Source organism: Saccharopolyspora sp. NFXS83 (assembly GCF_026241095.1).
Taxonomy (GTDB): Bacteria; Actinomycetota; Actinomycetes; order Mycobacteriales; family Pseudonocardiaceae; genus Saccharopolyspora_C.
The window spans coordinates 1-56,088 of record NZ_JAPFGB010000038.1; the positions used below are offsets into that span (position 1 = coordinate 1).

Annotated in this window: 56 protein-coding genes, 1 pseudogene and 1 riboswitch (1 of these 58 only partly in view); of the genes and pseudogenes, 20 read left to right on the forward strand and 37 right to left on the reverse strand. The window is 71.2% G+C overall.

The genetic code is table 11. The annotated features are described in order from the left end of the window. Positions 1-181: 181 nt before the first annotated feature. Entirely contained in the window at positions 182-574 is a 393-nt protein-coding gene (locus tag OOZ19_RS27590) for a cold-shock protein (RefSeq protein WP_184483249.1), read from the reverse strand. A 389-nt stretch (positions 575-963) separates the two neighbouring features. Here OOZ19_RS27590 and OOZ19_RS27595 point away from each other — a divergent pair, with 389 nt between their 5' ends. Beyond that, complete coding sequence (locus OOZ19_RS27595) at positions 964-1,170, forward strand: hypothetical protein (protein WP_266093088.1); 207 nt, start codon at positions 964-966, stop codon at positions 1,168-1,170. Here the strand turns inward: OOZ19_RS27595 and OOZ19_RS27600 are convergent, their stop codons facing one another. Next, a complete protein-coding gene (locus OOZ19_RS27600) occupies positions 1,171-1,782 on the reverse strand; it encodes an HAD family hydrolase (RefSeq protein WP_266093089.1) in 612 nt (203 codons plus the stop codon). It lies immediately after the preceding gene. Between the two features lie 116 nt (positions 1,783-1,898). On the opposite strand from OOZ19_RS27600, the gene OOZ19_RS27605 reads away from it, so the two are divergent. Then, a complete protein-coding gene (locus OOZ19_RS27605; protein ID WP_266093090.1) occupies positions 1,899-2,861 on the forward strand; it encodes a R2-like ligand-binding oxidase in 963 nt (320 codons plus the stop codon). 202 nt (positions 2,862-3,063) lie between these two features. Here OOZ19_RS27605 and OOZ19_RS27610 read toward each other — a convergent pair whose 3' ends face one another. From OOZ19_RS27610 to OOZ19_RS27620, 3 genes are all read right to left on the reverse strand, one after another. After that, positions 3,064-4,704 carry an AMP-binding protein gene (locus OOZ19_RS27610; protein ID WP_266093091.1) on the reverse strand — a complete coding sequence of 547 codons (1,641 nt, stop codon included), beginning with the start codon at positions 4,702-4,704 and terminating at the stop codon, positions 3,064-3,066. A gap of 117 nt (positions 4,705-4,821) precedes the next feature. Further along, positions 4,822-5,037, reverse strand: coding sequence for a hypothetical protein (locus OOZ19_RS27615; RefSeq protein ID WP_266093092.1), 216 nt, complete (start codon positions 5,035-5,037; stop codon positions 4,822-4,824). 22 nt (positions 5,038-5,059) lie between these two features. After that, on the reverse strand, positions 5,060-5,638 hold the full coding sequence (locus tag OOZ19_RS27620; protein WP_266093093.1) for a helix-turn-helix domain-containing protein: 579 nt from the start codon (positions 5,636-5,638) through the stop codon (positions 5,060-5,062). Positions 5,639-5,754: 116 nt separating this feature from the next. Here OOZ19_RS27620 and OOZ19_RS27625 point away from each other — a divergent pair, with 116 nt between their 5' ends. From OOZ19_RS27625 to OOZ19_RS27635, 3 genes are read left to right on the forward strand one after another with little or no spacing between them, the layout of a single operon-like run. Continuing rightward, the gene (locus OOZ19_RS27625) at positions 5,755-6,591 is read left to right on the forward strand and encodes an EamA family transporter (RefSeq protein WP_266093094.1); all 837 of its coding nucleotides are present in this window, start codon (positions 5,755-5,757) and stop codon (positions 6,589-6,591) included. A gap of 16 nt (positions 6,592-6,607) precedes the next feature. After that, entirely contained in the window at positions 6,608-7,384 is a 777-nt protein-coding gene (locus OOZ19_RS27630) for a PhzF family phenazine biosynthesis protein (protein ID WP_266093095.1), read from the forward strand. Between the two features lie 59 nt (positions 7,385-7,443). Then, positions 7,444-7,839, forward strand: a complete 396-nt coding sequence (locus OOZ19_RS27635) for a YccF domain-containing protein (RefSeq protein ID WP_266093096.1) — start codon at positions 7,444-7,446, stop codon at positions 7,837-7,839. A gap of 46 nt (positions 7,840-7,885) precedes the next feature. On the opposite strand, the gene OOZ19_RS27640 is transcribed toward OOZ19_RS27635, so the two are convergent. The 6 genes and pseudogenes from OOZ19_RS27640 to OOZ19_RS27660 form a co-directional block, all read right to left on the reverse strand. After that, positions 7,886-8,650: an HAD-IIA family hydrolase gene (locus OOZ19_RS27640; protein ID WP_266093136.1), complete on the reverse strand. Its 765-nt coding sequence runs from the start codon at positions 8,648-8,650 to the stop codon at positions 7,886-7,888. Between the two features lie 26 nt (positions 8,651-8,676). Beyond that, positions 8,677-9,285, reverse strand: coding sequence for a TOBE domain-containing protein (locus tag OOZ19_RS30220; protein ID WP_416309514.1), 609 nt, complete (start codon positions 9,283-9,285; stop codon positions 8,677-8,679). 69 nt (positions 9,286-9,354) lie between these two features. Next, positions 9,355-9,729 (reverse strand): annotated as a pseudogene (locus tag OOZ19_RS30225) (ATP-binding cassette domain-containing protein); the annotation flags it as partial. 56 nt (positions 9,730-9,785) lie between these two features. Continuing rightward, complete coding sequence (locus tag OOZ19_RS27650; protein WP_266093098.1) at positions 9,786-10,580, reverse strand: ABC transporter permease; 795 nt, start codon at positions 10,578-10,580, stop codon at positions 9,786-9,788. Positions 10,581-10,591: 11 nt separating this feature from the next. Next, entirely contained in the window at positions 10,592-11,356 is a 765-nt protein-coding gene (modA, locus tag OOZ19_RS27655) for a molybdate ABC transporter substrate-binding protein (RefSeq protein WP_416309512.1), read from the reverse strand. Position 11,357: 1 nt separating this feature from the next. Next, positions 11,358-11,756, reverse strand: coding sequence for a TOBE domain-containing protein (locus OOZ19_RS27660; RefSeq protein WP_266093138.1), 399 nt, complete (start codon positions 11,754-11,756; stop codon positions 11,358-11,360). A 171-nt stretch (positions 11,757-11,927) separates the two neighbouring features. Between OOZ19_RS27660 and moaA the strand changes: the two genes are divergently transcribed. From moaA to OOZ19_RS27675, 3 genes are all read left to right on the forward strand, one after another. Further along, positions 11,928-12,986 carry a GTP 3',8-cyclase MoaA gene (moaA, locus tag OOZ19_RS27665; RefSeq protein WP_266093099.1) on the forward strand — a complete coding sequence of 353 codons (1,059 nt, stop codon included), beginning with the start codon at positions 11,928-11,930 and terminating at the stop codon, positions 12,984-12,986. 6 nt (positions 12,987-12,992) lie between these two features. Then, the gene (locus tag OOZ19_RS27670; protein WP_266093100.1) at positions 12,993-13,289 is read left to right on the forward strand and encodes a MoaD/ThiS family protein; all 297 of its coding nucleotides are present in this window, start codon (positions 12,993-12,995) and stop codon (positions 13,287-13,289) included. 616 nt (positions 13,290-13,905) lie between these two features. Continuing rightward, positions 13,906-14,049: riboswitch (cyclic di-AMP (ydaO/yuaA leader) on the forward strand. Further along, positions 14,049-14,675, forward strand: coding sequence for a LysM peptidoglycan-binding domain-containing protein (locus OOZ19_RS27675; protein ID WP_266093101.1), 627 nt, complete (start codon positions 14,049-14,051; stop codon positions 14,673-14,675). Its footprint overlaps the riboswitch before it by 1 nt. 571 nt (positions 14,676-15,246) lie before the next feature. Here OOZ19_RS27675 and OOZ19_RS27680 read toward each other — a convergent pair. From OOZ19_RS27680 to OOZ19_RS27695, 4 genes are all read right to left on the reverse strand, one after another. Then, positions 15,247-16,203, reverse strand: a complete 957-nt coding sequence (locus OOZ19_RS27680) for a molybdenum cofactor biosynthesis protein MoaE (RefSeq protein ID WP_266093102.1) — start codon at positions 16,201-16,203, stop codon at positions 15,247-15,249. 94 nt (positions 16,204-16,297) lie between these two features. Next, positions 16,298-16,777, reverse strand: a complete 480-nt coding sequence (gene moaC / locus OOZ19_RS27685) for a cyclic pyranopterin monophosphate synthase MoaC (protein ID WP_266093103.1) — start codon at positions 16,775-16,777, stop codon at positions 16,298-16,300. A gap of 66 nt (positions 16,778-16,843) precedes the next feature. After that, the gene (locus tag OOZ19_RS27690; RefSeq protein WP_266093104.1) at positions 16,844-18,298 is read right to left on the reverse strand and encodes an NAD-dependent malic enzyme; all 1,455 of its coding nucleotides are present in this window, start codon (positions 18,296-18,298) and stop codon (positions 16,844-16,846) included. A 277-nt stretch (positions 18,299-18,575) separates the two neighbouring features. Then, positions 18,576-18,764: a hypothetical protein gene (locus tag OOZ19_RS27695; RefSeq protein WP_184483282.1), complete on the reverse strand. Its 189-nt coding sequence runs from the start codon at positions 18,762-18,764 to the stop codon at positions 18,576-18,578. Positions 18,765-18,960: 196 nt separating this feature from the next. On the opposite strand from OOZ19_RS27695, the gene OOZ19_RS27700 reads away from it, so the two are divergent. Then, a complete protein-coding gene (locus tag OOZ19_RS27700) occupies positions 18,961-21,219 on the forward strand; it encodes a helicase-associated domain-containing protein (protein WP_266093105.1) in 2,259 nt (752 codons plus the stop codon). Positions 21,220-21,378: 159 nt separating this feature from the next. Here the strand turns inward: OOZ19_RS27700 and OOZ19_RS27705 are convergent, their stop codons facing one another. The 6 genes from OOZ19_RS27705 to OOZ19_RS27730 form a co-directional block, all read right to left on the reverse strand. Beyond that, positions 21,379-21,807, reverse strand: coding sequence for a hypothetical protein (locus OOZ19_RS27705; protein WP_266093106.1), 429 nt, complete (start codon positions 21,805-21,807; stop codon positions 21,379-21,381). A 203-nt stretch (positions 21,808-22,010) separates the two neighbouring features. After that, a complete protein-coding gene (locus tag OOZ19_RS27710) occupies positions 22,011-22,625 on the reverse strand; it encodes a hypothetical protein (RefSeq protein WP_266093107.1) in 615 nt (204 codons plus the stop codon). Positions 22,626-22,682: 57 nt separating this feature from the next. After that, positions 22,683-23,150, reverse strand: a complete 468-nt coding sequence (locus OOZ19_RS27715) for a WXG100 family type VII secretion target (RefSeq protein ID WP_266093108.1) — start codon at positions 23,148-23,150, stop codon at positions 22,683-22,685. 14 nt (positions 23,151-23,164) lie between these two features. Then, positions 23,165-23,461, reverse strand: coding sequence for a Rossmann-fold NAD(P)-binding domain-containing protein (locus tag OOZ19_RS27720; RefSeq protein WP_266093109.1), 297 nt, complete (start codon positions 23,459-23,461; stop codon positions 23,165-23,167). A gap of 137 nt (positions 23,462-23,598) precedes the next feature. Further along, a complete protein-coding gene (locus tag OOZ19_RS27725; RefSeq protein WP_266093110.1) occupies positions 23,599-23,976 on the reverse strand; it encodes a hypothetical protein in 378 nt (125 codons plus the stop codon). A 254-nt stretch (positions 23,977-24,230) separates the two neighbouring features. Continuing rightward, complete coding sequence (locus OOZ19_RS27730) at positions 24,231-24,467, reverse strand: hypothetical protein (protein ID WP_266093111.1); 237 nt, start codon at positions 24,465-24,467, stop codon at positions 24,231-24,233. A 248-nt stretch (positions 24,468-24,715) separates the two neighbouring features. Between OOZ19_RS27730 and OOZ19_RS27735 the strand changes: the two genes are divergently transcribed. Both OOZ19_RS27735 and OOZ19_RS27740 read left to right on the forward strand, forming a co-directional pair. Continuing rightward, positions 24,716-25,564, forward strand: a complete 849-nt coding sequence (locus OOZ19_RS27735) for a helix-turn-helix domain-containing protein (protein WP_266093112.1) — start codon at positions 24,716-24,718, stop codon at positions 25,562-25,564. A gap of 2 nt (positions 25,565-25,566) precedes the next feature. Further along, positions 25,567-25,764 (forward strand): DUF397 domain-containing protein, encoded by a 198-nt coding sequence (locus tag OOZ19_RS27740; RefSeq protein ID WP_266093113.1) that lies wholly within the window; start codon positions 25,567-25,569, stop codon positions 25,762-25,764. A gap of 40 nt (positions 25,765-25,804) precedes the next feature. Here OOZ19_RS27740 and OOZ19_RS27745 read toward each other — a convergent pair whose 3' ends face one another. Genes OOZ19_RS27745 through OOZ19_RS27760 form a run of 4 tightly spaced genes read right to left on the reverse strand, consistent with a single transcriptional unit; the run spans position 25,805 to position 31,460 of the window. Beyond that, positions 25,805-26,404: a GTP-binding protein gene (locus OOZ19_RS27745; RefSeq protein WP_266093114.1), complete on the reverse strand. Its 600-nt coding sequence runs from the start codon at positions 26,402-26,404 to the stop codon at positions 25,805-25,807. 13 nt (positions 26,405-26,417) lie between these two features. Further along, on the reverse strand, positions 26,418-27,299 hold the full coding sequence (locus OOZ19_RS27750; RefSeq protein WP_266093115.1) for a DUF742 domain-containing protein: 882 nt from the start codon (positions 27,297-27,299) through the stop codon (positions 26,418-26,420). Between the two features lie 46 nt (positions 27,300-27,345). Further along, complete coding sequence (locus OOZ19_RS27755; RefSeq protein WP_184485825.1) at positions 27,346-27,753, reverse strand: roadblock/LC7 domain-containing protein; 408 nt, start codon at positions 27,751-27,753, stop codon at positions 27,346-27,348. Positions 27,754-27,773: 20 nt separating this feature from the next. After that, positions 27,774-31,460: a sensor histidine kinase gene (locus OOZ19_RS27760; RefSeq protein ID WP_266093116.1), complete on the reverse strand. Its 3,687-nt coding sequence runs from the start codon at positions 31,458-31,460 to the stop codon at positions 27,774-27,776. A gap of 686 nt (positions 31,461-32,146) precedes the next feature. On the opposite strand from OOZ19_RS27760, the gene OOZ19_RS27765 reads away from it, so the two are divergent. From OOZ19_RS27765 to OOZ19_RS27775, 3 genes are read left to right on the forward strand one after another with little or no spacing between them, the layout of a single operon-like run. Next, positions 32,147-32,914 (forward strand): ABC transporter permease, encoded by a 768-nt coding sequence (locus OOZ19_RS27765; protein ID WP_266093117.1) that lies wholly within the window; start codon positions 32,147-32,149, stop codon positions 32,912-32,914. Next, positions 32,911-33,714, forward strand: coding sequence for an ABC transporter permease (locus OOZ19_RS27770; RefSeq protein ID WP_266093118.1), 804 nt, complete (start codon positions 32,911-32,913; stop codon positions 33,712-33,714). Before OOZ19_RS27765 ends, OOZ19_RS27770 begins: the two co-directional genes overlap by 4 nt. Positions 33,715-33,716: 2 nt before the next feature. After that, on the forward strand, positions 33,717-34,523 hold the full coding sequence (locus OOZ19_RS27775; protein ID WP_416309513.1) for an ABC transporter ATP-binding protein: 807 nt from the start codon (positions 33,717-33,719) through the stop codon (positions 34,521-34,523). A 270-nt stretch (positions 34,524-34,793) separates the two neighbouring features. Here OOZ19_RS27775 and mdlC (OOZ19_RS27780) read toward each other — a convergent pair whose 3' ends face one another. Then, positions 34,794-36,389, reverse strand: coding sequence for a benzoylformate decarboxylase (mdlC, locus tag OOZ19_RS27780; RefSeq protein ID WP_266093119.1), 1,596 nt, complete (start codon positions 36,387-36,389; stop codon positions 34,794-34,796). A gap of 266 nt (positions 36,390-36,655) precedes the next feature. Here mdlC (OOZ19_RS27780) and OOZ19_RS27785 point away from each other — a divergent pair, with 266 nt between their 5' ends. Next, positions 36,656-37,711, forward strand: coding sequence for an ABC transporter substrate-binding protein (locus tag OOZ19_RS27785; RefSeq protein WP_266093120.1), 1,056 nt, complete (start codon positions 36,656-36,658; stop codon positions 37,709-37,711). Between the two features lie 106 nt (positions 37,712-37,817). After that, entirely contained in the window at positions 37,818-38,831 is a 1,014-nt protein-coding gene (locus tag OOZ19_RS27790; RefSeq protein WP_266093121.1) for an ABC transporter substrate-binding protein, read from the forward strand. A gap of 335 nt (positions 38,832-39,166) precedes the next feature. Here OOZ19_RS27790 and mdlC (OOZ19_RS27795) read toward each other — a convergent pair whose 3' ends face one another. Next, positions 39,167-40,756: a benzoylformate decarboxylase gene (mdlC, locus tag OOZ19_RS27795; protein WP_266093122.1), complete on the reverse strand. Its 1,590-nt coding sequence runs from the start codon at positions 40,754-40,756 to the stop codon at positions 39,167-39,169. 78 nt (positions 40,757-40,834) lie between these two features. Further along, positions 40,835-41,659 carry an LppU/SCO3897 family protein gene (locus tag OOZ19_RS27800; protein WP_266093123.1) on the reverse strand — a complete coding sequence of 275 codons (825 nt, stop codon included), beginning with the start codon at positions 41,657-41,659 and terminating at the stop codon, positions 40,835-40,837. 234 nt (positions 41,660-41,893) lie between these two features. On the opposite strand from OOZ19_RS27800, the gene OOZ19_RS27805 reads away from it, so the two are divergent. The 4 genes from OOZ19_RS27805 (at position 41,894) to OOZ19_RS27820 (ending at position 46,560) form a co-directional block, all read left to right on the forward strand. Then, the gene (locus OOZ19_RS27805) at positions 41,894-43,555 is read left to right on the forward strand and encodes a DNA repair helicase XPB (protein ID WP_266093124.1); all 1,662 of its coding nucleotides are present in this window, start codon (positions 41,894-41,896) and stop codon (positions 43,553-43,555) included. Between the two features lie 161 nt (positions 43,556-43,716). Further along, positions 43,717-44,310 (forward strand): suppressor of fused domain protein, encoded by a 594-nt coding sequence (locus OOZ19_RS27810; protein WP_184483328.1) that lies wholly within the window; start codon positions 43,717-43,719, stop codon positions 44,308-44,310. A gap of 187 nt (positions 44,311-44,497) precedes the next feature. Continuing rightward, a complete protein-coding gene (locus tag OOZ19_RS27815) occupies positions 44,498-45,493 on the forward strand; it encodes an o-succinylbenzoate synthase (RefSeq protein WP_266093125.1) in 996 nt (331 codons plus the stop codon). A gap of 389 nt (positions 45,494-45,882) precedes the next feature. Continuing rightward, the gene (locus OOZ19_RS27820) at positions 45,883-46,560 is read left to right on the forward strand and encodes a GNAT family N-acetyltransferase (RefSeq protein WP_266093126.1); all 678 of its coding nucleotides are present in this window, start codon (positions 45,883-45,885) and stop codon (positions 46,558-46,560) included. Between the two features lie 18 nt (positions 46,561-46,578). On the opposite strand, the gene OOZ19_RS27825 is transcribed toward OOZ19_RS27820, so the two are convergent. From OOZ19_RS27825 to OOZ19_RS27865, 9 genes are all read right to left on the reverse strand, one after another. After that, positions 46,579-47,505, reverse strand: a complete 927-nt coding sequence (locus OOZ19_RS27825) for an SRPBCC family protein (protein ID WP_266093127.1) — start codon at positions 47,503-47,505, stop codon at positions 46,579-46,581. Positions 47,506-47,684: 179 nt separating this feature from the next. Continuing rightward, positions 47,685-48,539, reverse strand: a complete 855-nt coding sequence (locus tag OOZ19_RS27830) for an FAD binding domain-containing protein (RefSeq protein ID WP_266093128.1) — start codon at positions 48,537-48,539, stop codon at positions 47,685-47,687. Next, on the reverse strand, positions 48,536-50,965 hold the full coding sequence (locus tag OOZ19_RS27835; protein ID WP_266093129.1) for a xanthine dehydrogenase family protein molybdopterin-binding subunit: 2,430 nt from the start codon (positions 50,963-50,965) through the stop codon (positions 48,536-48,538). The genes OOZ19_RS27830 and OOZ19_RS27835 overlap by 4 nt, the downstream gene beginning before the upstream one ends. Next, entirely contained in the window at positions 50,962-51,510 is a 549-nt protein-coding gene (locus OOZ19_RS27840) for a (2Fe-2S)-binding protein (protein ID WP_266093130.1), read from the reverse strand. Before OOZ19_RS27840 ends, OOZ19_RS27835 begins: the two co-directional genes overlap by 4 nt. A 215-nt stretch (positions 51,511-51,725) precedes the next feature. Next, entirely contained in the window at positions 51,726-52,265 is a 540-nt protein-coding gene (locus OOZ19_RS27845) for a DUF4232 domain-containing protein (RefSeq protein ID WP_266093131.1), read from the reverse strand. 125 nt (positions 52,266-52,390) lie between these two features. After that, positions 52,391-53,503 (reverse strand): XdhC family protein, encoded by a 1,113-nt coding sequence (locus OOZ19_RS27850; protein ID WP_266093132.1) that lies wholly within the window; start codon positions 53,501-53,503, stop codon positions 52,391-52,393. After that, positions 53,496-54,722 carry a vWA domain-containing protein gene (locus OOZ19_RS27855; RefSeq protein WP_266093133.1) on the reverse strand — a complete coding sequence of 409 codons (1,227 nt, stop codon included), beginning with the start codon at positions 54,720-54,722 and terminating at the stop codon, positions 53,496-53,498. Before OOZ19_RS27855 ends, OOZ19_RS27850 begins: the two co-directional genes overlap by 8 nt. 111 nt (positions 54,723-54,833) lie before the next feature. Further along, positions 54,834-55,712 carry an AAA family ATPase gene (locus OOZ19_RS27860; RefSeq protein ID WP_266093140.1) on the reverse strand — a complete coding sequence of 293 codons (879 nt, stop codon included), beginning with the start codon at positions 55,710-55,712 and terminating at the stop codon, positions 54,834-54,836. A gap of 273 nt (positions 55,713-55,985) precedes the next feature. After that, positions 55,986-56,088, reverse strand: the end of a protein-coding gene (locus tag OOZ19_RS27865; RefSeq protein WP_266093134.1) for a suppressor of fused domain protein. Its footprint extends 455 nt past the window's final position; the window shows 103 of its 558 coding nt (coding positions 456-558); its start codon lies beyond the right edge, outside the window; it ends in the stop codon at positions 55,986-55,988.

The window sequence follows — 56,088 nt, forward strand, 5'->3', positions numbered from 1 at the left end:
GGGAAAAAGATCCCGCAGCGAGGAAGCCGCTGAGGTTCCGCTACCCGACCACCAAAGCAACACGAGCCGTGGAAGCACTCAGTAAAAAAGACCTTCCACCGCACCACAGCAACCACACGCCCAAACCGGGGAAGGCCCTAAAACCCCCACCTCACGCCAGGCGACACCCCGTCGCCCCCGATCAAGCCCCCGGATCAAGCTCGCGAGCAACCGCGCGAACCACTTCGCCGATGCGCTTGGAGACCTTGCGGTCGGGGTACTTCCCGTGGCGCAGATCGGGCAGCACCTTCAGCTCCAGCAGTTTGATCATGTCGTCGACCATCCCGTGGAGTTCGTCCGCGGGGCGGCGCCGGGCCTCGACGACCGACGGTGGCGGGTCCAGCAGCTGGATCCGCAGCGCCTGCGGTCCGCGGCGGCCCTGCGCCATGTCGAAGTCGACGCGTTGACCGGTCTTGAGCGATTCGACGTCGGACGGCAACGCGGAGGACCGCACGTACACGTCCTCCCCACCGTCCTGGGTCACGAAGCCGAAGCCCTTGTCCGCGTCGTACCACTTGACCCTGCCGGTCGGCACTGTCCTCACCGTTCCCTGTCGATGCCCTGCCCGCGCGCTCCGCCTCGGAGCCCGAAGCGGGCGAGCCGGAAGCGAGCGGGTCCCTCTGGTCGTCATCGTGCGTCGTGCGGAGGCCGCGATCCGGCCCTAGCACAACAAAAACGCCCCGGAACACCACACTGCCAAGCGTTCCCAGGACGCGTCAGCTTAAGGGTACCCGCCCGGAACAAGACATCACCGCCCCTTTCGCCCAGCGCCGCCCGCCCACCGGCCCGCAGCGCCGTGCGCAGGCATTTCGTCGGAGCTCCTGCGCTGCGGCGGTCGAGCACCACCCGGTCGGCCGCGTCCGCGGGCGAGGTTCCGCCCACACCCGGTCCGAGCGGGTGCCCGCAGCGCTTACGCTGATCGGCATGAGCGCCGCGCCGTCCCGATCGTTCGTGCTGCCGCTCGCGGTGGGCCTGTTCGCCGCGGGCGTGCTCGCGGTGGTCGTGGTGTTCGGGCTCTACGCGACGGGCATCGCGGACCTGCCGCTGTGGTTGAACCTGGCGACGCTGCTGGCCCCGCTCGGGTTGATCGTCGGCGTCGTGGGGGCCGTGGCCCGCACCCGCGGCCGCTGATCAGCCGGCGCGCGCGGCGAGCCAGGCCGGGAACTCGGTGAGGTCGGCGAACACCACGTCGGCGCCCGCTTCGACGAGCTCGTCGGCCCGGTAGGGACCGGTCGCGACGCCCACCGCCACGGCACCGGCGGTCTTCGCGCCGACGATGTCGCCGAGGTGGTCGCCGACGTAGATCGCGGCGCCTTCGTCGATCAGCACGTCGCCCTTGGCGGCGGCGAACACGTCGCCCGCGAGCCGGTCCACCTGCCAGTCGAGGGCTTTCAGGTGCAGTTCCGCGTTGCGCTCGAACTTCCCGGTGACGACGAGCGCGCGACCGCCGTGGGCGCGCACCGCCGCCAGCGCTTCGTCCGCGCCGGGCATCGGCCGGGTCACCGGGATGACGACGTCCGGGTACAGCTCCCGGAACCGGGTCACGAGGCGGTGCACCAGCGGTTCGTCGAAACCGTAGGTGCGCAGCACGTCGGGCAGCGGCGGGCCGAGGTTGGCGGCGAAGTGCTCGCCGTCGACCGGCACCCCGAACTCGTCGCGCAGCCGATCGAATACGGCGATCATGCCTGGCCGGGGGTCGATGAGGGTCAGGTCGAGGTCGAATCCGACGGTCGCAGGAGTCACTGGTGCAGGCTAACGGGGGAATGCGGGAGCCCGTCCGCCCTTGACGCGGAACTCTGTGGTACCGAAAATCGCTGTGTAACTTGACTCACACATCTCGGGCGAGCTGGAGCAGGCCAATGACGACCACCACGCACAGCAGCAAGCACCGCGACGACTTCCACTCCCTGCGCCCCGGCGGCCTCAACTGGGACTCCCTGCCGCTGCGGCTGTTCACCAAGGGCAACGCCAAGTTCTGGAACCCCGCCGACCTCGACTTCACGCAGGACGCGAAGGACATGGCGGGGCTCACCTTCGACGAACGGCGCAGCGTCGCCGGGCTCTGCGCCGAGTTCATCGCCGGAGAGGAAGCGGTCACCCAGGACCTGCGCCCGTTCCTGTCCGCGATGGCCGCCGAAGGCCGGTTCGGCGACGAGATGTACCTGACCCAGTTCATGTACGAGGAGGCCAAGCACACCCAGGCCTTCCGGCTGTGGATGGACGCGGTCGGCCTGCACGAGAACCTCAACGAATACGTCGACGACAACCCCGGATACCGCACGATCTTCTACGACGTGCTGCCGACCGTGCTGCACGCGCTGGACACCGATCCGGGTCCGCGCAACCAGATCCGGGCGTCGGTGACCTACAACCACGTCGTCGAGGGTTCGCTGGCGCTGACCGGGTACTTCGCGTGGAACAAGATCTGCCGCGGCCGGGGCCTGTTCCCCGGCATGCAGAAGCTCATCGGGCGCATCGGCGACGACGAGCGCAGGCACATGGCGTGGGGCACGTTCACCTGCCGGCGCCACGTGGCCGCGGACGAGAAGAACTGGGACCACGTCGACGAGATGATGCAGGAGCTGCTGCCGCACGCGATGGAGCTCATCCAGTGGGTCCCCGCGGACGCGCCCGAGGTGCGGCCGTTCGAGCTCAACACCGACGAGCTGCTCACCTACGCCACGGACCGCGCGAGCCGCCGCCTCGGCGCGATCTCCTCGGCGCGCGGCACTCCCCTGGCCCAGATCGACGTGGACGCCTCCCCGGAGCGGTTGGAGGACCAGTTCGGCGCCGAAGACGAAGCGGAACTCGCCAAGGCCTGACCGCACCCACCACCCGGATGCACCGCTCGGGGCCCCGCAATCTCGCGAGAGATCGCGGGGCCCGAAGCTGTCCACGCCCCTGAAACCCTTGTTGCGCACCGACGACGCCGATGCGGCGGCGAGGCGCCCGTTCACCTTCTCGCGAAGGTGAACGGGTTCTCCACACCGGAACGAGGTGTGGACAGGTCAGCCGGTGCCCAGGTCAGTCGTCCAGGCCGAGGAGGGTCTTCGCCTGCTGGCGCATCTCGACCTTGCGGATCTTGCCGGTGACGGTCATCGGGAAGTCGTCGACCACGTGGACGTAGCGGGGGATCTTGTAGTGCGCGAGCTTGCCGGTGCAGAACTCGCGCAGCGCTTCGGCGGTGAGCTCCGGCGCCCCGGCGCGCAGCCGCGCCCACACCATCAGCTCCTCGCCGTAGCGCGCGTCGGGAACCCCGATGACCTGCGCGTCCACGATGTCCGGGTGGGTGTAGAGGAACTCCTCGATCTCCCGCGGGTACACGTTCTCGCCGCCGCGGATCACCATGTCCTTGATCCGCCCGGTGATGCTGACGTACCCGGCGGAGTCCATCACCGCGAGGTCGCCGGTGTGCATCCAGCGGGCGCTGTCGATCACTTCGGCGGTCTTGTCGGGCTGTTCCCAGTAGCCCAGCATCACCGAGTAACCGCGGGTGCACAGCTCCCCCGATTCACCGCGCGGCACGGTGAGCCCGGTGACGGGGTCGACGACCTTGACCTCCAGGTGCGGCCCGACCCGGCCGACGGTGGACACGCGGCGGTCCAGCGAGTCGTCGGCGCGGGTCTGCGTGGACACCGGCGAGGTCTCGGTCATGCCGTAGCAGATGGACACCTCGGTCATGCCCATCCGGTCGATGACCTGCTTCATCACTTCCGCCGGGCACGGCGAGCCGGCCATGATGCCGGTGCGCAGCGAACTCAGGTCGAAGGTGTCGAAGTCCGGGTGGTCGAGCTCGGCGATGAACATCGTGGGCACCCCGTACAGCGAGGTGCAGCGCTCGGCGGAGACCGCCTCCAGCGCCGTGCGAGCGTCGAACCCCTCGGACGGGATGATCATCGCCGCGCCGTGGCTGGTGCAGGCGAGGTTGCCCATAACCATGCCGAAGCAGTGGTAGAAGGGCGGCACGATGGCGACCCGGTCCACTTCGGAGTAGCCGCAGAGCTCCCCGACGAAGAAGCCGTTGTTGAGGATGTTGTGGTGCGACAGCGTCGCGCCCTTCGGGAACCCGGTGGTGCCCGAGGTGTACTGGATGTTGATCGGATCGTCGGCGCCGAGCTCGGCCTGCGCCGCCGCCAGCCGCTCCGGATCCCCCGCCCGGCCGCGCTCGAACAGCGCGTCCCAGGTGGCGTCGTCGAACAGCACGACCTGCTCCAGGCCGGGGCAGTTCGGGCGCACCTGCTCGATCATCTCGGTGTACTCGGAGGTCTTGAACCGCTGCGCCGACACCAGCATCCGCACCCCGGCCTGGTTGAGCACGAACTCCAGCTCGTGCAGCCGGTACGACGGGTTGATGTTGACCAGGACCGCGCCGATCTTCGCCGTCGCGTACTGGGTGAGCGTCCACTCCGCCCGGTTCGGCGCCCACACCCCGACCCGGTCGCCCTTGCCGATGCCCGCCTCCAGCAGGCCGACGGCGAGCGCGTCCACGTCCGCGACGAACTCGCGGTAGGTCCAGCGGCGTCCTCGGGCGTGCTCCACCAGCGCGTCGGAATCCGGGACGCGGGCGGCGACGCGGTCCAGGTTGGCGCCGATGGTGTCGCCGAGCAGCGGCACCTCCGAGATTCCGGAGTCGTAACTGGATTCTGCTGGTCGAACGGTGTCCACAAGTGCCCTCCCCGACGCTGGGTATGACGCAAGGCACTCATGATTGCGCCCGAGCCGCAAAAAATCGAGGGGTCCCGGAGCCTCCGCTTCCGCCCGCCGGGTACGGCGTCGTCCGGCCTACTCGCCGCGGTGCTTGCGGCTGATCGGCCGGAAGGCGAGGAAGTACGCCAGCACCCCCACCGGCGGCGCGAGCCACAGGTTGCCGAGCCCGAACCGGAGTCCGTCCGGGTGCAGCAGCACCGACACGGCCAGGTTCAGCGCCGCGACCGCCACCGCGACGGACACCGCGGCGACCATCGGGTGGTCCACGATCCACCGGTCGATCTTGCGCATGTCCCCACCTTCCTCGATCGTGTCAGGCCGCGGGGCCCGGCGGCAGCTGCACGGTCATGATCAGCTCGCAGGTCCGCTCGCCCGCGCCCCGGTAGGCGTGCGGGACGTCGCCGTCGAAGGTCGCGGTCCGCCCGGCCTCGACGACGTGCTCGGTGCCGTCGATGACCAGGACCAGCCGGCCCGAGGTGACGCTGAGCGTCTCCACCACCCCGGCCTGGTGCGGGTGGCTCGGGTACTCCTCGTCGGGCTCCAGCCGCCAGCGCCAGATCTCGACCGGCGTCGGAGCCGAGGTCGTCAGCACCAGCCGGGCCTCGCCGCCGCCGTCGCCCGTCCACAGCGGGGCGACCTCGTCGGCGTCCACGACCCGCACGCGCGCTTCGGGTGCGCCCTGCATCAGCGCGGACACCGAGATGCCGAGGGCGTCGGCCAACCGGACCAGCGTGGCCAGGTTCGGGTTTCCCTGGGCCTTCTCCAGCGCGACCAGAGCGCCCTTGCTGACCTGGGCGCGACGGCCGAGCTCGTCGAGGGACAGGCCTGCGCGGAGCCGGGCGGCCCGGACGTTCTGCGCGACCGCCTTCAAGGCCACGGCCGGGTCGGACATCTGCTCACCCTCCTCACCGCCGGACCACTCGACTGCGCCGTGCGGTCGGTCGGTTGAACCATTCGGTCATTAAGATGTACCGTGCGGTCGTTCTGCTGAAGGATAGGAGAAGGACCGTGCTCGCTCTGCTGCTGGCCCTGGGCAGCTCCCTCGCCTACGGGTGCGCCGACTTCTTCGGCGGGCTCGGCGCGCGCAAGGCCCACGTGCTGCGCACCGTGATCATCGCGGCCCCGGCCAGCCTCGTCGTCGAACTGCTGCTGTGGCCGCTGCTCGGCGCCTCGTTCAGCACCACCGCCCTCACCTGGGGAGCCGCCTCCGGCATCGCCTCGGCCGCCGCGTTCGTGCTGCTCTACCGCACCCTCGCCATCGGGCCGATGAACGTGCTCTCACCGGTGACCGCGCTGGTGTCCGCCGCCTTGCCGGTGGCGGCGGGACTGCTGCTGCAAGGCGAGCACCTGTCCACCGCCGGGCTCATCGGCCTGCCGCTGGCGCTGGTGGCGGTCGTGCTCGTCAGCGCCGGTCAGCGCGGCGGGACGCGGCCGTCGCGGACCGCGCTGCTGCTCGCGTGCGGAGCCGGGGCCGCCATCGCCCTGCAATTGATCTTCCTGCACCAGACGCCCGCCGACAGCGGGGTGGCGCCGCTGATCGTGGGCCGCGCCGTCTCCTCGGCGATCACCCTGACCGCGGCGGCGGTGCTGCACCGGGGCCTCGGCCCCGAACGGCCCGCGCACGCGATGTCGGCGGCGGCCGGAGCGCTGGACTCGGCGGCGAACCTGCTGTTCCTGCTCGCCGCGCGCAGCGGGGACCTCGCCGTCGTCGCCGTGATCGTCGCGCTCTACCCCGTCAGCACCGTGCTGCTCGCCCGCGGCGTGCTGGCCGAGCGGATCCACCGCGGCAGGCTCCTCGGCCTGGGCGTCGCCGCCGTCGCCGTGAGCCTGCTCGCCCTGCCCTGAGCCGTAGGCTGCCGGAGTGCGCATCTACGTCGTGGACTCCTTCACCGAAACCCCGTTCAGCGGCAACCCGGCCGGAGTGGTGCTGCTCGACGCGCCCGCCTCCGAAACGTGGATGCGGTCCGTGGCGGCCGAGATGAAGCACGCCGAGACGGCGTTCGTGGTGCTCGACGGCACCGAGCCGAAACCGCTGCGCTGGTTCACCCCCACCACCGAAGTCGACCTGTGCGGGCACGCCACGCTCGCGACCGCGCACGTGCTCGGCGGTGACCAGCGGTTCAGCACCCGCAGCGGCGAGCTGATCTGCACCGACGCCGGTGACGGCTGGATCGGGCTGGACTTCCCGGCGAGCGCGCCGACCCCGGCGGACGGTCCCGCCGACCTGGCGGCGGCGTTGCCCGGCACGACCGTGCGGGCGGTGCTGTCGACCTCCGACGACCTGCTCGTGCGGGTCGGCTCGGCAGCCGAAGTGCGCGCGCTGGAACCGGACCTGGAGCGCATCGGCGCCTGGGCGCGCCGGGGCGTGATCGTCACCGCCGAAGGCGACCGGGACGGGGTCGACTTCGTCAGCCGGTTCTTCGCCCCCGCCTCCGGCATCCCGGAGGACCCGGTCACCGGCTCCGCGCACTGCAAGCTGGCCCCGTACTGGGCGGCCGAGCTGGGGCGGGCGGGCGCGGAACTCGTCGGCGAGCAGGCCTCGGCGCGCGGCGGCTTCGTCCGCGCCACCCCGAACGGCGACCGCGTCGGCCTGCGCGGCAGGGCCGTCACCGTCCTCGAAGGCGACCTCAGGGTCTGAGGGAAAGCCCAGGGGAGCACCTGAGCCGCCAGCCGGATGATCATGGCAAGCTCGGGGGCATGCAATTGCTGCTGAACGTGATCTGGTTGATCTTCGGCGGGCTGTGGCTGGCCCTGGGCTACGCCGTGGCGGGCGTCGTGCTGGGCATCACGATCATCGGGATCCCGTTCGCCATCGCCTCGTTCCGGATGGCGAACTTCGCGCTGTGGCCGTTCGGGCGCCGACTCGTCGACGAGCCCGACGCGGGCGCGTTCTCCTCGATCGGGAACGTGCTGTGGCTGCTGCTGGCCGGCTGGTGGCTCGCGCTCGGGCACATCGTCACCGGCATCGCGCAGTGCGTCACGATCATCGGCATCCCGCTGGGCATCGCCAACTTCAAGCTGATCCCGGTGTCGCTGTTCCCGCTGGGCAAGCAGATCGTCGACTCCGACGACCGCCTGCCCACCCGAGGCTGACCAGGTGAACGGCCCGTCCGGCCGGACGGGCCGTTCACGTCGGGACTCAGGCGCCGAAGGGGTCGGCGGTGTTGCCGACGAGGTCCCCGACCGAGTTGATCACCTTCGTGGGGCGGTACGGGAAGAGCTCCGCGGTGTTCTCGTCGGAGATCCCGGTGAGCACCAGGATCGTCTGCAGGCCCGACTCCAGGCCGGAGCGCACGTCGGTGTCCATCCGGTCGCCGATCATCAGCGTGTTCTCCGAATGCGACCCCAGCGCCCGCAGCGCCGACCGCATCATCAGCGGGTTCGGCTTGCCCACGTAGTACGGCGCCCTGCCCGTCACCCGTTCGATCAGCGCGGCGACCGCACCGGTCGCGGGCAACGTGCCCTCCCTGCTCGGACCCTTCTCGTCCGGGTTCGTGGCGATGAACCGCGCACCGCCCTCCACGAGCCGGATCGCCTTCGTGATCGCCTCGAAGCTGTAGGTGCGGGTCTCGCCCAGGATCACGTAGTCCGGGTCGCGGTCGGTGAGCACGTAACCGATGTTGTGCAGCGCGGTCGTCAAACCGGATTCGCCGACGACGTGCGCGCTGCCACCCGGACGCTGCTTCTCCAGGAACTGGGCCGTCGCCAGCGCGGACGTCCAGATCGCCGACTCGGGGATGTCCAGGCCGGTGCGGTGCAGGCGGGCCCGCAGATCTCGCGGGGTGAAGATCGAGTTGTTCGTGAACACCATGAACGGCCGCCCCTGCTCGCGCAGCTCGGCGAGGAACCGGTCGGCTCCCGGCACCATGTGCTCCTCGTGCACGAGCACGCCGTCCATGTCCATCAAGTACGTCCAGGGCGTTTCCTCAGTCACGCCCCAGATGATCCTCCGGACACCGGGTGGATGGCTACTTCGGCGGCCTTAACCACGAAAAACACGTCATCACCTGCGGACATCCCCAGGTCGGCGACGGCGGCGGGGGTCACGTCGGCCGCCAGCACCACCGGATCCGGCGTGCGCGTCTCGGCGCGCAACCGCACCACGTCACCGCGCGGCTCCAGCGCGTTGATCCGCACCGGCACGGCGTTGCGCGGGCTGGCGTGCGGGCGGTCCCGGTGCACGGCCACCGCCGACGGCGAGAACACCGCCGCCGCCTGCTCCCCCGGTTCCAGCTTCCCCGGCTCCAGATCCTCCGCGGTGCGGCCGGTGACGGGGATGCCCGCGAAGACGAGCCCGCCGTCGGAGGCGGCGCCGGTGAGCAGGTTGAGCCCGGCGATGCGGGCCGTGAACGCCGCCGCCGGCCGGGTCAGCACCCGGCGCGTCGGCCCTTGCTCGATGATCCGCCCGTCCACCAGCACCGCGACCCGGTCGGCCAGCACCACGGCGTCGAGCACGTCGTGGGTGACCAGCACCGTCGGCTGCCGCTGCTCCCGCAGCACCCGGTGCAGCAGGCCGCGCACGGCGGGCGCGGCGTCCACGTCCAGCGCGGCCAGCGGCTCGTCCAGCAGCAGCAGGCTCGGCGAGGCCGCCAGCGCGCGGGCCAGCGCGACGCGCTGCGCCTGACCACCGGACAGCTGCGCCGGTCGGCGCTCGGCGAACTCGGCCGCGTCCACCTCGACCAGCCAGCGGCGAGCCGTCTCCCGCGCCGCGGCCTTGCCCGCACCTGCGGCGCGGGGGCCGAACGCCACGTTCTCCAGCACCGACATGCGGGGGAACAGCAAGGCGTTCTGCGCCAGCAGTCCGACGCGCCGCCGGTGCGTCGGCACGTGCTCGGACCGCTCGGTGTCGCACCAGACGTGCTCGTCCAGACCCACCCGGCCGCGGTCCGGGACGAGCAGGCCCGACAGCACCGACAGCAAGGTCGACTTGCCCGCGCCGTTGGGGCCGAGCACCGCCAGCACCTCCCCCGGCTTCACCGCCAGCTCGGCGCCGAGGGTGAACTCGGGGCGGGCGAACTCGATGCGGGCGTGCAGGCCGGTCACGCGCGTCCCTCCACTGCCTTCGTCCCCGCCAGGCCGATCACCAGCAGGGCCAGCACCACCAGCAGCAACGACATCGCCACGGCGGCATCCACATCGGACTGCGCCGTGGTGTAGATGGCCAGCGGCAACGTGCGGGTGGTGCCCTGCAGGCTGCCCGCGAACGTGATCGTCGCGCCGAACTCGCCCAGCGCGCGGGCGAACGTGAGCACCACGCTCGACCCCAGCGCGGGCAACAGCATCGGCACCGTGACCCGCCGGAACGTCAGCCACGGGCCCGCGCCCAGCGTCGCCGCCACCTGCTCGTAGCGGGCGTCGGCCGAGCGCAACGCGCCCTCCAGCCCCACCACCAGGAACGGCATCGCCACGAACGTCTGCGCCAGCACCACCGCCGCCGTCGTGTAGGGCAGCCGGAGGCCCGCGTCGTCGAGCAATCCGCCCAGCGGACCCGTCCGGCCGAGCAGGTACAGCAGGGCCAGCCCGCCCACGACCGGCGGCAGCACCAGCGGGAGCAGCACCACCGCCCGCAGCACCCGCACCCCGCGCAGCCGCGCCCGCGCCAGCACCACCGCCAGCGGGCCGCCGAACACCAGCGACAACGCGGTCGCCACCAGCGAGGTGCGCACCGACAGGTCCAGCGCGTCCACCGCGGCCGAACTCGTCAGCAGCGCGGGCAGCCGCGCCGGGTCGACGCGGGTGAGCAGGCCGAGCACCGGCAGCACGATCAGCGCCAGCGCGAACGCGGCGGGCACCCACAGCACGGCGGGAAAACCCGCCGAGGGCGCGCGCCGCATCCCGTTCCGCCTCATTCGGTGCCGAAACCGTGCGCCGTCAGCACTTCCTCGCCGACCGGACCGCGCACGTAGTCCAGGAACCGCGCCCCCAGCTCCGGCTCCGGAGCGTCCTTGAGCGAGGCGATCGGGTAGTCGTTGATCGCGCGCTGCGCCTCCGGGAAGTCCACGGCCTGCACCTGGCCGGCGGCGGCCTTCGCGTCCGTGACGTAGACCAGCCCGGCGTCGGCCTCGCCCGCGGTGACCTTGCGCAGCACCGACTTGACGTCGTTCTCCTCGCTGGCCGCGTTGATCCGCAGCCCGGCCGCCTGCTCCACGGTCCGCGCCGCCGAACCGCACGGGACCTGCGGCGCGCACTGCACGACGAGCCTGCCCGGCGCGTTGAGGTCGGCCAGCGAGGCGATGTGCTCGGGATTGCCCTTGGGCACCGCGATCGTCAGCTCGTTCGTGGCGAACACCTGCGGCTCGCCACCGGTCACGCCCGCCGCGGTCGCCTTGGCCATGTTCTTGCCGTCCGCCGAGGCGAACACGTCGGCCCGGCGCCCCTGGGTGAGCTGCTCGACCAGCGTGGACGAACCCGCGTAGTCCAGCTGCACCCGCACCCCCGGGTTCTCCGCCTCGAACCGGCCCGCGAGCTCGTCGAAGGACTCCGTGAGCGAGGCCGCGGCGAGCACCGTGACCGTCCGCTCGCCCTGCGCCTGCTCCGCACCGCCCGTCGAACACCCGGCCAGTAACAGCGTGAACCCGGCGAATGCCGCGACAACTCTGGGTTTGACCACGTCAACCTCCCGGCGTCTCCACCACGACGGCGGTCGATTTGACCACCGCCACCGCCAGCACTCCCGGTTCGAGCCCCAGCTCCCGCACGGCCTCGGTGCTCATCAGCGACACCACCCGGTGCGGGCCGCACTGCAACTCGACCTGGGACATCACCCGGTCCGAGACGACCTCGGTGACCAGCCCGACCCAGCGGTTGCGGGCCGACCTGCCCACCCCGGAGGGGTCCGGCACGGCACGCGCCTGGTCGCGGGCGAACTCGGCCAGGTCGGCGCCGTCCACGACGAGGCGGCCGGAGCCGTCGCGCTCGGTGGGCAGCTGACCGCCGTCGGCCCAGCGGCGCACGGTGTCGTCGCTGACGCCGAGCAGTCCGGCGGCTTCGGAAATCCGGTAGTGCGGCACAGTCGAGCAGATTACTGCCGCAATCGCGGCGGAGACAGTGTCATCGAACACGCAACTGCGGTCCTTATGACGATCCGGTGTGGATTTCTGCAGGTGAGAATCCGCTGCGGCAGCGCGATAAAGCTCCCGCGACGATCGAAATACCCTTCCGGGCAGGGTTAGGCTCGAACGGTGACCGCAGTGGACCTGGGCATCCCGGCCGTGCGCCCCGCGACCGACACGTCGACCCGTCCGGACACCCCGGCCTTGATCGACCGATTCGGCCGCGTGGCCACCGACCTCCGCGTTTCCTTGATCGACAAGTGCAACCTGCGCTGCACCTACTGCATGCCCGCCGAGGGGCTGCCGTGGCTGAAGCGCCAGGAGATGCTCGACACCGAGGAGATGAACCGGCTCATCCGGATCGCCGTGGAGACCCTCGGGGTCACCAACGTGCGGTTCACCGGCGGCGAGCCGCTGCTGCGCCAGGACCTGGTGGACGTCATCGGCGCCACCAGCGCGCTGACCGGGAACCCGAAGACCTCCTTGACCACCAACGGGATCAACCTGCGCCGCTACGCCGACGCGCTGGTCGAGGCCGGACTGGACCGGGTCAACGTCTCGCTGGACACCCTGCGCGCCGACACCTTCCACGAGCTGACCCGCCGGGACCGCTTCGACGACGTGCTCGACGGGCTCGCCGCGGCGAAGGCGACCGGGCTGGAACCGGTCAAGGTGAACGCGGTGCTGCTGCGCGGCGTGAACGACGACGAAGCGGGCGACCTGCTGCGGTTCTGCCTGGCCGAGGGCTACCAGCTGCGGTTCATCGAGCAGATGCCGCTGGATCCGCAGCACGGCTGGGACCGCGAACAGATGATCACCGCGGACGAGATCCTGGAGCGGCTGGGCGAGGAGTTCACCCTCACCCCGCACGTCGCCGAGCGCGGCTCCGCCCCCGCCGAGCGCTGGCTGGTGGACGGCGGTCCGGGCACCGTCGGCGTGATCGGCTCGGTGACGCGGCCGTTCTGCGCGGCCTGCGACCGCACCCGGCTCACCGCCGACGGGCAGCTGCGGTCCTGCCTGTTCTCCACCACCGAGACCGATCTGCGCGGCCCGCTGCGCGACGGCGCCGGGGACGACGAACTGGCCCGGCTGTGGCAGGAGACGATGTGGGCCAAGAAGGCCGGGCACGGGATGGACGACGACGGGTTCGCCCAGCCTTCCCGCCCGATGAGCGCGATCGGAGGCTGACCAGCCATGACGGTGCAGTTCGACGGCGCCCCGACCGCGCTGGCGGTGCGGGTGCGCTACTTCGCCGGCGCCAGGGCCGCGGCGGGCGTGACCGAGGAGACCTTGTGCGTCTCCGCCGGTTCGCCGGGCCCAGTGCGGGCCTCCGACGTGATCGACGCGGTGCTCGCCGCGCACGACGAGCGGCTGGCGAACGTCGTTCCCGCCTGCAGCTTCCTGCTCAACGGGGTCGCGGTGCGCGACCGCTCGACCTCGGTCGATGACGGCGATGAGCTGGACGTGCTGCCGCCGTTCGCGGGTGGCTGAACGGCTGCGGCGATCGAGTTCTCTCCTTATTGATCCGCCCGCGCAGGCGCGCGTGCGCGAATACAACACTCCCCGGCGTGTCTGACACACTCCCCCGGGTGACTTCTCGGTGTGCGTTCGAGTGACTCCGCGCCGAGGTTCAGGGACCCGTCCGGCGACCGTCTCTTGATCTTCGAACCGGTCCCGCCGCCCCCTTCCCGATCTCATCGACTCGATCACTCGACCGAGGTCAACATTGACTCAGCGTCACATCAGTTGATCAGTGCGTGATCGCGAGATCCCGCCGATCCACGCCTGATCCCGACTCGATTCAGAGCGCTTCGGAAGTGACGAGCACTCAACGACGAGGTTTCCGGGGCACTGAAGAGGTGAGCCACGCCTCACTGACGGTGATCGATCTCAGCCCGGAAACGACTTGATAACGACGCCCTGATCAGCAAAAACGATCGAGATCGGACACCCCCGAGTCATCGTTACTGTGACGACCGTCACATATGCTCAGATTTCCGCTTCGGCGATCGGTTACGTAGTGTCGCTCTCCGGTCGGCCCCGAACCGATCAGCAAGGACCACGGAAGCCCGCAGCGCCGAACCCTGTCCGGCGGGCTTCTCACCCCCGAAAGAACACACCGGACAGGGGCGGGGGAACCACCACTGGGCGCCCCGAACGCCCTAGGGGTGAAGCCGGCTCCCGAGCCGGCCGGGCTGCCTCTCAGCCCGAACCCGACAGCTCACCTCGCAAGCGCGGCAGGAGAGGGAAATGACTCGCTACGAAGGCAAGCACCGCAAACCTTCCACCGCCGGCATCGCCCGCAACGCCGCCCGGCTGGCCATCGCCGGTGCCGTGGTCGCCGCCCCGATCGCGATCGCTGCACCCGCCAACGCCGCTGACTGGGACAAGCTCGCGCAGTGCGAGAGCAGCGGGAACTGGAGCGCCAACACCGGCAACGGCTTCTCCGGCGGCCTCCAGTTCACCCCGTCCACCTGGGCCGCGTACGGCGGCACGCAGTACGCGTCGAACGCCAAGGACGCCAGCCGCGAAGAGCAGATCGCCGTCGCCGAGAAGGTCCTCGCCTCGCAGGGCTCCGGCGCCTGGCCCGGCTGCACCTCGAAGACCAGCTGGACCAGCGGCAGCACCAGCAGCAAGTCGAGCAGCTCGGAGAAGAGCTCGTCCTCCTCGAAGAAGAGCGAGACGAGCTCCAAGAAGTCCACCAAGAAGTCGACCGTGAAGTCCGGCGGTGCCGACTACACGGTGCAGGCCGGTGACACCCTGGGCAAGATCGCCAGCCAGTACGGCGTGAACTACCAGGACATCTTCGAGCGCAACAGCAACGTGCTCAACGACCCGAACATGATCTTCCCGGGTCAGCAGCTCGACATCAAGTGATCATCCGGCCAGGTCGATGACCTGGCGTGGAGTCCGTAGTCCGGCCCGTTCCCCCGTGCGGGCCGGCTCGACTCCCAGACCCGGGACCCTGCCGCCTCCCCCAGCGGCAGGGTCCCGTTTCACTTTCTGGGGGGTCGGGGCTCGTTTTGCTTGGGTGGTCGTTCAGCGGAACCTCAGCGTCCTTCTCGCTGCGGGATCTTTTTCCCAAGTGGCTCCGCCACGAGGGAAAAAGCTGTCCTCGCGAGAAGGACGCTGAGAACCCGCGAGTGACCGAGTTTTCGACGTGGGCTATGCGCTTCGCGCATCCAGGCACGGCCTTCGGCCGCAAGGCAGGCATCGCTTCGCTCGCCCACTGCACGGCTTCGCCGCAAAGGCACGGCCTTCGGCCGGTCGGCGGGATTGGATTCGCTCGGCCTTCGGCGTTGGCGGGTTTGAGGGGATAGTGATCGGCGATCGTTGCCTTGTTGAGATCTGGATGTGCCTGGGACGCTCAAGGACGGCCGTCAGCTAGCTCGAAAGCGACGCGTGGTCATCCCGGCCTCGGGGCGCCGCACACGACGCAGAGACCGTCTCAGGGGCAGTTGACCCATTCTTCGGAGGCGTCGGCGAAGACCTGGCGCTTCCAGATCGGCAGGCGGCGCTTCACCTCGTCGACGAGGTCGGCGCACACCGCGAACGCCTCCTTGCGGTGTTCGGCGGCGACCGCGCAGGCCAGCGCCACATCGCCGATCCCCAGCAGGCCCACCCGGTGGGCCACGGCCAAAGCCCGGACCCCGTCGTGGCGACCGGCCAGTTCTGCGGCGACCTCCCGGATCACCTCGTCGGCGCTGGGGTGCCCGACGTATTCGAGCTCGGTGACGCCCCGGCCTCCGTCGTGATCGCGCACCACGCCGCCGAAGGTGACGACCGCGCCCGCGGCCCGGTCCTCCACCAGCCGCGCCACGTCCTCGACGAGCAGCGGGCGGTCGGCGACCTCGGCGAGCAGCACGGCCGCGTGCCCGCGGGCCGGGTCCGGAGCGGTCTCGGCGGCCGGGACGACTCCGCCGCCCGGCACGTGGTCACCGCCGTGGAGCTGGTCCACCGCGTGGTCGAGCACGCCGTCGAGCACGCCGAGCCCGTCGGCAACCCCGCCGCGCGATCCCGGCAGGTTGACGATCAGCGTCCGCCCGCTCACCCCGGCCACCCCTCGGGACAGCACGGCCGTCGGGACCTGCGGCAGACCCGCCGCGCGCACCGCGTCGGCCAAACCGGGGATCTGGTGGTCCAGCACCTCGGCGGTGACTTCGGGCGTGCGGTCGGTCGGGTTGATCCCGGTACCGCCGGTCGTGATCACCACGGTGATCTCGGCGGCCACGGCGTCCCGCAGCGCCCGGCCCACGGGCTCCCCGTCCGGCACGACCACCGGGTCGCCGACCTCGAATCCGCGCTCGCGCAGCCACTCGACGATGACGGGGCCGGTGCGGTCGGTGTACACGCCTGCCGCGGCGCGGTTCGACGCGGCCACGACACGAGCGGTGCGGGCTGGCATGGGCGGGGCTCCTTGCGGTCGCGGGCAGGCGCGACGGGGACGTCACGTCGCCGCGCCGACTCCAGCCTACGAGCCTCCGCCGACGGCGGGCCGATCAGTCCTCGCGAACCCAGGTGCCCGTTTTGCCGCCTTCTTTGCGCTCGACGCGGACGGCGTCGAGCACCGCGGCCGGGTCGACCGCTTTGATCATGTCGTGCAGCGCGAGACCGGCCCCGGTGACGGCGGTCAACGCCTCCATCTCAACGCCGGTCCGGTCGGTGGTGCGCACCGTCGCCGCGATCCGGACCTCCGCGTCGCCGAGGTCCAGCCGCACCTCCACGCCGGACAGCGCGATCGGATGGCACAGCGGGACGAGGTCCGGCGTCCGCTTCGCCGCCATGATCCCCGCGATCCGCGCGGTCGCCAGCGCATCGCCCTTGGGCAACCCGTCCCGCCGCACCAGCGCGAGGACTTCGGCGGTGGTGCGCACGACCCCGGTGGCCACGGCGGTCCGGGCGGTCGCCTCCTTCGCGGAGACGTCGACCATGCGACCCGCCCCCGACTCGTCCACGTGCGTGAGCTCGTCCTGCGCCATACCTCAGACCTTAGGAGCCCACCCGGACCCCGCCCGCACAGGGCTCACGACGTGGCGAGTCCGGGGTCAGTAGTCCAAGTCCTCCGCCATGGACCACGGCATCGAGGAACCCCCGTGCGAAGGCTGCTCGGTGCGGCCCGCGATGGCGGCCTTGCGGACGGCTTCGGCGACGGCCGGGGCGACCGTGGTGTCGAAGACGCTCGGCACGATGAACGACGGGTTGACCCGCTCCTCGCCGTCGACGACGTCGGCGATCGCGTTCGAGGCCGCGATCATCATGTCGTCGGTGATCTCGTGGGCGTGCGCGTCGAGCAGTCCGCGGAAGAAGCCGGGGAACGCGAGCACGTTGTTGATCTGGTTCGGGTAGTCGCTGCGGCCGGTGGCGACGACCTTGGCGTGCTGCTGCGCTTCCAGCGGGTCGATCTCCGGGTCCGGGTTGGCCAGCGCGAACACGATCGCGTCGTCGTTCATGGTGGCCACGTCGTCGCCGCTGAGCAGGTTCGGCGCCGACACCCCGATGAACACGTCGGCCCCGTTGACCGCGTCGGACAGGGTGCCGGTGCGCCCGTCCACGTTGGTGCCCGCCGCGATGGAGCGGAGGTTCTCGTCCTCGTCGCCGCGTCCGTCGTGGACGATGCCGTCGATGTCCACGGCGATGATGTCGGCGGGCTTCTTGTGCTGGAGCAGCCGGATGATCGCCGAGCCCGCGGCACCCACGCCGCAGACGACGATGCGGCAGTCCTCGATGCTCTTGCCGACGACCCGCAGCGCGTTGCGCAGCGCGCCCAGCACCACGATGGCGGTGCCGTGCTGATCGTCGTGGAACACGGGGATGTTCAGCTTGTCCCGCAGCCGCGCCTCGATCTCGAAGCAGCGCGGCGCGGCGATGTCCTCCAGGTTGATGCCGCCGTAGACCGGCGCGATGAGCTCGACCGCGCGGATGATCTCCTCGGTGTCCTGGGTGTCGAGGCACACCGGCCAGGCGTTGACGCCGGCGAACTTCTTGAACAGCGCCGCCTTGCCCTCCATCACGGGCAGCGCGGCCTCCGGGCCGATGTTGCCGAGCCCGAGCACGGCGGAGCCGTCGGTGACCACGGCGACCGAGTTCCGCTTGATCGTCAGCCGCCGGGCGTCCTCGGGGTTCTCGGCGATCGCGGTGCACACCCGCGCCACGCCGGGCGTGTAGGCGCGGGAGAGGTCGTCGCGGTTGGCGAGCGCGACCCGCGAACTCACCTCGATCTTCCCGCCGAGGTGGACGAGGAAGGTCCGGTCGGAGATCTTGCGGACCTTCACGCCGGGCAGTTCGCCGAGCCGGTCGGTGATGTCGCTGGCGTGGTCGGCGGACAGCGCGTTGCAGGTGATGTCCACGACGATGCGGTCGGCGTGCGATTCGACGACGTCGAACGCGGTGATGACGCCGCCCGCGCGGCCGATGGCGCTGGCGAGGTCGCCCGCCGCGCTGGCCGACGGCGGCGCCTCCACTCGGACCGTGATCGAGTAACCCGGACCTGGAACCGGCATGGCCACACCCCTGTCGCGCGCGAAGTTTCAAACTTGACCGCCGGGCCCGAAGCACACCACTCAGGGCTGAGGCAAGATCCGGCGCCCACCAAAGCCATTGAACTTCACCCGGCAGAGAAAAAGCCTAGAACTTTCTCAAGTGTGATCGACGTCCGGCACGGTTACCGACGGGTCGGTCTTGACAACGGGGCCCGGACGCACAACGGCCCCGGATCCGCCGAGCGGGATCCGGGGCCGGGAGCGGTGCGCGCAGCGGCGGACCGCTACTCGCACGAAGTCACTTGTTGATCTTGGTGACGGGGTGCTCGTACGGGAACGTGCCCTCGTCGAAGGGGAACGTGACGTCACCGAACGGCGACAGCGCGCCCTGCTTGTCGGCGACAAGCTCGCTGACCGGGTGCTCCCCGTCGCCCACGTGCGGCCACGTCGGGTCGATGCGGTCCTTCTTCGCGTTGCCACCGGCCACGGTGATCCTCCGGAAAGTCGTCGTGGGCGTACGACCCCCAGTTTGCCCGATCCGGCGGCGCGATCGAACCCCGCCCTACCTGATACGACGCGAATCACCCGACGCCGGACCGCCTGCTCGGCGCACCGGACGCCCGCCGTGCCTGATCACTCACGATCCGAGGGATGCGCAGGGGGGACTCGGTATCGTGGCGGGGATGGCTTCACTCGCGGACTCCCTGCGGGCACGCGGCGACGAGGACCTCACGGCCTTGCTGCGCATGCGGCCCGACCTGGCCACGCCCCCGCCAGCGGACACGTCCGTGCTGGCCACCCGCGCGGGGGTGCGCTCGTCGGTGGCGCGCGCCTGCGAGGACCTGGACTCGTTCGCGCTGTCCACCTTGGAAGCCCTGGTGCTGCTGGACGCGGATTCGGCGCCGGTCGCGCTGGACGCGGTGGCCGAGATGCTCGGCTCTGGCGTGACCCCGCAGCGGACCCGGCGGGCCGTGGAAGAGCTGCGGCGCCGCGCGCTGGTCTGGGGCGAGGACGCCGAGCTCGCCGTGGTGCCCACCGCGCGGGAGGCGCTGCCCGCGTTCCCCGCCGGGCTCGGCCGCCCCGCCGACGACCTCACCCCCGATGCCGCCGGCGCCGCGCTCGCCGAACTCGACGAGCAGGAGCGGGACCTCGTCAGCAAGCTCGCCGGCCCCAGGCCGATCGGGCGCACCAAGGACGCCGGGCGCGGGATCACCGCGGACGAGGCGACGACGCCCGTGCAGCGGCTGCTCGCGAAGGGCCTGCTGCTGCGCCGCGACGCCGAGACCGTGGAGCTGCCCCGCCAGCTCGCGCTCGCGGTCCGCGGCGACGACCCGATGGGCCCGGTGGAACCGGAGGAACCGCTGCTCGACCTCGTCGCCCACGATCAGGCCACGGTGGACTCCACCGCCGCCGGCGAGGTGCTGGAGCTGCTGCGGCACCTGGAGTCGCTGCTGCACCTGTGGAGCGAGGACCCGCCGGACGTGCTGCGCTCCGGCGGCATCGGGGTGCGCGACATCCGCCGCGCCGCCAAGGAACTCGACGTCGACGAGGCCCGGGTGTCGCTGCTGGTCGAGCTGGCGGTGGCCGCGAACCTCATCGCCGCCACCGACGGCGGCGAACCGCAGTGGACGCTCACCTACGCCGCCGACACGTGGCTCGCTTCGGGTCCGGAGCAGCGGTGGGCGCCGCTGGCGAAGAGCTGGGTGGACCTGCCCCGGCTACCGGGCCTGATCGGGGCGCGCGACGAGAAGGACCGGCTGCTGGGCCCGTTGTCCGAGGAGTTGCGCCGCCCGCTGGCGCCGCGCGACCGGCACCGGATCCTGGGCCTGCTCGACGAACTCCCCGGCGGTCACGGGGTGCGCGACGCCGACGAGGCGGCGGCCGTGCTGGCCTGGCGCGCCCCGCGCCGCGGCGGGCGGCTGCGCGACGACCTGGTGCGCTGGACGCTGCGGGAGGCGACGGCGCTGGGCGTCGTCGCGCTGGGCGCGCTGTCGAGCGCCGGGCGCGCGGTGCTGTTCGACGACGCGAGCACGGCGGCGCAGGTGCTCACCTCGGCGCTGCCGGAACCGCTGGACCACGTGCTGGTGCAGGCGGACCTGACGGTCGTCGCGCCCGGCAGGCTGGAACCGGAGCTGGCCGCGGACATGAACCTCGTGGCCGATGTGGAATCCGCGGGCAGCGCCACCGTCTACCGGGTCGGCGAGAGCAGCGTGCGCCGCGCGCTGGACGCGGGCCGCGGCGCCGACGAGCTGCACGCGCTGTTCCGCGACCGGTCCCGCACCCCCATCCCGCAAGGCTTGACGTACCTGATCGACGACGTGGCGCGCAGGCACGGCAGGCTCCGGGCGGGAACCGCATCGGCCTTCTTGCGCTGCGACGATTCGGTGCTGCTGGCAGAAGTGCTGGCCAGCCCCGGCATCGGCGAGCTGGAACTGCGCCGCATCGCACCCACCGTGCTGGTGAGCCCGCTACCGCTGGTGGAGGTGCTGGACGGCTTGCGCGCCGCCGGTTTCGCCCCCGCCGCCGAAGGCCCCGACGGCCAGATCCTGGACCTGCGCTCCGACGGCCACCGGGTGCGCGGTCGCGGCAAGGCCGCCCAGCAGCCGGTGCTGCCCACCCCGCCCGGCGAGGAGCAGCTCGCGGAACTCATCGCGCAGGTGCGCTCCGGTGACCGCGCGGGCTCGGTCCGCAGGGGCAGCGCCATGAGCCCCGAACGCGGCAGGCCCAGCGCCGAGGCGACCTTGCGCCTGCTGCGAGACGCCGCCGCGCAGCAGCGCAGCGTGTGGCTCGGCTTCGTCAACTCCAACGGAGTCTCCAGCCAGGTCGTCGTGCAACCCGTCAGCGTCGGCGGCGGAGTCCTGCAAGGAGTCGACAGGGGCAGCGGCGAACCGGGAAGATTCCCCTTGCACCGCATCACATCCGTAGCGGTCGTGGAGGACTGATGACCGGCTCGACTCCGTCGGGGGAGCGGGCCGTTCGACGGATGGGATCGGCGAAGAAGGCCTTCACCCCAGATGCGTGCCGGGACGTGGCTCCGGTTGAAATTCACTCGTCGTCGAGGCGGGCGTCCGCGCCGGACGACCGCCGCTTCGCCAGGACGATCACCGCAGTTTGAGCTTGTCGAGGGCCTTCGGGTTGGTCTTCGCGCCTCGGTTCACCGAGTGGGCGATTCCGTTGTAGACCAGGTCCCACAAGTCCCGGTTCGCCTGGATCTCCCGCAGGTTGATGGAGAGCTCGGTGCCCTTCCGGTCCGCGAGCTCCAGATCCCATGACAGGCCTCCGCTGGTCCCGACGACCTGCACCTTCGTCAGCTCGTACACGTCGACGTGCCCGCCCTTCACCGCGAACCAGTCGGCACCGGCGGAGATTCCGATCCGACGGCCCAGGAAGTACCAGAGCACCGGTGGTGCGGCGACGAAAATCCACAGCGCGGGCATCGTCCACATCCAGCTGAATCCCCAGTCCCGCAGACAGCCGAACGCGAAGATGAGGATGGAGACGAAGAAACCCCCGATGACCGAGTTCGTCACCGATCCCTGGTGCCATTCGAGCACCGGACCGCGCGTTTCGGGCGAGGCCGGGTACTTCGCCTTCGACGGGCTCCGGCGGTCGCCGCCGTAATCACCGGCAACCGGCGCCCTCGATGGACGCGGGTCACCCGTCTGCGGGTTCGGCTTAGGAGACACTTCAGGCAACTCTGATCGGCCTTCCTGGAATTGGACACTAAGACTGGTCAGTCCGGCCAGAACTCGTCAACCGCGAACCCAACCCCCACCCCGACGAGGCCACCGACCACAACCCCGACCGGGCCACCGACCGCAGCGCCGACGATCGCGCCGGACCCGAACGAGGCGCCACCACCGGCAATGGCCTGGCCTGGATCTTTCCCGGACTCAACGTCGTACCAGACACCGAACCCCGTGATCAGGCCTCCGACGATCGGCAGCTTCGAACCAACCTTGGTGGCACCTTTGAGAATGGGGCTTCCCGTCTTCACCGGCTTAGGCACGATCTTTGTGTCGATCGCCCTGATCCCCGCCTTCACCCGGTCCGGGAAGCGGTCGACCACCCTGGCCGCGCGGGTTGCCGCTGCGTCGTCCAGTGCGGCTTTGGCGTTTACCTCGTTGGTGACCTGGATGGCGATGGCCTTGGACCGGTTGGCGAAGCTGAGGTCGGTGCTCGCGGCGAGCTTCGACGCCCGTGCGGCCTTGTCCATCGCCACTTCGGCGAACTCCTTGAACTTGCTGGTCCGCACCGCCACTGCGGCGGTGGCACCGCTGGTCATGTCGGTGAGGGTCAGTGCCAGCTTCGCCGGGTCGAAGGTGCCGGACAGGAAACGCACCAGCACGTGCTGGGAATCGGTCTCCTTCTTCTTGGCCTCCTTGACGATCTGGCTCGCTTGCGCTTAGGCCTGCGCCTTCTTCTCGAAGGCCGCAGCCGCCTGGGCCGCTGCTGCTCGGTCCTGCTTCTGCTGTGGCGTGGCAGGACGGTCGGCGGGCAGCACCTCAGGCGTCGCGGGCGCTGGACCGGGTTCCTGGATCTCGTAGCCCTTGATCGCCAGTCCGCCTTCGGTGGCGACGTCACGGGCGCGCTGCATCTGAGTTCGGACGGTGCGCAAGTCGTCGGCGTGCGTTTCCAGCGCGCCGCAGGTGTCGGTCAACGATCCGGCCAAGTTGTCGACGATCTTCCCCGCCTGGTCGAGCACCGCTCGGAACGAGCCCCCCGCCTGCTCGTGCCAACCGGCCTCGGAATCGCCGCGCACCCCGTGAATCTCGTCGCCCGTAGTGTCGGCGTGCTCGGCCTGTCCGCGCAGCCAGCCGCAGGTCGCGGTCAGGCTGTCGGGGTCCCCTTTTACTTCGGTGTTGAGTCCCACGGCCTCCCCCTTCGCTAACGTGGCTGCTCGGCTTGCAGCTGCTGCGCTTTGAACGCGACCGCCTGCTCGTAATCGGTCTCGACGTAGACGGCGCGGCTCTCCGCCACGGCATCGCCCAGAGCGCCCACGTCCACGACGGCGTTGCCCAACGCCTCAGCCAGCACGGCGATCGCGCCGTCGACTGCGCCGGTCACCGCGCCGGCCCGCGTTTCCGGCGGTTCGGAAGCTCCGCCTTCAAGATCCGCACTCGCACCGCGCAGCTTCGAGGCGAGCCCGGCCAGTAGCGCCGGATCGGCGTGCAGCCCGCTCATCGCGTCCCCTCTTGGTAGCGGGTGCGACGCTCATCCACCGGCAGCGCCGCATCCCAGAGGATCACGTCCGCTCCCGAACGAACGCGGAGATCATCGATCTGATGTCCGCGCACCGCGACCCAGGCTTGTCCGTCGCCTCAGCCGTCCACGAGTTCGCGCAGCGAAGTGAACGCGAGCAACGCACGGTCGCCTTGCGCCGTGTCCCGAAGTTCCAGCGTCACTTCCTCGTCCTGCCGGGTGGTTCGCTGGGACGGCAGGTAGACCGTTTCCGGTACGTGTTCCTCGGCTTCGTCGGACTCGATGTGCTCGGCTCCGAACACTGCCGGTGCCGCCTGCTCGTGTTCCCGCATCACGTGCCGGTCGCCATAAACCACGAACGCGTCTCCCTCCCCTATCGGCGCGTCTCGCGCACGATATCGGCCGTACCAGGCGGTTTGCGGCGCCTCCCCACGCCTCACCTGATCAGCCCAGCGAAACAGTTCCACCGTGGTGTGGATCAGCTTCGCGGCGCGCATTCGCGATACGGGAACGCCAGCCCGTCAAGAGACTTCGGGGTCGATATCAGGGCCGATACCGCTGGTGAGGACGTCGGTTTCCACGCGGGAAGGAATGGGCGGGCCGACGGGGGCAGGATCGTCAGGGGCGGCCATGCGGGCTCCTTCTGCGGCGTAGGCGGGGAGCCCGGCCCTCGCGCCGGGGAACGCGAGGGCCGGGCGAACGGTCCGATGCCGGTCGGGGAAGGGGAGGCGACATCGGACCGGGTCTGGGGTCAGGTCGGCCAGGTCGGGGCGGAGCCCGCGGTCTGCTCGGCGGGGTGCGAGCCGAGGTTCAGGCAAGTCGCGCAGAGCTCGCGGAGGTCGCGCGGGGCATCGAGCCTGCGGTGTACCGGGCCGCGCACGAAGTGGCCGCACTCGCCGATCGCCGAACCGCTGCCGGTGATGCCGATGATGCGGTGCCAGTGCGGCTCGTAGGCAGCGGCCATCCAGCCGAAATCTCGCACGGTCACGCGAAACTCCTTTGTCCGCAATGCTTTCTCGGCTTGATCGAACTCGGATCAACGGCTCGGGATCACCCGAGGTGGATGCGGCTCCGGCGCCGGTGCAGCTCTCGCCAGTAGCGGCGAGAGCGCTGCCGAGCCCGCCATCTCGACCAGGTTTCGACCATGAACGAAACGTATCTGTTTGAAATTTCATTCGGCAATCGCTCGATCGAGCGATCATGATCCGGGAACGTTTCGTGGCAAGATCCGCGGGCATGAACAACTCCTGGCCCGCCGTCCGCCGCGTGCAGGTCGGCCTGATCCTCCGGAACCTGCGGCGCGAATCCGGGGTGAAACCGAAGGAGATCGCCGAACGGCTCGACTGGTATCCGAGCAAGCTGACGAAGGTCGAACGCGGCGATCTCACCGTCTCGGCGGCGGAGGTCGACGTACTGCTCGGCATGTTCGGCGTCACCGAAAGCGAGGACACCGCCCGGCTTCGCGCACTGGCCAAGGAAGCCCGGCGACGTGATCAGCCGGCGCGGGTGCCGGACTGGGCAGCCACCTACGTGGCGTTGGAAGGTGCGGCGGCGGAGCTGAAGGTCTACGACACCGAACTGGTCCCCACGGTCTTGCAAACCGAGGACTACGCGCGAGCAGTGCTTTCAAATCCGCTCGACGAGACGGTCGATCCGGAACCGGCTGTGGCAGAAAGGAAAACCAGGTCCGCGCGCCTGCTGGCATCGGACGGCCCTACGGTGTGGGTCGTGCTCGGCGAAGCTGTGCTGCGCCGCGTGGTCGGCGGAACGAAGGTGCTACGGGAGCAGCTACAGCATCTTCGGAAGTCCGCGGCGAAGCCGAACGTCACCGTGCAGATCTTGCCGTTCTCGGCTGGGGAGCACATCGCTCTGGGAAGTTCGTTTCGGCTGATCACGCTTGCCGAGCCACCGGCGACGTTCGTGTACTCCGAAGGCTTGACCGGAGCCGAATACATGGACAAGCCTGTGCACACCGAAGCGCACGCGCAAGCGTTCGACAACCTGCGCATGGTGGCGGCTTCGGACCGGCAGACGGCCCGCATGCTGGATCAGCGGGTCAAGGAGTTAAAGCAAGCGACGGAGTGACCATGGCTGACCTCAACAGCAGGACTTGGCGCAAGGCAACGAGATCGCAAGGCGCCGACAACTGCGTCGAGGTCGCTCTCTCCGGCTCCACCACGGCGATTCGGGACAGCAAAGCTCCCGAGGCCGGGCACCTGACCGCGAATTCCGCGCAGTGGGCGGTGTTCCTCAACGCGCTCAAGAGCGGCGCGCTGGACGGCTGAGCCGAGGAACGCGGTCGCCCCGTGGACCGCGTTCCGGCTGTCAGCTCTTGGCCTGGGACTTCGAGGACGAAGCAGGCATCGACAGGCGCTGGCGCATCGCGTGCTCGACCAGCGTGATCAGCGCCGTCTTGGTGGATTCCCGGTTGCGGGCGTCGCAGGAGATCATCGGCACCGACTTGTCGATCGTCAGCGCCTCGCGCACGTCCTCCATGTTGTGGTGCAACATGCCGTCGAACGTGTTCACCGCGACGACGTACGGCAGCTGCCGGTCGTCGAAGAAGTCGATCGACGCGAACGCGTCCGCCAGACGGCGGGTGTCGACCAGCACGATGGCGCCGATCGCGCCCTTCACCAGGTCGTCCCACATGAACCAGAACCGGTGCTGCCCGGGCGTGCCGAACAGGTACAGGATCAGGTCGGAATCGAGCGAAACCCGGCCGAAGTCCATCGCGACCGTGGTGGTGACCTTGCCGGGCGTCGCGCTCAGGTCGTCGACCCCCACGCTCGCCTCGGTCATCACCGCCTCGGTGGTCAGCGGCATGATCTCGGAGACCGAGCCGACGAAGGTCGTCTTGCCGACCCCGAAACCGCCGGCGACGACGATCTTGGTCGAGGTCTTGCCGCTGCTTTGATTTTGCATGATCGCCCGGGGATCAGAGCTTCCGGAGGCCACTGAGCACCCTCTCCAAGAATTCCATCGACGGTCCGTCTCCCACGACCATTCCGTTCTCGTGGATGAGGACCAAGCCGAGTCCGGCCATGTCACCGATCAACACCCGCACCACACCCAGAGGCAGCCGCAAGTGGGCCGCGACCTCGGCGACCGACCGGGCCTCCACGCAGAGCCCGCAAATGGAGCGGTGCTCCGGCGTCGCCGGGTTGCTTTGCCCCCGGCCACGCTCGCTGGTGGAGACCAGCGTCTCGATAGCAAGATCATAATCGGTCCGCGTGCGGCCCCTCGTTCGGGCATAGGGTCGCACCAACGAGCCCGTGTCCTGCATTTCCCCGTGATCCGCCGGACCACCGGGGATCGCGGGCATCGATCCCGAGATCGACGGCAGCGACTGCGACACGGGCGGCAAGGACTGCGACAGGGACGGCATGGAACCCGACGGCGGGCCGCTGTCGTGGCGGCCCTGCCCGCGGGAACCGCTCCCCGCCTGCGAATCCCAGCCCCGAGAATCCCAGCCGGACGACTGCCGGCCGTGCGCGCCCGTACCGGGCGAGCTGTGGCCGTAGGGCAGGTCCAGCGGCGAACCCTGGTCCTGCGGAGCAGGGTTCGACGGTCCCGGCACGGAACCCGACGACACCGACGGCATCGAGGACGACGACATCCCGGAACCGAACAGGTCCGCTCCGGGGCCGCCGAACAGCGCGCGGCTGTAGTCGGAACCGCCCGACGAACCGGGCCACGATTCCGGTTGCCCACCGCGCGGATCGTCGACGAAGTCGTCCTGCCAGGAGTCGGCTCCGCCACTGCGGTTGTACATCCGGAACAGGTCGCCGTCCCAGTTCGGATCGGGACCGGAGTTCATGACGAATCCCCCTCACACGTCGCCGATTCGAACGGCACGGCGAGAATCATCGCCGAACCATGCCCTGCAACTGCGCGCGCAGTTCGGGCGTGAGCTGCTTGCCGACCCGCTCCACGAGCAGGGTCATCTCGTAGGCCACCAGGCCGATGTCGGCGTTCGGAGCCGCCAACACCGCCAGGCAGGACCCGTCGCTGATGGACATCAGGAACAGGTAGCCCTGCTCCATCTCCACGACGGTCTGCGTGACGTCGCCCGCCTCGAAGCAGCGCGCTGCGCCCTGCGTGAGGCTGACGAGCCCGGAGGCGACCGCGGACAGCTGCTCGGCGCGATCCCGCGGCAGGCCCTGCGAACCTGCCAGCAGGAGGCCGTCCGCGGAGACCACGACGGAGTGCGCGACGCCGGGAACCCGGCGCACGAAATCGGTGATCAGCCAACTGAAGCTGTTCTGGCTCATGGGTTGCTGGACGGACCCGGTCACTCCTGCTCCTCGGGACGGCTCGGGGTCGAGCGGGGCGGTTCGGTCGAGACTGGTTCTGCCTTTGCGTGCCTACCACGCCGGACGCCGCTCTGGAAGTTGGACATCCGTCCACGAACGGCATCGGCCGAACGCGGTGCGGCAGGTTTCGTCGGCATCGGAGACTGCGTTCGCGGTGCTGCGGAGCCCGGTACCAGGTTCGACTTCGGAACCCGCTTGGGCAGCCCCGCCGCGGTGGTCTCCTGGGTTTGGCGGGTTTGCGCCACCAATGCTTCGGCGGCCTGCCAGCCCACATCCGCCGAACCCCAGCCCGGATCGGGCGGCGTGGCAAGGATGTGCCCGCCGCTGTCCGAACGGCCCGGCGTCGACGTGTCCGCACCACCGGCCGCGGGGTTCTCCCCGCCGACGGCGCTGAACCCGCTGGTCGCGTCGAGCGCATCCGAGCCGGTGATCGGCTCGGGATCGTTCTGCTCCATCGCCTCGCGACGAGCCCGGCGGCCGGTGCTCGCACCGGTGTCCGCCTTCGCGCCGGTGTCCGTCTGGGCGGCGGAATCCGTCTGGGCGCCGGTGGAGGACTCGGCGGACCGAGATCCCGCCCCGGACGAGTCGAGGCTGAGGGACCCCGCGCTGGGCGCGGTCGCCTCCGGCGTCGGCTCGTCGCTGCCCTCGCGGAACCACTGCGAGAGCACCGCTTCGTAGATCGGCAGCCGCTCCGTCGGAGCGTCGTCGCCCTCGCGGCGGGTCTGGTGCGCGTAGCCCAGCGGCGGCGGGGTCGATGCCGCCTCCGCCGTCGGCGCGGCGTCACGGGACTCCGCCTCCGCCGGCAGGCCGGCGTCCCAGTCGAAGCCGTTCGGCGGACGCGTGATCTGCTGCGTCTTCTCAGCCTCGTACGGGCTGTGGAACAAGTCCTGCGGTTCACCCTGGACACGGCCCAGCGTGGTCGTCACGTCCTCACCCAACTGCGGCGCGTCCAATCCTGGTGGGGCTCCGCACTGGCCGTCGAAGTCCGCGTCGGCGCGGGACTCCTCGTCCGGCCAGACCTCGGAGCTCTGCTCCGCGGCCGGGCGATTCACGGCGGTGGGCGGCTCGGCGTCCGGCCGGACGGCGGCCTGCTCGGCGGTGTGCCAGCGCGGCACGTCGCTCACGCCGAACGAGTCGCCCGACGCGACGCGGAACGAGTAGTCGCCGGGCTCGTCACCCGCCGGCTCGTCGTCGGCCCCGTCCTGCCACTGGACGTCCTGCTGCTCGACCTCCGGCTGACGTGCCGCCGCCGGTTCGGGACTCTCCTGCTCGTCCTGCGGTTCGAGCGCGGACTCCGGCTCGTCCTCCTCGGTGATCCACACCGGGGAGATGTGCGTCTTCTCGATGCCGCCGTGCCCGTTGCTGCTCACCGGCACCTGCGTGGTGCGGGAGGGCTCCGGGTCGGCGCCGGAGAGCTCCGGCATCGGCTCCACCGGTGGCAGCTGCGACGACGAGTCCGTCGGGCGCCCGTTGGAGGCGGCCCCGCCGAACGCGGCGGCCAGCCCCAGGTGGGTGCCGGTGTCGGTCGCGTCCCGGTCGTCCGCGGAGACCCGCTGCACGTCGGGCATCGGGCGCGGACCGTCCGGGGTCAGCTGCACGACGAACTCGCCGGAGAGCCGCACGCTGGCGGTCACGCCGCCTTCGAGGTCGCCGTTGTTGCGCAGGTCCACCCGGATGTCGTGGCGGCGGGCCAGCTGCCCGACCACGTACAGGCCCATCCGGCGGGACACCGCGACGTCGATCTCCGGGGGCCGGGTGAGGCGCTCGTTGATCTCGCCGAGCTCGGCGGCGTCGATGCCCACGCCGCGGTCCCGGATCTCCAGCACCAGTTCCTGCCTGCGGTAGGCGGTGCGGACGGTGACCTCGGTGTCCGGGTTGGAGAACACCGTGGCGTTCTCCAGCAGCTCCGCCACCAGGTGCACGAAGTCGTTGACCACGCGGCCCTGGATGCCCAGTTCCGGGGAGTCGGCGACCGAAACGCGGGTGTACTGCTCCACCTCGGACACGGCGGCGCCCACGACCTCGGTCAGCGGGACCGGCTGCATCATCCGCCGCGTCAGGTCGGTGCCACCGAGAATCAGGAGGTTCTCGTTGTTCCGGCGCATGCGGGTCGCCAGGTGGTCCAGCTCGAACAGGCTGGAGAGCTGGTCCGGGTCCTGCTCGTCCTGCTCCAGCCGGTCGATCAGGGACAGCTGCCGCTGCACCAGGGTCTGACTGCGGCGGGCCAGGTTCACGAACAGGTCGTTGACGTTGTTCCGCAGCAACGCCTGCTCGGAGGCCAGGCGCAGCGCCTGCGAGTGCACCGCGTCGAACGAGCGGGCGACCTTGCCGATCTCCTCCCGGCTGTAGACCGGGATCGGCTCGATGTGCGTGAGCGAACCCGAGCCCGGACCGGAGTCGGTCAGGATCGAACGCACCGCCTCCGGCAGCCCGCGGTCGGCCACGTCCAGCGCCGAACGGCGCAGCGTGCGCAGCGAACCGAGCAGGGACCGCGCGACGATCAGGGCGACCGCGAGCGCCACGACCAAGGCCAGCAGCGTGGCGACGCTGATCGCGATGGTGCGCTGCTGCGCACCGGAGGCCGCGTCGTTGGCCGCTTCCTCCAGGCGCTCGTGCAGGGTGCCGCCGACCTTGTCGATCAGGTTTACGCTGCTGTTCGCGACCGCGTCCCACTCCTGCGGGTTCAGGCCGCTCAGCGACTGGTCGGCGCTGTCGAAGGCCAGCGCGGTCTGCGACATGCTGTTCGCGCGGTCGACGTCGGCACCGGTGACGGTGTCCCGGTAGAGCTGTTGCTGCTGCTCGGTGGCGACGGCGTTGAAGTCGCTGATCGCGGTCTGCATCTGCGCCTCGGCGGCGAGCAGCTGGCGGTTCTGGTCGGTGCGGAACTGGCCCGCCCGGATCGCGTCGTTGAGCAGCGCGGCCCGGACCGAGGCCGCCTCCTGCGCGTCCGCGACGGCGTTGGTCGCCAGCGTCAGCCGCAGCAGGTTGGAGTCACCGATGTTGCTGACGCTCTGCTGACCGAGGTCGAGCAGCGCGCTGATGCTCTGGCTGTAGGTGCGCAGCACGCCTTCCGGCGGGTACTGGGTCGTGTCGACCGAGTCGCGCAGGCTCTTGAGCCGGCCGTCCAGGTTGCTCGCCGCGATGCGGTAGGGGGCGGCGACGTCGGAGGCGTTCTGCCCGATCAGGCCTTGGAACTCGCCGAGCTCGGTGTCGACGCTGCCGCGGGCCTCCTCCATCGGAGCCCGGTTGCCGGACCGGCCGGCCGCGACGTAGGCGACCGCGAGGTCGCGTTCGCGCTGCAAGGCGTGGGTCAGGTCGTCAGCGGCCTTCTCCAGGTGCACCTGCTGGTGCGTCCGTTCGAGCAGACGGGCTTCCCTGAACCCGTCGTAGATGTGCAGGCCGCCGAAGACGACCGCACTGATCAGTGGGATGAGCAGGACCGCTAACAGCTTGGTGCGCAGTCGCCAGTTACTCAGTCGCCAGTCGCCGAGACCACCGTCATGACCGGACCGCGGATGCGCGGAACCCAGGTCCAGCGAAGCACTTTGACTATCGGTGCCGAGCAACTGACCTTCGGTGCCGAGCGCCTCGCCCATGTGGTGGATACCGGCGTCCGCCTGCTCCGTGCGGCTCAGGCGCTCGCGACCTGTGTCTCCTCGGGCCACTCCAGGCTTCCTCTTCCGACAGCAGCGGAGGCTCGCACCGCTCACGAAAAATCTACACTTGCACCGCGCTCAGGATCGAACCTGCAGCTCAGCAGGCCGAATCTCGCCACGGAAGGCGGACCGGCACCCGTTGTGACGGTACCGGGACGCCCAGCGTTCCAGCGCAGCACAGGGTACTTGCGACGACCGCCGACGGGGAAGTGGGTAAGGACACGGAAGGTAACGTACCCGGGCGCTGCCTTCACTCCAAAGAGGAGCATCGCCAGTCTTGACCTAGCCCATCACTCACCGTGTCCGTCGCGCGTTCCCGAATATCCGAAACGCCCGACCTACCACCCGTTCGGGCTATCACCTAGGCTCACGACCGGCTCTGCGGCGCCGCGAGTCCCGGTCGATGACGACCGTCGTACTACAAGCACTGAGAGCACCTTAGAGCCGAGCTCATCGACACCGTCGCCTGGGTGATCATCATTCGTTCGACCAGCTGCGATCGTGTCGCCGTGGGCCGTTCGCAGCACGTGGCACCCCCACCTGCCGACCGGGTTGCGGACGCGCTCGGCGCGCCCGCCCGCGAACCGGGACGTCCACGCGTTCAGCGAGGAGAGACAGTCAGGATGCGCACCGCCACCGGCAGCGACACCCGCCCCCGCCGCGATCCTTGCGCACCGCCGGAAAGGAGCTGACCGGTGGCCCGACTCGCTCGCGGCCTGGCCGGACTGGCCGGCCTGCTGGTGCTGTGGGAACTCTGCTGCGCGATCGGCGTCCTCGACGCCCGCTTCATCCCACCGCCTTCGACGGTGGGACCGCGCATCGTCGAACTGCTCGGCACCGACGCGGAGTTCGCGCTGGACACCATCGCGACCATCCTGACCTTCCTCATCGCGCTCGGGCTCGCCGCGCTGATCGCGATCCCGCTGGGCCTGCTGCTGGGCAGCGTCCGCCCCGCCCGGGTCGCGGGCCTGACCGTGGTGGAGTTCCTGCGCCCGCTGCCCGCGGTGGCGCTGCTGCCGCTGCTGATGCTGCTGCTCGGTTCCGGCCCCGAGACCAAGATCGTGCTGGCCACCTACGCCGCGCTGTGGCCGATCCTGTTCAACACCATGTACGCGCTGGACGAGATGGACCCGCTCTACACCGACATCGCGCGGTCCTTCGGCTTCGGCAAGGTGCGCACCATGTTCACCGTGGCGCTGCCGCACGCGGCACCGTTCATCGCCACCGGCATCCGCATCTCGGCCTCGATCGCGCTGGTCGTCGTGGTCGTCGTGGAGCTCATCGCGGGCGGTGCCCGCGGCGTGGGCACCTTCATCCTCGAAGCGAGCAGCGGCGGCGGGCAGATGGACCTGGTGCTCGCGGGCACCGTCATCGTCGGCGCCATCGGATACCTGATCAACTCCGGGCTGCAGCAGGCGCAACGCCGACTGTTCGGCTGGACCGAGAGCCGGGAGGAACTGTGACGCTACTCCGGAACTTCCTGGGCAAGTGGGGTCTGCTGCTGATCGCGGTGGTGCTCTGGGAGCTCGCCACCCGCGCCGCGGGCAACGTCTACTTCCTGCCGCCGACGCGGATCGTGGCGCACGCCTGGGAGATCTGGCTGACCGGGCCCGCCTCGCAGCTGTGGCTGACCGACGCCGTCTTCCGCGACGTGCTGCCCAGCCTGGGCAGGCTGTTCGGCGGCTGGCTGATCTCCGGCGTGATCGGCGTGGTCGTCGGCATCGCGCTCGGCCGCTCCCGCAAGGCCACCGAGTACGTCGGGCCGCTGCTGGACTTCTGCCGCTCGCTGCCGACACCGGCGCTGGTGCCGCTGTTCCTCGTGCTGTTCAGCCTGGGCACGCCCATGCAGCTGGCGACGATCATCTTCGGCACCGTGTTCACCGTCGTGCTCAACACCGCCGACGGCGCGGCCTCCGTGGACGCCGTCAAGCAGCACACCGCCGCGGCGTTCCGCATCGGGCGCTGGGACTGGTGGACGCGGATCGTGCTGCCCGCGGCGGCGCCCAAGATCTTCGCGGGACTGCGGGTCAGCCTCTCGCAGGCGCTGATCCTGATGGTGGTGTCCGAGATGGTCGGTGCCAGCACCGGCCTCGGCTTCCAGCTGATCTACGCGCAGCAGCAGTTCGAGTTCCCCGACCTGTGGGCCGGGATCGTGCTGCTGGCGCTGCTGGGCTACCTGCTCAACACCGGCCTGCTCGCGGTGCAGCGGCGCGCGCTGAGCTGGCAGCAAGTCTCCGACCAGCCCGCTCAAGCGAAAGGATGACCGTGAGCACCATGCTGGAAGTGACCGGGCTCGGGCACACCTACCCCGGGAAGCAGCGGCACGTCGCCATCGAAGAGCTGGGCTTCGCGGTGCGCACCGGCGAGCTCACCTGCATCGTCGGCCCGTCCGGCTGCGGCAAGTCGACACTGCTGCGCATCATCGGCGGCCTGCAGCGCCCCACCTCGGGCAGCATCGCGCTGCGCGGCACCGAGATCGACGGCGTGCCCGAGGACCTCTCCGTGGTGTTCCAGGACTACAGCCGCTCGCTGTTCCCCTGGATGACGGTGCGCGGGAACGTGGAGTTCCCGCTGCGCACCCGCTCGGTGAACCGCCGGGAGCGCGCCGAGGAGGCGCTGGCCTGGGTCGGGCTCTCGGACGCGGCGAAGAAGTACCCCTGGCAGCTCTCCGGCGGCATGCAGCAGCGCGTCGCCATCGCCCGCGCGCTGGCCACCCGGCCGGCGCTGCTGCTGATGGACGAGCCGTTCGCGTCCGTCGACGCGCAGACCCGGTTCGAACTGGAAGACCTGCTGCTGTCGGTGCGCCGGGAGTACGGCAGCACGATCCTGCTGGTCACCCACGACATCGACGAGAGCATCTACCTGGGCGACCGGGTGCTGGTGCTGTCCAAGTCGCCCGCGACGGTGGTGGCGGAGCTCGACGTGCCGCTGGGCTCGCAGCGGGACCAGATCGGCACCCGCGCTTCGGCGGAGTTCGTGCGGCTGCGCAGCCACGTGGCGCGGCTGCTGCACTCGCCCGCGGCGACCACCGATCCGCCCGCGGCGGTCTCCGGCGGCACCACCGCGGAGTGATCCCGGCCCACCGGATGACGCGACACCCGACGCGCGCCCGCTCGGCGCGCGGCGGGCGCATCGCTTCGGAACGTGATCGCCGAGTCCGGTGAATTCCGGTCCCGGACGCCATTCACGGCCCTGAATCCGGGAGCTACCAGGAAGTAGCGATCACTCTCCGAATACGGACTCCGGGCGAATCATGAAAAGAATGGGGAAAATCCCAGAATTGCCGCCAGCGCCCAGAGTCAGGATTGTTCGCGGGGGATTCCCCTGAATGCGGGAATGCGATCAGTACAGTTTACGGCCGCTGGGCGCGACCGGGACGTGCAGCACGGTCGGCCCCGGTTCGGCCAGCGCCGCGCGCAGCTCCCGGTCCAGCTCCGCCAGGTCCTCCACCCGGCGCGCAGAGCAGCCCAGCCCGCGCGCGACCGCGACGAAGTCGATGCCGCCGAGCGCGACACCGGGCATCTTGCCGTCGGAGCCGACCTCACCGAGCACCCGGACCGCCGCGTACTCCTCGTTGTCCAGCACCAACATCGTCAGCGACGCGTGCTCCTTGGCCGCCGTCCACAGCGCCTGGATGCCGTACATGCTGGCGCCGTCACCGATGATGCCCAGCACCGGACGGGACGGGGCGGCCAGCGCCGAACCGACCAGCGCGGAGATCCCGTAGCCCAGCGAACCGCTGGCCCCGGCGTGGAAGTCCTGGTCGGGCGAGTGGAACGGCAGGTGCCGCTGGATCGTCTGCTTGTGCGTCGGCGCTTCGGTGACCACCACCGCGTCCGCGGGCAGCAGCTCGTGCACCAGGCTGATCACGTGATCGGCCTGCGGCGGGCTGGTCAGCGGCGGCAGTTCCGGGCGCTCCCAGGGCTGCGCGGCGAGCCTCTCGGAGGGCACGACCTCGCCCAGCAGCTGCCGCAGCGCCGGGGCGAGCCCCGCGTGCACGCCCCGCAGGTGCTGGGTGCGGGCCAGGATCTCCGGGTCGTCGCTGATCACGTAGCCCTGCGGCCTGCGGTGCTCCGGTTCGCCGCGGTAGACGTGGTAGGTGAAGGCGGGCGCCCCGAACACCGCGACCAGGTCGTGGTCGTGCAGCGCGGCGGCCACCGCCGGCTCCGCGGGCTGCAGGAACCCGGCGAACTGCGGGTGGGTCTCCGGGAACGAGGACCGCGAGACCATCGGCGAGATCCACACCGCGGCGCCGGTGCGCTCAGCCAGTTCCACCAGGTCCGCGACGGCGCCCGCCTCGATCACGGCGGGCCCCACGACGAAGGCGGGGCGCTCGCAGTCGCGCAGCGCGGTGGCGAGCTCGGTGATCACCGCCGGGTCCGCGGCGGGCGCGGCGACGGGGTGCGGGGCCGTGACGGGCTCACCCGGCCGGTCCCAGTCGTCGGCCGGGACGGACAGGAACACCGGGCCGCGCGGACCCTGCATCGCCAGTTGGTAAGCCCTGATCAGCGCCAGCGGAACGTCGGCGGCGCGGGCCGGCTCGAGCGACCACTTCACGTACGGCTTCGGGAACTGGGCGGCCTCGGTCGCGCCGAGGAACGGGTCGTGCGGCAGCAGCCTGCGGTCCTGCTGCCCGGCCAGCACGATCATCGGCGTGCGGTTGCGGTAGGCGCCGAACACCGCCCCGAGCGCGTGCCCGACCCCGCCGGCGGAGTGCAGGTTGACCAGCACCGCGTTGCCCGTCTGCTGGGCGTACCCGTCGGCCATCGAGGTCACGACGGACTCCTGCAGCCCGAGCACGTAGCGGAAGTCGTCCGGCCACTGGTCCAAGAAGGGCACTTCGGTCGTGCCGGGGTTGCCGAAGACGGTCGTCAACCCGAGATCGCGCATAAGGCCGCGCGTGATGTCGCGCACGGTCGGCATACCTGAAGCCTCCATCAGCATTCTCCTCAGCAGCGGCCGCACATTCACATATTTCCCTCAATGCGAGAAAAAAGCGTCGCCGACCGACATCGTGCTACACCGAGCCCCAATGCAATTACAGTTGGTCACGGGGAACTAGATCACCTTGACACGCTCGGGTAAGTGCGATTCCAATCCTATTGCAGCCTGTTAAGCAGGCCAGACGTGGGCTTCCGGCGCGCCACCCCGCTCGGCACCTTCGTCTCCCTTTACGCACCGCTCGCCCGAGGAGGCACCCCCGCATGCCGAGCAGACCGACCGGATCCGCGTCTCGCGGAAGGCGCCGCGCAACCCGCGCGCTGCTGTCCATTGCCACGATCGGCATCACGACCTTCACGCTGAGCGGCTGCGGCCTGCTCAGCGGCTCCGACGGGGCGAGCGGCAACAGCAGTGGTGGCAAGCTGGAGAAGGACACGGTCGTGGTGGGTTCGCTGCCCGCGCTGTCCCAGGCTCCGATCGCGGTGGCGCAGGCCAAGGGCTACTTCGAGGACGAGGGCCTCACCGTCAAGGTGCAGCCGGTCTCCGACGGCCCGGCTGCGCTGACCTCGCTGATCTCCGGTCAGAACGACGTGAGCCTCGGCAGCTACACGGCGCCGATCAAGGCGCAGGCCACCGGTGCGGCCGACCTCAAGATCATCAGCGAGATGATGATCTCGGTTCCGAACACCATGAACATCATGGTGCTGCCCGGATCCAAGATCAAGAAGCCGGAGGACCTGGCCGGCGCCAAGATCGCCTACAGCGCTCCCGGTGCCATCACCGACATCGGCACCAAGGCCGCGCTGCAAGACCGGGGCATCAACGTCTCCGACGACCAGTTCGTGCGCTTCGGCTTCCCCGACATGCTGCCCGCGCTGCAGAACGGCCAGATCGACGCCGCGGTGATGACCGAACCGTTCATCACCCAGGCGGCCAAGAACGCCGGCGCCGTCTCGATCATGGATGCCTTCTCCGGCGGCACCGCGGACTTCCCGGTGGCCGGCGCCATGACCACGGCGAAGTTCGCCCAGGAGAACCCGCAGACGCTGCAGGCCTTCCAGCGCGCCGTGCAGCGGGCGCAGGTGACCGGGCAGAACCGGGCCGAGGTCACCCCGCTGCTCCCGCAGTTCGCCAAGATCACCCCGGAGCTCGCGCCGATCGTGGAGCTCGGCAAGATCCCGACCTCGATGGACGCCTCCCGGCTGCAGCGGGTCGCCGACCTGATGCAGCGCTTCGGCCAGATCGACAAGAAGATCGATGTCTCCGCGATGCTGGTCCAACCGCCTCCGTTGGAGCAGAATCCGACCGGTGGCGCGTGATCGCGCACCGCTAGGCAGCTGAAGCCGGATCGCCGGCGACCGGGGCGGGTCGCCGGCGAACTGCTGTCGCCCCCCGTGCTCCGCCCCGGACGAGGAGGCCCCGGCCATGTCCGCTGCTCGCTCCCCTCGACGGTTACCGGCCAAGTCGCTGTCCCGGCGCGGACTGCTCGCCGCGGCGGGTTCCGCCGCGCTGCTCACCACCACCGGTTGCGGCCTGCTCGGCGGCGCGCGGAGCAGCAGCGGCAACGCCCAGGTGGAACAGGCCACCATCCGGGTGGGCACGCTGCCGACCACCGAGTACGCGCCGCTGGCGCTGGCCGTGCGGCGCGGCTACTTCCAGCACGAAGAACTCCAGGTCGAGATCATCAAGGCCACCGACGGCAGCGCCGCGCTCACCTCCCTGATCAGCGGCGAGTACGACGTGGCCCTGAGCAGCTACGTGCCGCTGCTGACCGCGCAGTCCCGAGGTGCGGCCGATCTGCGCATCGTCGCCGACGCCGGGGCCGCCGCGCCCGGCACCGCCGTGGTGATGGTTCCGCCCGACTCACGTGTCCGCGGCCCAGCCGACCTGGTTGGCCGGGTCGTCGGCGTCAGCGCCATCGGCACCGTGTCCGACCTGCTGGTCGAATCCGCGCTGCACGACGCGGGCGTGCCCACCGACCGCGTGGAGCTGGCGCCGATCTCGTTCCCGAACATGCCCGCGGCCCTCGCGCAGCGGCGGCTCGACGCGGCGCTGGTCACGGAACCCTTCATCACCATCGCCACCCGCGAGGGCAGCGCGCGCATCGCGTTCGACACGGCCGTCGGGTCCGCCGAGGGCCTGCCGCTGTCCGGGTACGGCGCCACTTCGCGCTTCGTGCAGGACAACCCCCGCACGGTCGCCGCGTTCCAGCGCGGCCTCAGCCGCGCCACGCTGGAGGCCAGGGACCGCCGCGCGGTGGAGCCGTTGCTGCCCGACATCGCCCGGATCTCCCCGGAGGTCGCGGCCGAGACGGAGCTGGTCACCTACCGCGCGGTGCCCGACGGCACCCAGATGCAGCGCGTCGCGGACCTGATGCACCGCTTCACCTTCATCGACCGACCGCTCGACGCGACGACGATGATCGCGGCCGGGCCGTGAAACCGCCGATTCGCGTTCGCGCAGGGGCAGGTAGCGGAACCGCACCCGTCCTCTCGCTGCGGGGTCGATTTCACGAGCGGTCCGCCGCACGATCGCGGTCTGCCGCGAGACGACGACCGGGACCCCGCGGCGGTGCCGGTTGCTCCGGTGGTCACTGCTCAGCGGCTTCGCCGCTGACCGGACGAGAACACCGGAAGTGCTGGTCGCGGCGCCGCTGGGAGGCACGTCAGCAGACGTACCTCCGCGGAGCTAGTTGAGAAATCGATCCCGCAACGAGAAGGCCGCTGAGGTTCCGCCACCCGCACCGCCGAGCACGAAGAGCTCAACAGGGCCGGTCAGTAGAGGTGGCGTTGCTCTGCTCCCACTCGGATGTGCAGCAGGTGCGGGCCCTGGGTGGGTGCGGCGAGGGCCTCGGTGAGTTCCGCCGGGGTGCCGATCGTGGTGGCGGGGCAGCCGAGGCTGCGGGCGAGGGCGGCGAAGTCCGTGCCGCCCAGTTCGACGCCGGGCAGCTTCCGGCCGCCGCCCGCCTCGCCGAGCACGGCGACCGCCGCGTAGCGCGCGTTGTCCAGGATCGCGAACGTGACCGGGGCCTGCTCGCGCACCGCCGACCACACGGCCTGGATGCCGTACATGCTGGAGCCGTCGCCGAGCAGCGCCAGCACCGGCCGCGACGGTCCCCCGATCGCCGTCCCGACCGCGGCGCCGATGCCGTAGCCCAGCGCGCCGGAGGCGCAGGCGAAGAAGCCGCCGTCCCGCGAGGTGATCGGGAAGTGGTCGTGCAGGTCGTTGCGGTGGCTCGGTGCTTCCTCGACCACCACCGCGTCGGCGGGCCACGCCGCGCGGAGCTCGGCGAGCACGTAGGCGGCGCTCAGCGGGGTGCTCGCCTCCGGGCGCGGTGGCCCGGCCGCCCGCACCGGTTCGGAACGCTCTCCCGGCGCGCCGGGTCCGACGAGTTCGGCGACGCCGCGGACCGCGTGCGCCACGGTGCCCAGCACTCCCCTGCCCCGCCGGGCGCGGGCGAGCACGTCGGGATCGTCGTGCACGAGGAACATCTCCGGCAGTTCGACCTCCGCCTCACCTCGGTAGACGTGGTAGGTGAACGCGGGCGCTCCCCACACCACGACGAGGTCGTGGGCCGCGAGCTCGGCGGCCAGCAGGCGCCGTTCCGGCTGCAGGAATCCGGCGAAACGCGGGTGGTCCTCGGGGAACGAGCAGCGCGCCGACAGCGGTGCCGCCCACACCGCGGCCCGGGTGCGCTCGGCCAGCGCCACCAGCTCCGGCACCACCCCGTCGTGGTCGACGGCCGGTCCGACCACGAACGCCGGGCGCTCGCTGCGGTCCAGCGCGGCGGCCAGCGCCGCGACCGCGTCCGGATCCGGCGCGGCACCGGGGGTGACCGGGCGCGGCGGGACGCCGGAGCCCGGCTGGTCCCAGTCGTCGGCCGGGATGGAGACGAACACCGGGCCCTGCGGCGGGGTCATCGCCACCTGGTGCGCGCGGGCGATCGCGGCGGGCACGTCGGCCGCGCTCGCCGGTTCGTAGCTGAACTTCACGTACGGCCGGGGGAAGGTTGCCGCGTCCGTCGCGCCGAGGAACGGCTCGTCGAACACCAGCGTCCGGGTCTGCTGCCCGGCGGTGACGATCATCGGGGTGCGGTTGCGGTAGGCGGTGAACACTGCGCCCAGCGCGTGCCCGACCCCGCCCGCCGAGTGCAGGTTCACCAGCACCGGGGACCGCCGCGCCTGCGCGTACCCGTCGGCCATCGCGACCACCACGGACTCCTGCAGGCCCAGCACGTAGCGGAAGTCGTCCGGCCAGTCGGTGAGGAAGGGGACCTCGGTGGTGCCGGGGTTGCCGAACACGGTGGTCAGCCCCAGCCCGCGCAGCAGTTCCCGCGTGACGTCCCGGACCGTCCGCTCACCCATTCCCGACCTCCCGAATCGACTCCCGGATCACCCCAGCACACCCCGGATGCGCAGGTCCACAGCGCGGGCCGCGCAAAGTCACCGGAGCAGCTCGAAGCAGAAGGTCTTGGGCGGGTCGTCGAACACGGCGTAGTTCTCGGCGTCGGCCGGGCAGACCGATTCGCCCGCGGTGCTGTCGGCCACCATGACGATCTCGACGTTAGCGTGCGGATCGCCGCACGGGACTTTGGTGTCGATGCCCATCGGGATCGAGATGCCCGCGCTGTTCGCGCCCGGGACCTTCTGGCAGTCGCCGGTGGTCACGTCCGGGATCAGGCACAGGCTGGTGGCGCCCTGGGTGATCTCGGAGTAGTCGCCGTCGCAGCTCTCGTAGTTCTGCTTCGCCTGGACGACCCGGTGGTCGGAGTCCGAGGTTCCGCAACCGGTGGTCTCGAACGCGAGATCGTCCTGGGAGTCGTTGGTGATGGCCACGCACTCGCCGACTTCCGGGGTGCCGCCGCCCATGCCCGCGAAGGACCGGCCGACGGTGAGCAGGATGCCGATGAGGAGGAACCCGGCGCAGCCGAGCACGCCGCCGAGCACGCCGCTCTTCTTCTTCGGCGGCTGAGCAGGCGGTTGTGGACCAGACGGGTTCGCCTGTGGATAACCCTGTGGATAACCCTGCTGGTCGTAGTCCACTTGTGGATAGCTCGGGACCTGCTGCCCCGGCTGCGCTCCGAGCTGCCCGGAGGCCACCCGCTGATATCCCTGCTGGCCGAGGCCCGGTTGCTGCGGCGTGCCCGGCGCGAACGCCCCCAGCGACTGCGCTCCCGGAAAGCCCGCCGGCGCCCCCCACTGCTGCGGCTGCCCCGGCGACTGCTGGGGATGCCCCGGTGGGTACGGACCTTGCGGCGGAACGCTCACGGCATCTCCTAAATGATCTACGAGCCGAGCGGGAAACCTAGCCGACCGCCATCTCGGCCATCCCGGAAACCCGCGAATCGTTTCCAGAACCACCCCGTTCCGCCACCGGGTGGCCACTCAGCGGGAGCACGGTGGGCCCGAACGCGACCAGTGGAATACTGGAGGACGGTCCGGCCGTTGTTCCGCACGCCGATCACCTGCGCAAAGAGTCGTCCAGCCCGAGGAGCCGCACCCGTGACCGACGGACCGCTCATCGTCCAGTCCGACAAGACCCTGCTGCTCGAAGTCGACCACGCCCAGGCCGACGAGGCCCGCAGCTCCATCGCGCCGTTCGCCGAGCTGGAACGCGCCCCCGAACACGTGCACACCTACCGGATCACCCCGCTGGCGCTGTGGAACGCGCGCGCCGCGGGGCACGACGCCGAGCAGGTCGTAGACGGCCTCGTCCGGTACTCCCGCTACCCCGTGCCGCAGCCGCTGCTGGTGGACATCGTCGAGACGATGGGCCGGTTCGGCCGGTTGCAGCTCGCCCAGGACCCGGCGCACGGGCTGGTGCTGATCTCGCTGGACCGAGCGGTGCTCGAAGAGATCCTGCGCAACAAGAAGATCATCCCGATGCTCGGCACCCGCATCGACGACGACACCGTGGCGGTGCACCCCAGCGAGCGCGGCAGGCTCAAGCAGCTGCTGCTCAAGATCGGCTGGCCCGCCGAGGACCTCGCGGGCTACGTCGACGGCGAAGCGCACCCCATCGAACTCGCCGAGGACGGCTGGAGCCTGCGCGACTACCAGCGCCAAGCGGTGCAGTCGTTCTGGGCGGGCGGCTCCGGCGTGGTCGTGCTGCCCTGCGGCGCGGGCAAGACCCTCGTCGGCGCCGCCGCGATGGCCGAAGCGGGCGCGACCACGCTGATCCTCGTCACCAACACCGTCGCGGGCAGGCAGTGGAAGCGGGAGCTGATCGAACGCACCTCGCTCACCGAAGAGGAGATCGGCGAGTACTCCGGCGAGAAGAAGGAGATCCGCCCGGTCACCATCGCCACCTACCAGGTGATCACCCGCAAGTCGAAGGGCGAGTACAAGCACCTGGAGCTGTTCGACTCCCGCGACTGGGGCCTCGTCGTCTACGACGAAGTGCACCTGCTGCCCGCCCCGGTGTTCCGGATGACCGCTGACCTGCAGTCCCGCCGCCGCCTCGGCCTCACCGCCACCCTGGTCCGCGAGGACGGCCGCGAAGGCGACGTGTTCTCGCTGATCGGCCCGAAGCGCTTCGACGCGCCGTGGAAGGACATCGAGTCCCAGGGCTGGATCGCTCCCGCCGACTGCGTCGAGGTCCGGGTCACGCTCACCGAGAACGAACGCCTCCAGTACGCGACCTCCGAAGCCGAGGAGCGCTACAAGGTCTGCTCCACCGCGCGCACCAAGGCCCCGGTCGTGCGCGCCATCCTCGACCAGCACCCCGGTGAGCCCGCGCTGGTCATCGGCGCCTACCTGGAGCAGCTGCACGAGCTCGGCGAGGCGCTCGACGCCCCGATCATCGAGGGCTCGACGAAGAACAAGGAGCGCGAGAAGCTGTTCGACGCCTTCCGCAACGGCGAGATCAGCAGGCTCGTCGTGTCGAAGGTGGCGAACTTCTCCATCGACCTCCCGGAGGCGTCGGTGGCGGTGCAGGTCTCCGGCACCTTCGGGTCCCGTCAGGAGGAGGCGCAGCGGCTGGGCCGGTTGCTGCGGCCGAAGGCCGAGCGCAAGCAGGCGCACTTCTACTCGGTCGTCTCCCGCGACACACTGGACACCGACTACGCGGCGCACCGGCAGCGGTTCCTCGCCGAGCAGGGCTACGCCTACCGCATCGTGGACGCCGACGACCTGCTCGGACCGGCCCTGCCCGATGTCGGCTGAGCCGCGCCCGCGCCCGCGTGTCGCGGGACCCGAATTCGGTTGCGGCACCCGCCGCCACGACGCAGGAGCGAGGTCGTATTTTCGTGGTCGTCGGTGAAACCACCCGTGCCTCAGACGGCACCGGTTACCGTTGCGACAGCACACGCAGCACTGGAGATCGGATGACCACCGAGAAGCACAACACCGCGATGGGTGGTGCGCACCGGTTCATCGGGCTGGCGGAGAACCTCGAACGTCACGCGGGCACCCCCACGGCCGCGGAGCCGCCCAACGTGCGCGGCGAGAACCGCGGCTACGGGCTGGTGTTCTTCCACCTGGAGCAGTACCACCTGAGCACCGTGATCAGCTCGGGTCTGCGGTTCCAGCCGCTGGGCGCGGACCCGGCGCAGGAGCTGGCGTGCACCGTCTACAAGGAGCAGGCGGAAGCGGCCCGGCACCTGGTGGACGTGACGTCCGAACTGCTGGTGCAGAGCGGCACGCACCTCGTGCCGGACCAGATCGTGCCGAACGAGAACCCGCTGCTGCCGGACACCGAGTTCTACGGCGTCCTGGCCAGCGGCCATCCGCTCTTCCCGCCGGAGTTCACCCGGTTCACCGACCCGGACGGCACCGAGCAGCTGCAGGTCTACACCCTGCTGCCGGTGACCCTGGGCGAGTTGAACTACATCCTCGACAACGGGGTGACCGCGCTGCGCCAGCAGTGGGCCCGCTTCGAGGTCGACGTGTTCGACCTGGGCCGCCCCAGCGTCGCCTGACGCTGCGCGGATCCGATCGCACCGGCCTCCCGCGGGGGGGGCGGCGCTTCGCGTCGCGCGGCCCACGATGGCACGCACCTTCCCGCGTCCGCTCGGGTCCGCGGGAAGGCCGCACGGGCGAGACGATGACGCGGTACCCGAGTGCGGGAGGAACGCCGTGGTGACGGCCGAGCCGGAAGGACCAGACATGACCGCGAACGGGTCGACGATCAGCTTGGCCGAGCTCGACGCGGTCCGCGTGTACGGCCTGCCGATGCGCACCCGGTTCCGCGGCATCACCCGCAGGCAGGGCGTGCTGCTCGGCGGCCCCGCCGGGTGGGGCGAGTTCTGCCCGTTCGAGGACTACGACGACGCCGCGTCCGTGCCCTGGCTGGCCGCCGCCCTGGAAGCCTGCGCCGGTGACTGGCCGGAACCGGTGCGCGACCAGGTGCCGGTGAACTGCACGGTGCCCGCCGTGGACGCCGCGAAGGCGCACGCGATCGTCGCCGCCTCCGGCTGCACCACGGCGAAGGTCAAGGTCGCCGAACGCTCCCAGGCCGCCGCCGACGACGTCGAACGGGTCGCCGCGGTCCGGGACGCGCTGGGACCGTCCGGGGCGATCCGGGTGGACGCGAACGCCGCGTGGGACGTGGACACCGCCGTCGCCCGCATCGCGGAGCTGGACCGGGCCGCGGGCGGCCTCGAATACGTGGAGCAGCCGAGCCCGACGATCGAGGACCTCGCCGCGGTCCGCCGCAAGGTGCAGGTGCGCATCGCCGCCGACGAATCCATCCGCCGCGCCGAGGACCCGCTGAAGGTCGCGGTCGCCGAGGCCGCCGACGTCGCCGTGCTCAAGGCGGCCCCGCTGGGCGGGGTGCGGCGCGCGCTGCGGGTCGCGGAGGCGTGCGGGCTGCCGTGCGTGGTGTCCTCCGCCGTGGAGACCAGCGTGGGGCTCGCCGCGCAGCTCGCGCTGGCCGGGGCGCTGCCGGAGCTGCCGTTCGCGTGCGGGCTGGGGACCATGTCGCTGCTGGACGGGGACGTGGTCAGCGACTCGCTGGTGCCACGGGCAGGCGTGCTGCCGGTGCTGCGGCGCGCTCCGCTGCCGGACCCGGCGCGGGTCGCCGCCGCCACCCCCGGCGCCGATGATCAACGCCGCTGGCTCGACCGCCTGGTCCGCGTGCACACCCTCCTCACCACCCGCTGACCCATCCTCACCCGGCTCCGGATCGGAGTGAACGGACCGCTTGCCCAATCCCCTTGGACGAACGGTCCGCTCACCCCGTCCCGCTGAGCCCCCTCCACCCCACGCGGCAACTGGCCCGGGTGAACGGACCCTCTGCCCAAACCCGTTGGACGAACAGTCCGCTCACCCCGTCCCCACCGGCGAAACCACGCACCGCGGCGGCGAACTCGTCGAGTGAACGGACCGCTTGCCCAATCCCCTTGGACGAACGGTCCGCTCACTCGTTCCCGCGTCGGTGCTGCGGTGGTGGGCTCGGGTGGAGTGAACGGACCGCCTGCCCGATCCCGTTGGACGAACGGTCCGTTCACTCCCCTTCCGTCCTGGGGTGGGCGGGGTGGTTGGGTGGGGGGATGACCGGCTCCGCGCAGTCCCTGCCCCACCTGGTCCGCTGCTGGCAGCGCGGCTGGGGCGTGGCGTGCGGGCTGGCTCCGGCGGACGAGGCGGACGGGGCGCTGCACGTGCTGTCCGGCAAACCGGGCCGCCACCTGGAGAGCCTCGTGCTCGACGCCGACGGGGACCCCGAGGCGCTGCGCGCGCTCGCCGCGCAGGTCGCCGGTTCACCCCACCCGGACTGGCTGGCGGTGCCGACGACCGCGCCGCAGGAGGTGGCGGAGGTGCTGGGTGAGGAAGGGCTCCGGCTCGCCGCCGAGCAGGAGCACTTCATGACGATCGACCTGCGCGATCACCCGGACCTCCCGGTCACCGATCCGTACGCGGTGTCGCTCGACCGGGACGGGCCGATCCTCGACATCCGGGTCGTCGACGAGCACGACCGCCCCGCCGCCCACGGCATCATGGTGGTGCTGGACGGGGTGGCCGTGGCGCACAACATCGCCACCTACCGCACGCACCGGCGGCGCGGCCTCGGCGGCGCGGTGATGAGCTCGCTCGTGCGCGAGGCGATCCGCTTCGGCGCCGAAACGGGCCTGCTCACCGCCAGCAGGCAGGGCCGCCACCTCTACTCGGCGCTGGGCTGGGCGAACCGCGCGGGCGTCGTCAGCGCGGGCACCCGCGAACCCCGCAAGTGACTCCGGGCCGACGTCCCCTCACGCCCTGCCGTGGCGACGGCGGCGGAGGCGGCGCAGCAGGAGGCCCACGACGAGCACGGCCGCGGCGACGGGCAGTGCGCGCTTGAGCACCGGGGTGCCCGCGGCGCCCAGCAGGTCGATGGCCTCGTCGTTCGGCACCGTGCCACCGGTGATCACCGAGTCGGCTCGCTCGGCGGGGCGCTGGGCGGCGGTGGTGGAGGAGGCCACCGCATCGGCGGATCCGGCCCGCTCCGACGCGGGCGAGGTGACCCGCCACGCGGGGGTGCGGCCGACCCGCGCGGCCTTCGCCGCGGCGGACGCCTCGGCCGGGTGCTCGCCGTTCGTCGACTGCCCGGCGGCGGACTTCGCCTCACCCGCCGCCTCGCCGGCCTTCGCGGCCTCACCCGACTTCGCGGCGTCGCCGGGTCGCCCCGCCTCGCCGGTCGTGCCCGACTTCGCCGCCTCACCCGGCCCGGTCGTGCCGGAGGCGGCGCCGGTGTCGTCGCCGGTGAGGCTCCGGGCCAGGTTGCCCGCGAACTGGTTCAAGATCTTGCCGCCGACCTCGGACATCAGGCCGCGCCCGAGCTGAGCCGGTTTCCCCGTCACCTTCAGATCCGTGTCGACCTGCGCCGAGGTGCCGTCCCCGTCCGCGGTGAGCGTCACGGTGACGGTGGCCGCCGCGGTGCCGTTGCCGCGGGAGTCCTTGCCGCTGGCGTCGATGACGACCCGGCGCCCCGCCTCGTCGACCTCCTTGAACGAGCCGGTCCCCTTGTACAGCAAGGAGATCGGGCCCAGCTTCACCTTCACCGAACCGGCGAAGTCGTTGCCCTCGGCGCTGCTGAGGGTGGCGCCGGGCATGCACGGGGCGACCCGCTCGGGGTCGATGATCGCCGGCCACGCCACGTCGACCGGGACCGGAACGGTGAAGTGGTGCTGCATCTGCACGGGACAAGTCCTCCAGGTAGATCGCCGCACGGTGTGCGGGGCGAAGCTCCGCGGGCGTGCGCGCCGGATGCGCACGGCGACGTGGCCCCGACCGGCGACCACCCGCGCCAGTCTCCCCGCGCACGCCGCCGTGCACCAGGGAGGCCGGTGCGCCGCACGACGCACCGACCCGTCCATTCCTACACCCCGGCGGCGGCGGACACCGCGCGCCCGGTGAGCACTTCGGCGAGGTGCTCCCGGTAGTCCACGTCGGCGCTCGCGTCGGCGGTGGGGCTGGTGCCTTCGGCGGCGTGCCGGGCGGCCTGCCTGATCGCGTCCGCGGTGGCCGGGGCTCCCACCAGCGCCCGTTCCACGCCGGAAGCGCGGATCGGGGTGGCGGCCATGTTGGTGAGCCCGACGCGCGCCTCTGCGATGGTGCCGCCGTCGACGCGGACTGCGGCGGCCACGCCGACCATCGACCAGGCCTGGGCGACCCGGTTGAACTTCTCGTAGTGCGCCGACCAGCCCGTCCACTTCGGCACCCGCACCTCCACCAGCAGTTCGTCCGGTTCGAGGGCGGTGGTGAAGAAGTCCACGAAGAACTCGGCGGCGGGCACCGCACGACGCCCGCCGGGGCCGGCGAGCACCATCTCGGCGTCCAGCACCAGCGCGGGCGCGGGCAGGTCCCCGGCCGGGTCCGCGTGCGCGAGCGCCCCGCCGAACGTGCCGCGATGCCGCACCTGCGGGTCGGCGACGGTGCGGGTGGCCAGTTCGAGCAGCGGCAGGTGCTCGTGGACCAGCGGATCGCGGGTGATCTCGTGGTGGGTGGTCATGGCGCCGATGGCGATGCGGTCGCCGTCCGCGCGGACGCCGCGCAGCTCCGGGATCCGCCCCAGGTCGACGACGAGCTGCGGGTCGGCGAGCCGCATCCGCAGCACCGGCAGCAGGCTCTGCCCGCCGCCGAGCACCTTGGCCTCGTCACCGGCCTGCTGCAGCGCCAGCACCGCCTCTTCCACTGTGGACGGTGCGACGTAGTCGAATGCCGCGGGGATCATCGGGGCCCTCCCTGAGTCATCGAACCCATGCCGCCACCGGATTCCGGCGCGGTGGCACCGGAAGCGCGCGCCCCGGTGACGGCCCGCCACACCCGCTGCGGCGAGCAGGGCATCTCCACGTCGGTCACGCCGAACGGCCGCAGCGCGTCCACCACCGCGTTGACCACCGCCGGGGTGGAGGCGATCGTGCCCGCCTCTCCGACGCCCTTCACGCCCAGCGCGTTCGACGTCGCCCGCGTCTCGGTGCGGTCGGTGACGTACTCCGGCAGGTCCACCGCGGACGGCACCAGGTAGTCCGCCAGCGTCGCCGTGGTGAGCGTGCCGCCCTCGTCGTAGACGGCTTCTTCGAACAGCGCCTGCGCGATGCCCTGCGCGAGCCCGCCGTGCACCTGCCCCTCCACGATGAGCGGGTTCACGACCGCGCCCACGTCGTCCACGCACGCGTACTTCCGGATCCGCACCCGTCCGGTCTCGGTGTCCACTTCGACCGCGCACAGGTGGGTGCCGTGCGGGAACGAGAAGTTCTCCGGGTCGAAGGTCGCGTCGGCGTCCAAGCTGGGCTCGACGCCGTCCGGCAGGTCGTGCGCGGCGAACGCGGCCAGCGCCACCTCCCCCAGCGCCGTGGCCCGGTCGGTGCCGCGCACGCCGAACCGGCCCTCGGTGAACTCGACGTCGTCCTCGGCGCACTCCATCAGGTGGGCCGCGATCTTGCGGGCCTTGTCGATCACCTTGTCGGCGGCGGCGACCACCGCCATGCCGCCGACGGCCAGCGACCGCGAACCGTAGGTGTCGAGGCCCTTCGGCGAGCTCTGCGTGTCGCCGTGCAGCACCGCGATGTCCTCGAACGGGATGCCCAGGCGGTCGGCGACGATCTGGCTCCACGCCGTCTCGTGGCCTTGCCCGTGCGGCGAGACGCCGGTGACGACCTCGACCTTGCCGGTGGGCAGCACCCGGATCGCCGCGTGCTCCCAGCCGCCGGCACCGTAGGACAGCGAACCGAGCACGCGGGACGGGGCGAGGCCGCACATCTCGGTGAACGTGGAGATCCCGATGCCCAGCCGCACCGTCGCGCCGCGCCGCGCGCGTTCCGCCTGCTCCGCGCGCAGCTCGTCGTAGCCCAGCAGCTGCATCGCCTTGTCCGTCGCCGCCGCGTAGTCGCCCGAGTCGTAGGTCAACCCGGAGACCGTGTCGAACGGGAACTCGTCGCGCTCGATCCAGTTCTTGCGGCGCAGCTCCATCGGATCCATGCCGAGCTCGGCGGCGAGCTCGTCCATCATCCGCTCGATGCCGAACGTGGCTTCCGGGCGCCCCGCGCCGCGGTAGGCGTCGGTGGGGGTCTTGTTGGTGAACACGTTCGTGCAGCTGAACCGGTAGGCGGGGAACTTGTAGATCCCGTTGAACATGAACGCGCCCAGGATCGGCACGCCGGGCGTGACGAGCCGCAGGTACGCGCCCATGTCGGCCAGCAGCTCCACCTTCAGCCCGGTGACGGTGCCGTCCCGGCGGGCCGACAGCGACAGCCGCTGCACCTGGTCGCGGCCGTGGTGGGCGGCGACCATCGTCTCGGAGCGCGTCTCCGTCCACTTCACCGGCACGCCGAGCCTGCGGGCCAGCAGGAACGCGATGATCTCCTCCGGCGTCACCTGGAGCTTGCCGCCGAACCCGCCGCCCACGTCGGGCGCGATGACCCGGACCTGGTGTTCCGGGACGCCCAGCGTCATCGCCAGCATCAGCCGCAGGATGTGCGGCACCTGGGTGGCCGACCACATCGTGAACTGCTCGCCGGTCGGGTCCACCACGACCGAGCGGGGTTCCATGAACGCGGGGATCAGCCGCTGCTGGCGGAACGTGCGGTCCACCCGCACTTCCGCGTCGGCGAGCGCGCGTTCCACGTCGCCACCGGTGCCCGCCTCGGCGGAGTCGAAGGTCCAAGTGGCACTGCGGTTCGTGCCGAGTTCTTCGTGCACCAGCGGGGAATCCGCGGCTGCGGCGGCGGTGATGTCGAGGACGACGGGCAGATCGTCGTAGTCCACGTCGATCGCGTCCAGCGCGTCGTGCGCCTCCGCGTCGCTGCGGGCGGCGACGACGGCGACGGCCTCACCGGCGAAGTGCACCGCGTCCACCGCCAGCGACGGTGCCTGCGGGGCCAGCATGTCCTCGGTGATGGGCCACGCGCACGGCAGGCTGCCCTGCTCGTCGGCGATGTCCCGGCCGGTGAGGACCGCGCGGACCCCGGGCATTCGGCGGGCGCGTTCGGTGTCGATCGAGGCGATCCGGGCGTGCGCGGCGGGGCTGCGCAGCACGGCGAGGTGCAGCATGCCCGGCAGCACCATGTTGTCGGTCCAGCGAGTGCGACCGGTGATCAGCCGGGCGTCCTCCTTGCGCTTGCGGGGGCGGCCGAGTTCCGGCTCCGCGGTGGCGGTCATGGGCGCGTCACCTCCGCCTGCTGCTCGCCGGTGCGCTGCCGCGGGGCGTCCTCGGTGTGCTCCATCGGTGGTCCGGCTCCCGGCCGCATCCGCTGCGCGGCGTCGCGAACGGCCCGGACGATGTTCTGGTAGCCGGTGCAGCGGCAGAGGTTGCCTTCGAGGCCCTCGCGGACCTGCTGGTCGTCCGGGTCCGGCGTCTCGGCGAGCAGGTCCAGCGACTGCATGATCATGCCGGGGGTGCAGAACCCGCACTGCAGCGCGTGGTTGTCGTGGAACGCCTGCTGCATCGGGTGCAGCTCGCCGTCGCGGGCGAGCCCTTCGATCGTGGTGATGTCGTGGCCGTCGGCTTGGACCGCCAGCACGGAACAGGATTTGACGCTGTGCCCGTCCAGGTGGACGGTGCAGGCTCCGCAGTTGCTGGTGTCGCAGCCGACGACGGTGCCGACCTTGCCGAGCCGTTCGCGGAGGTGCTGGACGAGCAGGGTGCGGGGTTCGACGTCGTCGGTGTATTCGGTGCCGTCGACGTTGACGGTGATGCGCGGCATCGGGCCTCCAGAGGACGGGCCGCGGGAGCGCGGGCGTTCAGGAACACGATGACCTCCTTCGAGTGACGGGGGTCACGTCCCCGAGCCTGCTACGCCACCTCGCCGCAGGCAACCCGGCTCCGCCCGCATGTCCGGGTGAACCCACGCGCCCCGACCGCTGAGATCACGACCCGGCCGCACACCGGGTCGTTGATCCGACGGCCCCGGAGAACCCGTCAGGAGAGAACGTTCTCAGGGGTCGGCTGGAGGGTTCCCACCCGGAGGTCCTTGATCTGGAGGCGCGGGTAGGGCTCGCCGGCTCCTTCGACCGCGGTGGGGGACTTCCCGGTCATGTCCGCCGGGGTCGCGTCGAAGCCGACGGCGGTGAAGTCGGTGTCGCCGTACTCGGCCCGCACTCCGGAGTAGGCGGTCGCGCCGGGTTCGAGCCGCTGGTCGCCCACCGGCGGGGTGGGGATCTCGACGTAGTCGGTCGGCACCTCGATCGGCGTGCCCTTCGCGGTCACGGGCGTCAGGTGCACCCAGCCGCCGAGCAGGCAGGACTGGTCGGAGGTGTTGCGCAGTTCCAGCAGGAACGAACCGGGTTCGGTCTGGGCGCGCAAGGTGACCGCGAAGTCCTCCCCCGAGCAGTTCGACGCGGAGACGTCCCGCGGCGCGGGGTTCCCCGGCCCGGTCGCGGCGGCCTGGCCGACTCCGGTGGTCAGCAGCGCCCCGGCGCACAGTGCGATGGCCGCGGTGGTGAAGCTCCGCTTCAGCATTCGTTCGCCCCTTCTCGGAATTCCTTCGCGTGCACTCCTCTCCTTGAGACGCACCGGATCCGCTCCGGTTGTCCGAACGCCGGTACGGAGCGCGGGACCGCTGGCCCTGAGCTCGCCGCCGGTGGTCAGCGGTGGATCGGGCCTTCGGTCTCGGCGAGGCGGGCGCCTTGGCCACCCCAGCGCAGTGCGATCAGCTCAGCGGCGATCGAGACCGCGGTCTCCTCGGGGGTGCGGGCCCCCAGGTCCAGGCCGATCGGCGAGGACAGCCGGGCCAGGTCGGCTTCGGACACGCCGTTCTCGCGCAGCCGCCGCATCCGGTCGTCGTGGGTCCGCCTCGATCCCATCGCCCCGACGTAGCCGATCCGCTGCCGCAGCGCGAGTTCCAGCACGGGCACGTCGAACTTCGGGTCGTGCGTCAGGACCATCACCGCCGTCCGCGCGTCCAGCCGACCGGCCTCGGCCTCCGCGGCGAGGTACCGGTGCGGCCAGTCCACGACCACGTCGTCCACGCCGGGGAACCTGCTGCGGGTGGCGAACACCGGCCGCGCGTCGCACACCGTCACCCGGTAGCCGAGGAACGAGCCGATGCGCGCCATCGCGGCGGCGAAGTCGATCGCGCCGAACACCAGCATCCGCGGCGGCGGCTCGAAGGAGTTCACGAACACCCGCATGCCCTCGCCGCGCCGCTGCCCCTCCGGCCCGTACTCCAGGACGCCGCTGCGCCCGCTGGCGAGCATGCCCCGCGCGTCGTCGGCCACCGCGTCGTCGACGCGCCGCTCCCCGAGGCCGCCTCGGGTGCGTTCGTTCCACACCAGCAGGTGCGCCCCGATGCGGGCGGCGTCGGGGTGGTCGACGACGGTCGCCACCGCCACCGGTTCCTCCGCGCGCACCGATTCGGTCACCGCGTCGAAATCGGGGAACGAGTCGCGATCCACCCGCTCCACGAACACGTCCAGGATGCCGCCGCAGGTCAGCCCCACGGCGAACGCGTCGTCGTCGCTGACGCCGTAGCGCTGCAACGCGGCGGGCTCCCCGTCGAGCGCCGCGGTGGCGCGTTCGTACACCGCACCTTCCACGCAGCCGCCGGAGACGCTGCCCACGGCCTCCCCCGCCTGGGTCACCAGCATCGATGCGCCCGGCGGACGCGGCGCGGACCGGAAGGTGGCCACCACGGTGCCGAGACCGACCGCCTCACCGGACTCCCACCGCTTGGCCACCTCATCGAGCACGTCACGCACGAGCCACCTCCGCTGTCCCCGGTTCTCCCCGGGTTCCCGGCACTTCCCGAACTTCCGGCACTTCCCGAGTTCCGGGACCTGCCCGAGCCATGGACATCTCAGCGCCGGTGACCCCCGTCGCATTCCCGCCGAGGCGCAACACCCACGACCACACCCGTTGCAACGAGCCGAGGCTGTGCCCGGCGACGAGACCGTCCAGGTGCGGCAGCGCCGCGACGATCCCGGACTGCACCGGCGCGTACCCCTCGTGCCCGGCGTGCGGGTTCGCCCACACCACGGCGCGGGCCAGCCGCCGCAACCTGCGCAGCTGCTCGTCGAGCAGGCTCACGTCGCCGCGCTCCCAGCCGTCGGAGAACACCACGACGACCGCTCCCCTGGCGACGCCGCGCTGCCCCCACCGGTCCAGGAAGGCCCGCAGCGTCTCGCCGAGCCGGGTGCCGCCGGAGAAGTCCGGCACCGCCTTCGACGCCGCGTGCAGCGCGTGCTCCGGGTCCCGCTGGCGCAGCTGCCGGGTCACCCGGGTCATCCGGGTGCCCAGCGTGAACACCTCGGTGCTCGCCGGGGCGCGGCGGGTCGCCACGTGCGCGAAGCGCAGCAGCGCGTCCGCGTACGGGCTCATCGAGCCGGACACGTCGATCAGCAGCACCACCCGGCGCGGCCTGCGGGCCCGGCGGTGCCGGGCGAGGCGCAGCGGTTCGCCACCGGTGCGCAGCATGGTCCGCAGCGTCGCGCGGGAATCCAGGGGTCCGCGCCGCGAGCGGCTCCACCGCACGGCGGGACGGCTCGGCGGGTCCGGGCGCAACCGCGCGAACAGGCGGCGCAGGTGTTCGCGTTCGGCCGCGCCGAGGTCGGCCAGGTCGCGGTGGCGCAGCACCTCGTCGGCGCTGGCCGCCGCCTTGATCGGGTCGTCGTCGGTGGTGTCCTCGTCGCCCTCCCCGGAGGCGAGCGCGGCGGTCCGCGTCCGGCGCGGGGTGCTCGGCAGGTCGGCGGCGGGCGGGGGTGCCGCGTCGAACCAGGAGGTGAACGCCGCGTCGTAGCGGGCGAGGTCCTCCGGATCGGAGCACAAGGTCAACCGGCCCGCCCAGTACACCGCGGAACGCTCGGCGAGGCCGGTGTGCTCGGTCGCGGCGAGGAACGCCTGCACCCGGTCGGGCCCGCACGCCATGCCGGAGTACCGCAGCGACCGGGCGAACCCGACCAGACCGGTGAGCGTGTCCATTCCCCCATTGTGCCGCGAAAAACGCGCCCGGAGGACGGCGAGCGAGCGGCGGTGCCCCGGGCGCGCAGGTCAGGACCCGCCCGCGATTCGGCCCACCGGCGCGAAGAACCCTCAGTCCCGATCGGCCAGTTCGCCCAGGAGCCCCGAGGTGCGGACTCGATCGGTGTCCTCGCGGTACTTCAGGACGGCACCGAGCGTGGCGGCGGCCGAGTCCGGATCGAGGGTGTCGTTGTTCAGGGCCTGCAGCGCCTGCGCCCAGTCCAGCGCCTCGGCGACTCCCGGTGGTTTCACCAGTTCCAGTTCCCGCATCCGCTGCACCGCCTCCGCCACCTGCCCGGCCAGCCGCGGGCGCAGGTCCGGCAGCCGGCGGCGCAGGATCCCCACCTCGCGCTCCAGGTCGGGGTGCTCCAGCCAGTGGTAGAGGCAGCGGCGCTTGAGCGCGTCGTGGACTTCGCGGGTGCGGTTCGACGTCAGCACCACCACCGGCGGAGCGGTGGCCCGCACCTCGCCGAACTCGGGGATGCTCACCGCGTACTCGGACAGCACCTCAAGCAGGAACGCCTCGAACTCGTCGTCGGCGCGGTCGATCTCGTCGACCAGCAGCACGCACGGCGCTTCCCGCAACGCGCGCAGCAGCGGGCGGGCCAGCAGGAATCGTTCGGTGTAGAGCGAGGATTCGGCGGCGTCCGCGTCCAGCGCGCCGTCGGTGGCGGCCTCCAGGGTCCGCAGGTGCAGCAGCTGCCGCGGGAAGTCCCAGTCGTACAGGGCCTGCGACGCGTCGATGCCCTCGTGGCACTGCAGCCGGATCAGCTCCACTCCCAGCGCCGTGGCCAGCGCCTGCGCGAGCGCGGTCTTGCCGGTCCCCGGCTCCCCTTCGCACAGCAGTGGCCGCCGCATGCTCAGGGCGAGGAACGCGGCCGTGGAGATCCCCGCGTCCGGCAGGTACCCCGCATCGTCCAACGCCACGGCAACCTCGCTCGGAGACCGCATCTCCACCACCTCACCGTCATCACCCACACCGCGAGCGTAAGCGAGCCCCCGCCGACCCCACGGCGACCGTCGTGCGGCCCCCTCCGATTTCGCGAGGAATCGAAGGACGGCGCCCCTCGGAACGCTCCCCAGCGGACGACGATCCCCGCTGGCCACGGCGTCGCCTTCGGACCGAGATCGGGGCTGTTCGCGCGCGAACCGGGTTCCACTTTCGCGCGGGAGCACGGGAAATCCGACACGCCGGGGGCGTCGGTCCGTCCGGGACCGGGGCCGTCAGGCGGCGGACGGGCGGGTGATGTCGGTGAGGTCCACGTTCCGCTGCTCCCAGCGGTCGTAGAGGGCGTCCCTGCCGTAGCGGGCCACCAGCTGGGATTCG

Coding starts and splice junctions, on each gene's coding strand:
- OOZ19_RS27595 (WP_266093088.1), top strand. CDS start 964: ATGAGCGCCGCGCCGTCCCGATCGTTCGTGCTGCCGCTCGCGGTGGGC.
- OOZ19_RS27605 (WP_266093090.1), top strand. CDS start 1,899: ATGACGACCACCACGCACAGCAGCAAGCACCGCGACGACTTCCACTCC.
- OOZ19_RS27615 (WP_266093092.1), bottom strand. CDS start 5,037: ATGCGCAAGATCGACCGGTGGATCGTGGACCACCCGATGGTCGCCGCG.
- OOZ19_RS27620 (WP_266093093.1), bottom strand. CDS start 5,638: ATGTCCGACCCGGCCGTGGCCTTGAAGGCGGTCGCGCAGAACGTCCGG.
- OOZ19_RS27635 (WP_266093096.1), top strand. CDS start 7,444: ATGCAATTGCTGCTGAACGTGATCTGGTTGATCTTCGGCGGGCTGTGG.
- OOZ19_RS27640 (WP_266093136.1), bottom strand. CDS start 8,650: ATGGACATGGACGGCGTGCTCGTGCACGAGGAGCACATGGTGCCGGGA.
- OOZ19_RS27650 (WP_266093098.1), bottom strand. CDS start 10,580: ATGCGGCGCGCGCCCTCGGCGGGTTTTCCCGCCGTGCTGTGGGTGCCC.
- OOZ19_RS27670 (WP_266093100.1), top strand. CDS start 12,993: ATGACGGTGCAGTTCGACGGCGCCCCGACCGCGCTGGCGGTGCGGGTG.
- OOZ19_RS27675 (WP_266093101.1), top strand. CDS start 14,049: ATGACTCGCTACGAAGGCAAGCACCGCAAACCTTCCACCGCCGGCATC.
- OOZ19_RS27680 (WP_266093102.1), bottom strand. CDS start 16,203: ATGCCAGCCCGCACCGCTCGTGTCGTGGCCGCGTCGAACCGCGCCGCG.
- moaC (WP_266093103.1), bottom strand. CDS start 16,777: ATGGCGCAGGACGAGCTCACGCACGTGGACGAGTCGGGGGCGGGTCGC.
- OOZ19_RS27690 (WP_266093104.1), bottom strand. CDS start 18,298: ATGCCGGTTCCAGGTCCGGGTTACTCGATCACGGTCCGAGTGGAGGCG.
- OOZ19_RS27700 (WP_266093105.1), top strand. CDS start 18,961: ATGGCTTCACTCGCGGACTCCCTGCGGGCACGCGGCGACGAGGACCTC.
- OOZ19_RS27720 (WP_266093109.1), bottom strand. CDS start 23,461: ATGAGCGGGCTGCACGCCGATCCGGCGCTACTGGCCGGGCTCGCCTCG.
- OOZ19_RS27725 (WP_266093110.1), bottom strand. CDS start 23,976: ATGCGCGCCGCGAAGCTGATCCACACCACGGTGGAACTGTTTCGCTGG.
- OOZ19_RS27735 (WP_266093112.1), top strand. CDS start 24,716: ATGAACAACTCCTGGCCCGCCGTCCGCCGCGTGCAGGTCGGCCTGATC.
- OOZ19_RS27740 (WP_266093113.1), top strand. CDS start 25,567: ATGGCTGACCTCAACAGCAGGACTTGGCGCAAGGCAACGAGATCGCAA.
- OOZ19_RS27745 (WP_266093114.1), bottom strand. CDS start 26,404: ATGCAAAATCAAAGCAGCGGCAAGACCTCGACCAAGATCGTCGTCGCC.
- OOZ19_RS27750 (WP_266093115.1), bottom strand. CDS start 27,299: ATGAACTCCGGTCCCGATCCGAACTGGGACGGCGACCTGTTCCGGATG.
- OOZ19_RS27755 (WP_184485825.1), bottom strand. CDS start 27,753: ATGAGCCAGAACAGCTTCAGTTGGCTGATCACCGATTTCGTGCGCCGG.
- mdlC (WP_266093119.1), bottom strand. CDS start 36,389: ATGGAGGCTTCAGGTATGCCGACCGTGCGCGACATCACGCGCGGCCTT.
- OOZ19_RS27785 (WP_266093120.1), top strand. CDS start 36,656: ATGCCGAGCAGACCGACCGGATCCGCGTCTCGCGGAAGGCGCCGCGCA.
- OOZ19_RS27790 (WP_266093121.1), top strand. CDS start 37,818: ATGTCCGCTGCTCGCTCCCCTCGACGGTTACCGGCCAAGTCGCTGTCC.
- mdlC (WP_266093122.1), bottom strand. CDS start 40,756: ATGGGTGAGCGGACGGTCCGGGACGTCACGCGGGAACTGCTGCGCGGG.
- OOZ19_RS27810 (WP_184483328.1), top strand. CDS start 43,717: ATGACCACCGAGAAGCACAACACCGCGATGGGTGGTGCGCACCGGTTC.
- OOZ19_RS27815 (WP_266093125.1), top strand. CDS start 44,498: ATGACCGCGAACGGGTCGACGATCAGCTTGGCCGAGCTCGACGCGGTC.
- OOZ19_RS27820 (WP_266093126.1), top strand. CDS start 45,883: ATGACCGGCTCCGCGCAGTCCCTGCCCCACCTGGTCCGCTGCTGGCAG.
- OOZ19_RS27830 (WP_266093128.1), bottom strand. CDS start 48,539: ATGATCCCCGCGGCATTCGACTACGTCGCACCGTCCACAGTGGAAGAG.
- OOZ19_RS27835 (WP_266093129.1), bottom strand. CDS start 50,965: ATGACCGCCACCGCGGAGCCGGAACTCGGCCGCCCCCGCAAGCGCAAG.
- OOZ19_RS27840 (WP_266093130.1), bottom strand. CDS start 51,510: ATGCCGCGCATCACCGTCAACGTCGACGGCACCGAATACACCGACGAC.
- OOZ19_RS27845 (WP_266093131.1), bottom strand. CDS start 52,265: ATGCTGAAGCGGAGCTTCACCACCGCGGCCATCGCACTGTGCGCCGGG.
- OOZ19_RS27855 (WP_266093133.1), bottom strand. CDS start 54,722: ATGGACACGCTCACCGGTCTGGTCGGGTTCGCCCGGTCGCTGCGGTAC.
- OOZ19_RS27860 (WP_266093140.1), bottom strand. CDS start 55,712: ATGCGGTCTCCGAGCGAGGTTGCCGTGGCGTTGGACGATGCGGGGTAC.